This window comes from Pseudomonas yangonensis (genome assembly GCF_009932725.1).
In the GTDB taxonomy this organism is placed as follows: Bacteria; Pseudomonadota; Gammaproteobacteria; order Pseudomonadales; family Pseudomonadaceae; genus Aquipseudomonas; species Aquipseudomonas yangonensis.
Map to the genome: position 1 here is coordinate 167499 of NZ_BLJU01000012.1, position 55145 is coordinate 222643.

General features: G+C 65.3%; 51 protein-coding genes and 1 pseudogene (2 of these 52 cut by a window edge). 26 read left to right on the top strand and 26 right to left on the bottom strand.

The window, feature by feature from the left end; all coding sequences use genetic code 11:
• The 3 genes in view from GYB81_RS15485 to GYB81_RS15495 are tightly spaced (at most 57 nt apart) and all read left to right on the top strand, a layout consistent with a single transcriptional unit that may run on beyond the window.
• On the top strand, window positions 1-347 hold the end of the coding sequence (locus tag GYB81_RS15485; RefSeq protein WP_161865137.1) for a GGDEF domain-containing protein. Its footprint begins 781 nt before the window's first position; the window shows 347 of its 1128 coding nt (coding positions 782-1128); its start codon lies beyond the left edge, outside the window; the stop codon is at window positions 345-347.
• On the top strand, window positions 340-1278 hold the full coding sequence (locus tag GYB81_RS15490; RefSeq protein WP_161865136.1) for an iron-sulfur-binding ferredoxin reductase: 939 nt from the start codon (window positions 340-342) through the stop codon (window positions 1276-1278). The genes GYB81_RS15485 and GYB81_RS15490 overlap by 8 nt, the downstream gene beginning before the upstream one ends.
• Before the next feature lie 57 nt (window positions 1279-1335).
• Window positions 1336-2109 (top strand): enoyl-CoA hydratase, encoded by a 774-nt coding sequence (locus GYB81_RS15495; RefSeq protein ID WP_161865135.1) that lies wholly within the window; start codon window positions 1336-1338, stop codon window positions 2107-2109.
• 63 nt (window positions 2110-2172) lie between these two features.
• Here GYB81_RS15495 and pyk read toward each other — a convergent pair whose 3' ends face one another.
• The 3 genes from pyk to GYB81_RS15510 all read right to left on the bottom strand — a co-directional run bounded on the left by pyk (window position 2173) and on the right by GYB81_RS15510 (window position 5480).
• On the bottom strand, window positions 2173-3624 hold the full coding sequence (pyk, locus tag GYB81_RS15500) for a pyruvate kinase (RefSeq protein ID WP_161865134.1): 1452 nt from the start codon (window positions 3622-3624) through the stop codon (window positions 2173-2175).
• Between the two features lie 71 nt (window positions 3625-3695).
• A complete protein-coding gene (locus GYB81_RS15505; RefSeq protein ID WP_161865133.1) occupies window positions 3696-4604 on the bottom strand; it encodes a universal stress protein in 909 nt (302 codons plus the stop codon).
• 69 nt (window positions 4605-4673) lie between these two features.
• Window positions 4674-5480, bottom strand: coding sequence for a tetratricopeptide repeat protein (locus tag GYB81_RS15510; RefSeq protein ID WP_161865132.1), 807 nt, complete (start codon window positions 5478-5480; stop codon window positions 4674-4676).
• A 151-nt stretch (window positions 5481-5631) separates the two neighbouring features.
• Here GYB81_RS15510 and GYB81_RS15515 point away from each other — a divergent pair, with 151 nt between their 5' ends.
• The 3 genes from GYB81_RS15515 to GYB81_RS15525 all read left to right on the top strand — a co-directional run bounded on the left by GYB81_RS15515 (window position 5632) and on the right by GYB81_RS15525 (window position 6919).
• On the top strand, window positions 5632-6006 hold the full coding sequence (locus GYB81_RS15515; RefSeq protein WP_161865131.1) for a tetratricopeptide repeat protein: 375 nt from the start codon (window positions 5632-5634) through the stop codon (window positions 6004-6006).
• Between the two features lie 74 nt (window positions 6007-6080).
• Window positions 6081-6503 (top strand): DUF4124 domain-containing protein, encoded by a 423-nt coding sequence (locus tag GYB81_RS15520; protein ID WP_161865130.1) that lies wholly within the window; start codon window positions 6081-6083, stop codon window positions 6501-6503.
• A 59-nt stretch (window positions 6504-6562) separates the two neighbouring features.
• On the top strand, window positions 6563-6919 hold the full coding sequence (locus GYB81_RS15525) for a PilZ domain-containing protein (RefSeq protein ID WP_017362687.1): 357 nt from the start codon (window positions 6563-6565) through the stop codon (window positions 6917-6919).
• 16 nt (window positions 6920-6935) lie between these two features.
• On the opposite strand, the gene GYB81_RS15530 is transcribed toward GYB81_RS15525, so the two are convergent.
• Window positions 6936-7739, bottom strand: a complete 804-nt coding sequence (locus tag GYB81_RS15530; RefSeq protein ID WP_161865129.1) for a SirB1 family protein — start codon at window positions 7737-7739, stop codon at window positions 6936-6938.
• 100 nt (window positions 7740-7839) lie between these two features.
• On the opposite strand from GYB81_RS15530, the gene GYB81_RS15535 reads away from it, so the two are divergent.
• Entirely contained in the window at window positions 7840-8862 is a 1023-nt protein-coding gene (locus GYB81_RS15535; protein WP_161865128.1) for a Leu/Phe/Val dehydrogenase, read from the top strand.
• Here GYB81_RS15535 and GYB81_RS15540 read toward each other — a convergent pair.
• Both GYB81_RS15540 and GYB81_RS15545 read right to left on the bottom strand, forming a co-directional pair.
• Window positions 8859-9733 (bottom strand): annotated as a pseudogene (locus tag GYB81_RS15540) (DMT family transporter). The gene GYB81_RS15535 and the pseudogene GYB81_RS15540 overlap by 4 nt on opposite strands.
• A 284-nt stretch (window positions 9734-10017) precedes the next feature.
• Complete coding sequence (locus GYB81_RS15545; RefSeq protein ID WP_161865127.1) at window positions 10018-10422, bottom strand: DUF488 domain-containing protein; 405 nt, start codon at window positions 10420-10422, stop codon at window positions 10018-10020.
• Between the two features lie 82 nt (window positions 10423-10504).
• On the opposite strand from GYB81_RS15545, the gene GYB81_RS15550 reads away from it, so the two are divergent.
• Window positions 10505-10747 carry a hypothetical protein gene (locus GYB81_RS15550; RefSeq protein ID WP_161865126.1) on the top strand — a complete coding sequence of 81 codons (243 nt, stop codon included), beginning with the start codon at window positions 10505-10507 and terminating at the stop codon, window positions 10745-10747.
• Between the two features lie 39 nt (window positions 10748-10786).
• Here the strand turns inward: GYB81_RS15550 and GYB81_RS15555 are convergent, their stop codons facing one another.
• Entirely contained in the window at window positions 10787-11050 is a 264-nt protein-coding gene (locus tag GYB81_RS15555) for a YebG family protein (RefSeq protein WP_013716633.1), read from the bottom strand.
• A gap of 261 nt (window positions 11051-11311) precedes the next feature.
• Between GYB81_RS15555 and GYB81_RS15560 the strand changes: the two genes are divergently transcribed.
• Complete coding sequence (locus tag GYB81_RS15560; protein ID WP_024309068.1) at window positions 11312-11806, top strand: phosphate-starvation-inducible protein PsiE; 495 nt, start codon at window positions 11312-11314, stop codon at window positions 11804-11806.
• 15 nt (window positions 11807-11821) lie between these two features.
• Here the strand turns inward: GYB81_RS15560 and GYB81_RS15565 are convergent, their stop codons facing one another.
• On the bottom strand, window positions 11822-14452 hold the full coding sequence (locus tag GYB81_RS15565) for a DEAD/DEAH box helicase (protein WP_161865125.1): 2631 nt from the start codon (window positions 14450-14452) through the stop codon (window positions 11822-11824).
• 146 nt (window positions 14453-14598) lie between these two features.
• Window positions 14599-15471 (bottom strand): helix-turn-helix domain-containing protein, encoded by an 873-nt coding sequence (locus GYB81_RS15570; RefSeq protein ID WP_161865124.1) that lies wholly within the window; start codon window positions 15469-15471, stop codon window positions 14599-14601.
• Between the two features lie 219 nt (window positions 15472-15690).
• Between GYB81_RS15570 and bglX the strand changes: the two genes are divergently transcribed.
• The 4 genes from bglX to GYB81_RS15590 all read left to right on the top strand — a co-directional run bounded on the left by bglX (window position 15691) and on the right by GYB81_RS15590 (window position 23108).
• Entirely contained in the window at window positions 15691-17985 is a 2295-nt protein-coding gene (gene bglX / locus GYB81_RS15575; protein WP_178106598.1) for a beta-glucosidase BglX, read from the top strand.
• Window positions 17986-18244: 259 nt separating this feature from the next.
• Entirely contained in the window at window positions 18245-19780 is a 1536-nt protein-coding gene (locus tag GYB81_RS15580) for a glucan biosynthesis protein G (RefSeq protein ID WP_161865122.1), read from the top strand.
• Window positions 19773-22322 (top strand): glucans biosynthesis glucosyltransferase MdoH, encoded by a 2550-nt coding sequence (gene mdoH / locus GYB81_RS15585; protein WP_161897886.1) that lies wholly within the window; start codon window positions 19773-19775, stop codon window positions 22320-22322. The genes GYB81_RS15580 and mdoH overlap by 8 nt, the downstream gene beginning before the upstream one ends.
• Before the next feature lie 255 nt (window positions 22323-22577).
• Window positions 22578-23108 (top strand): cytochrome b, encoded by a 531-nt coding sequence (locus GYB81_RS15590; protein ID WP_161897887.1) that lies wholly within the window; start codon window positions 22578-22580, stop codon window positions 23106-23108.
• A 217-nt stretch (window positions 23109-23325) separates the two neighbouring features.
• Here the strand turns inward: GYB81_RS15590 and GYB81_RS15595 are convergent, their stop codons facing one another.
• The 4 genes from GYB81_RS15595 to GYB81_RS15610 form a co-directional block, all read right to left on the bottom strand.
• Entirely contained in the window at window positions 23326-24513 is a 1188-nt protein-coding gene (locus GYB81_RS15595) for an MFS transporter (protein ID WP_161865119.1), read from the bottom strand.
• 9 nt (window positions 24514-24522) lie between these two features.
• Complete coding sequence (locus GYB81_RS15600) at window positions 24523-25638, bottom strand: alkene reductase (protein ID WP_161897888.1); 1116 nt, start codon at window positions 25636-25638, stop codon at window positions 24523-24525.
• A 106-nt stretch (window positions 25639-25744) separates the two neighbouring features.
• On the bottom strand, window positions 25745-26641 hold the full coding sequence (locus tag GYB81_RS15605) for a LysR family transcriptional regulator (RefSeq protein WP_161865117.1): 897 nt from the start codon (window positions 26639-26641) through the stop codon (window positions 25745-25747).
• A gap of 20 nt (window positions 26642-26661) precedes the next feature.
• Complete coding sequence (locus tag GYB81_RS15610) at window positions 26662-28575, bottom strand: DEAD/DEAH box helicase (protein ID WP_161865116.1); 1914 nt, start codon at window positions 28573-28575, stop codon at window positions 26662-26664.
• 148 nt (window positions 28576-28723) lie between these two features.
• On the opposite strand from GYB81_RS15610, the gene GYB81_RS15615 reads away from it, so the two are divergent.
• Window positions 28724-29617: a DMT family transporter gene (locus GYB81_RS15615; protein ID WP_161865115.1), complete on the top strand. Its 894-nt coding sequence runs from the start codon at window positions 28724-28726 to the stop codon at window positions 29615-29617.
• A gap of 35 nt (window positions 29618-29652) precedes the next feature.
• Here the strand turns inward: GYB81_RS15615 and mnmC are convergent, their stop codons facing one another.
• A complete protein-coding gene (gene mnmC / locus GYB81_RS15620) occupies window positions 29653-31614 on the bottom strand; it encodes a bifunctional tRNA (5-methylaminomethyl-2-thiouridine)(34)-methyltransferase MnmC2/FAD-dependent 5-carboxymethylaminomethyl-2-thiouridine(34) oxidoreductase MnmC1 (protein WP_161865114.1) in 1962 nt (653 codons plus the stop codon).
• 145 nt (window positions 31615-31759) lie between these two features.
• Between mnmC and pap the strand changes: the two genes are divergently transcribed.
• The 8 genes from pap (at window position 31760) to GYB81_RS15660 (ending at window position 41138) form a co-directional block, all read left to right on the top strand.
• Window positions 31760-33247, top strand: a complete 1488-nt coding sequence (gene pap, locus GYB81_RS15625) for a polyphosphate:AMP phosphotransferase (RefSeq protein WP_161865113.1) — start codon at window positions 31760-31762, stop codon at window positions 33245-33247.
• A gap of 279 nt (window positions 33248-33526) precedes the next feature.
• Entirely contained in the window at window positions 33527-34714 is a 1188-nt protein-coding gene (locus GYB81_RS15630; RefSeq protein ID WP_161865112.1) for a thiolase family protein, read from the top strand.
• Between the two features lie 103 nt (window positions 34715-34817).
• Window positions 34818-35438 carry a LysE family translocator gene (locus GYB81_RS15635; RefSeq protein ID WP_161865111.1) on the top strand — a complete coding sequence of 207 codons (621 nt, stop codon included), beginning with the start codon at window positions 34818-34820 and terminating at the stop codon, window positions 35436-35438.
• Between the two features lie 43 nt (window positions 35439-35481).
• The gene (locus tag GYB81_RS15640) at window positions 35482-36405 is read left to right on the top strand and encodes a LysR family transcriptional regulator (RefSeq protein WP_161865110.1); all 924 of its coding nucleotides are present in this window, start codon (window positions 35482-35484) and stop codon (window positions 36403-36405) included.
• Window positions 36402-37292 carry a LysR family transcriptional regulator gene (locus GYB81_RS15645; RefSeq protein ID WP_161865109.1) on the top strand — a complete coding sequence of 297 codons (891 nt, stop codon included), beginning with the start codon at window positions 36402-36404 and terminating at the stop codon, window positions 37290-37292. The genes GYB81_RS15640 and GYB81_RS15645 overlap by 4 nt, the downstream gene beginning before the upstream one ends.
• A 137-nt stretch (window positions 37293-37429) precedes the next feature.
• On the top strand, window positions 37430-38056 hold the full coding sequence (locus GYB81_RS15650) for a glutathione S-transferase family protein (RefSeq protein WP_161865108.1): 627 nt from the start codon (window positions 37430-37432) through the stop codon (window positions 38054-38056).
• A 53-nt stretch (window positions 38057-38109) separates the two neighbouring features.
• A complete protein-coding gene (locus tag GYB81_RS15655; RefSeq protein WP_161865107.1) occupies window positions 38110-40155 on the top strand; it encodes a pyridoxamine 5'-phosphate oxidase family protein in 2046 nt (681 codons plus the stop codon).
• Window positions 40156-40466: 311 nt separating this feature from the next.
• Complete coding sequence (locus GYB81_RS15660; protein ID WP_161865106.1) at window positions 40467-41138, top strand: FMN-dependent NADH-azoreductase; 672 nt, start codon at window positions 40467-40469, stop codon at window positions 41136-41138.
• Here the strand turns inward: GYB81_RS15660 and GYB81_RS15665 are convergent.
• A complete protein-coding gene (locus tag GYB81_RS15665; protein WP_161865105.1) occupies window positions 41130-42017 on the bottom strand; it encodes a LysR substrate-binding domain-containing protein in 888 nt (295 codons plus the stop codon). The genes GYB81_RS15660 and GYB81_RS15665 overlap by 9 nt on opposite strands.
• Before the next feature lie 110 nt (window positions 42018-42127).
• Window positions 42128-43363 carry an NADH:flavin oxidoreductase/NADH oxidase family protein gene (locus GYB81_RS15670; RefSeq protein ID WP_161865104.1) on the bottom strand — a complete coding sequence of 412 codons (1236 nt, stop codon included), beginning with the start codon at window positions 43361-43363 and terminating at the stop codon, window positions 42128-42130.
• Window positions 43364-43585: 222 nt separating this feature from the next.
• Here GYB81_RS15670 and GYB81_RS15675 point away from each other — a divergent pair, with 222 nt between their 5' ends.
• A complete protein-coding gene (locus GYB81_RS15675; RefSeq protein ID WP_161865103.1) occupies window positions 43586-44605 on the top strand; it encodes an acetoacetate decarboxylase (ADC) in 1020 nt (339 codons plus the stop codon).
• 58 nt (window positions 44606-44663) lie between these two features.
• On the opposite strand, the gene GYB81_RS15680 is transcribed toward GYB81_RS15675, so the two are convergent.
• A complete protein-coding gene (locus GYB81_RS15680; RefSeq protein ID WP_161865102.1) occupies window positions 44664-45110 on the bottom strand; it encodes a MerR family transcriptional regulator in 447 nt (148 codons plus the stop codon).
• 242 nt (window positions 45111-45352) lie between these two features.
• On the opposite strand from GYB81_RS15680, the gene GYB81_RS15685 reads away from it, so the two are divergent.
• Window positions 45353-45838 (top strand): hypothetical protein, encoded by a 486-nt coding sequence (locus tag GYB81_RS15685; RefSeq protein ID WP_161865101.1) that lies wholly within the window; start codon window positions 45353-45355, stop codon window positions 45836-45838.
• Window positions 45839-45846: 8 nt separating this feature from the next.
• Here the strand turns inward: GYB81_RS15685 and GYB81_RS15690 are convergent, their stop codons facing one another.
• The 8 genes from GYB81_RS15690 to GYB81_RS15725 form a co-directional block, all read right to left on the bottom strand.
• Entirely contained in the window at window positions 45847-46326 is a 480-nt protein-coding gene (locus GYB81_RS15690) for a VOC family protein (RefSeq protein WP_161865100.1), read from the bottom strand.
• 139 nt (window positions 46327-46465) lie between these two features.
• Window positions 46466-46831 (bottom strand): antibiotic biosynthesis monooxygenase family protein, encoded by a 366-nt coding sequence (locus GYB81_RS15695; protein ID WP_161865099.1) that lies wholly within the window; start codon window positions 46829-46831, stop codon window positions 46466-46468.
• A 28-nt stretch (window positions 46832-46859) separates the two neighbouring features.
• A complete protein-coding gene (locus GYB81_RS15700) occupies window positions 46860-47849 on the bottom strand; it encodes a zinc-dependent alcohol dehydrogenase family protein (RefSeq protein WP_161865098.1) in 990 nt (329 codons plus the stop codon).
• Between the two features lie 153 nt (window positions 47850-48002).
• Entirely contained in the window at window positions 48003-48305 is a 303-nt protein-coding gene (locus GYB81_RS15705) for an ArsR/SmtB family transcription factor (RefSeq protein WP_013716588.1), read from the bottom strand.
• A 95-nt stretch (window positions 48306-48400) separates the two neighbouring features.
• A complete protein-coding gene (gene phnE, locus GYB81_RS15710; RefSeq protein ID WP_161897889.1) occupies window positions 48401-49165 on the bottom strand; it encodes a phosphonate ABC transporter, permease protein PhnE in 765 nt (254 codons plus the stop codon).
• Window positions 49162-49989 carry a PhnE/PtxC family ABC transporter permease gene (locus tag GYB81_RS15715; RefSeq protein ID WP_161897890.1) on the bottom strand — a complete coding sequence of 276 codons (828 nt, stop codon included), beginning with the start codon at window positions 49987-49989 and terminating at the stop codon, window positions 49162-49164. The genes phnE and GYB81_RS15715 overlap by 4 nt, the downstream gene beginning before the upstream one ends.
• Entirely contained in the window at window positions 49983-50783 is an 801-nt protein-coding gene (locus GYB81_RS15720) for a phosphonate ABC transporter ATP-binding protein (RefSeq protein WP_161897891.1), read from the bottom strand. Before GYB81_RS15720 ends, GYB81_RS15715 begins: the two co-directional genes overlap by 7 nt.
• Window positions 50780-51631 carry a putative selenate ABC transporter substrate-binding protein gene (locus GYB81_RS15725; RefSeq protein WP_161897892.1) on the bottom strand — a complete coding sequence of 284 codons (852 nt, stop codon included), beginning with the start codon at window positions 51629-51631 and terminating at the stop codon, window positions 50780-50782. Before GYB81_RS15725 ends, GYB81_RS15720 begins: the two co-directional genes overlap by 4 nt.
• Before the next feature lie 129 nt (window positions 51632-51760).
• Between GYB81_RS15725 and GYB81_RS15730 the strand changes: the two genes are divergently transcribed.
• Both GYB81_RS15730 and GYB81_RS15735 read left to right on the top strand, forming a co-directional pair.
• Window positions 51761-52651, top strand: a complete 891-nt coding sequence (locus GYB81_RS15730) for an NAD(P)-dependent oxidoreductase (RefSeq protein ID WP_161865093.1) — start codon at window positions 51761-51763, stop codon at window positions 52649-52651.
• Window positions 52648-53433, top strand: coding sequence for a hydroxypyruvate isomerase family protein (locus tag GYB81_RS15735; RefSeq protein WP_161865092.1), 786 nt, complete (start codon window positions 52648-52650; stop codon window positions 53431-53433). The genes GYB81_RS15730 and GYB81_RS15735 overlap by 4 nt, the downstream gene beginning before the upstream one ends.
• Window positions 53434-53664: 231 nt before the next feature.
• Here GYB81_RS15735 and GYB81_RS15740 read toward each other — a convergent pair whose 3' ends face one another.
• Window positions 53665-55145 carry the 3' portion of a putative bifunctional diguanylate cyclase/phosphodiesterase gene (locus GYB81_RS15740; RefSeq protein ID WP_161865091.1) on the bottom strand. The gene runs 700 nt beyond the window's last position, so only the last 1481 of its 2181 coding nucleotides appear in the window; its start codon lies beyond the right edge, outside the window; it ends in the stop codon at window positions 53665-53667.

Here is a 55145-nt window from a genome sequence, read left to right on the forward strand (position 1 = left end):
ATGCCGCTGGCGACCGGGTGCTGCAGACCTTCGCCGCGGTGGCCCGAGCCTGTCTGCGTGACGGCGACATCATTGCCCGCTACGGCGGTGAGGAGTTCGTCCTGCTACTGCCCAACACCGATGCCGATCAGTTCACCGCCTGCTGCGAGCGACTGCGCGAGGCGTTCGCCAGCGCCGAGCCGGTGGGGGTGAAAATCGACAGCCTCAGTCTGTCCGCCGGCATGACGCTGCTGTTTGCTGGCGATGACCTCGACGAAGCCCTGCAACGCGCGGATCAGGCGCTCTATCAGGCCAAGCGCGGCGGGCGCAATCGTTGCGATGCCAGCTGGGAGCGCGCGGGTGCCTGAGCTGCGTGTGGGCGCCCGACAGCTGCAGGTGGCCCAGCAAACCAACTTGCTCGATGCGCTGCTCGGCGGCGGTGTGGCCGTGCCCTACAGCTGCCGGGCTGGCAGTTGCCACGCCTGTCTGGTGCGTTGCGTGGACGGCGAGCCGCTGGATCTGCAACCCGAGGCGCTGGCTAACGACAAGCGCGCCGAGGGCTGGCGTCTGGCCTGCCAGTGCCAGGTGGTCGGTGATCTGCAGGTCGAACCCTTCGATCCACAGCGCGATGGCCTGGCCGCGCGAGTGGTCGCCCTGGATTGGCCCAGTCCGCAGGTCCTGCGTCTGCGCCTGCAGCCGGAGCGGCCACTGCGCTATCGCCCCGGTCAGCATGTGTTGCTGTGGAGCGAAGAGGGAGTCGCCCGGCCCTATTCGCTGGCCAGCGTGCCGGGCGAAGACGATTGGCTGGAGTTTCATATCGATTGCCGCAAGCCCGGGGCGTTCTGTGATGCAGCGCGGCGCCTGCAGCCGGGCGATGGGCTGCGTCTGGGCGAGTTGCGCGGTGGTGCGCTGCATTACGATGCCGACTGGCAGTCGCGTCCGCTCTGGCTGCTCGCCGCAGGTACCGGGCTGGCGCCCTTGTACGGGGTGCTGCGCGAGGCATTGCGCCAGGAACATCAGGGGGCCATTCGTCTGCTGCACGTGGCGCATGACGCGGCCGAGCACTATCTGGCCGACGAACTGCAGGCGCTGGCAGCGCAGCACGGCAAGCTGCAGGTGGAGCTGGTGACGGCGGCGCAGTTGCCGGCTGCTTTGGCCGAACTGCGCCTTGTTTCACGGCAGACCCTCGCCTTACTCTGCGGCCATCCGGAGACGGTCGACAGCTTCGCGCGGCGCCTCTACATGGCAGGTTTGCCGCGCAGTCAGATGCTCGCCGACGTCTTTCTCACCCGCGCGTAGGCTGCACCTGACCGCTCTTGCTGCCAGGCTGGCCCGCACCTTGGCCTGGAGCCTTGCATGAGCGAACACCTGCATATCGAACGCGACGGCGGTCTGTTGACCCTGCGCATGCATCGCCCGGACAAGAAGAATGCGCTGACCCGCGCCATGTACGCCGGCATGGCCGAGGTGCTGGACGAGGCCGTGCGCGATACGAGTGTGCGCGTGGTGCTGCTGACCGGTGGCGAGGACTGCTTCACCAGCGGCAACGATGTCGCCGACTTCATCCAGGCGCCGCCGACCGGGCTGAACAGCGAAGTATTCCAGTTCATGCGCGCGCTGTTCGACTTCAGCAAGCCGGTGGTCGCCGCTGTGGCCGGCCCGGCGGTGGGCATCGGTACCACCCTGTTGCTGCATTGCGACCTGGTCTATGTCGCCCGCGATGCACAGCTGAAGATGCCTTTCGTAAACCTGGGGCTGTGCCCCGAGTACGGTTCAAGCCAGATTTTGCCGCGTTTGCTGGGGCACGCGCGTGCTGCCGAGCTGCTGTTGCTAGGCCAGTCATTCACAGGCGAGCAGGCGGCTGCCTGGGGCATCGCCAATCAGGCACTCGATGATGGCGCGGCGACCTTGAGCAAGGCCCGTGAGATGGCGCAATGCTTTCTCGAACTGGCGCCATCGGCCGTTGCCGACAGCAAACGCCTGATGCGTGCACCGGGACGCGAGGAGTTGCGCAAGGTGATCGAGGAGGAGGGTGCCCTGTTCGGCCAGCGCCTGCGCTCGCCCGAGGCCATCGAGGCGCTGACCGCATTCATGCAGCGCAGAAAGCCGGATTTCTCTCGCTTCGCATAGGCTGCGCCCGCCTCGGAAAACAAAAGGCCGCTCATCGAGCGGCCTTTTGCATTGACGGGTGGATTACACCATTGGATCGCCGACGTGGAGGATCTTCATGGTGTTGGTGCCGCCGGTGCCGTGGTAGCTGTCACCCTTGGTCAGGATCACCCAGTCGCCCGGCTCCACTACGCCGCGCTTGAGCAGCTCGTCCACCGCCGCCTGGCTGACCTTGTTCGCCGGCAGCGAGGCCGGGTCGAACGGCACGGTGTAGACGCCGCGGAACAGCGCCACGCGGGCCTGGGCTTCGCGATGCGGAGTGAAGGCGAAGATCGGGATCGACGAGCGGATGCGCGACATGATCAGCGGGCTGTAGCCACTCTCGGTCAGGCTGATGATGGCCTTGACGCCCGGGAAGTGGTTGGCGGTGTACATGGTCGCCAGGGCGATGCTTTCGTCGCAGCGCTCGAAGGTGCGACCCAGGCGGTGGCTGGACTGCTTGCTGGTCGGGTGCTTCTCGGCGCCCAGGCACACACGCGCCATGGCCTGCACGGCTTCGACCGGGTATTCGCCGGCGGCGCTTTCCGCCGACAGCATCACCGCATCGGTGTAGTCCAGCGCGGCGTTGGCCACGTCGGAGACTTCGGCACGGGTCGGCATCGGGCTGTGGATCATCGACTCCATCATCTGCGTGGCGGTGATCACCGCTTTGTTCAGGCGACGGGCGTGGGCGATGATCTTCTTCTGGATGCCGACCAGCTCGGCGTCGCCGATTTCCACGGCCAGGTCGCCGCGGGCCACCATCACCGCGTCACTGGCGCGGATCAGGCCATCGAGGGCTTCGTCGTCGGCCACCGCTTCGGCGCGTTCGATCTTGGCCACCAGCCAGGCAGTACCGCCGGCCTCGGTGAGCAGGCGACGGGCATAGTCCATGTCCGCGGCATCGCGCGGGAAGGAGACGGCCAGGTAGTCCAGATCCATCTCGGCAGCGACCTTGATGTCGGCCTTGTCCTTGTCGGTCAGCGCCGGTGCGGTCAGACCACCGCCGCGGCGGTTGATACCCTTGTTGTCCGACAGCGGGCCGCCGATCACCACGCGGCAGTGCAGTTCGTCGGCGCCCTTGAGTTCGACGCGCATGACCACGCGGCCGTCGTCGAGCAGCAGTTCGTCACCGACATCGCAATCCTGAATCAGCGCCGGGTAGTCGATACCGACCACTTCCTGGGTGCCGGCCGTGCGCGAGTGGCTGGAGGAGAGACGGAACAGGTCGCCTTCCTTGAGCTCGATGCGCTTGTTCTCGAACTTGGCGATGCGAATTTTCGGGCCTTGCAGGTCGCCGAGCAGGGCAACGTGGCGGCCGTGCTTGGCGGCCAGCTCGCGGACCAGGGCGGCGCGTGCCTTGTGGTCGTCCGGCGTGCCATGGGAGAAGTTCAGACGGGCCACGTCGAGACCGGCGAGGATCAGTTGCTCCAGCACTTCCGGCGAGCTGCTGGCCGGGCCCAGGGTGGCGACGATTTTGGTGCGGCGAAAGGTCATGCACGAACTCCCTAGTGAACTATGTCAGGGAGGCTACTACGCCATTCAGCTGTAGTCATTGTTCCTGTGCACTACCCTTTGCCGTCCGGTTTGATCACCAGCAGATCGCACTCGACGCGTTCCAGCACCCGCTCCGCGGTGTGGCCGATCAACAGGCTGTCGAGATGGCCACGGGCGATGGCGCCCATCACCAGCAGACCGATATTGTGCTCATGCACGAATTTCGGAATGACTTCCTCGGCAAATCCGTCCAGCAGGTGGGCCTGCGCCCGATCGATGGCGTACTGGCCAATCAGCTTGTCGAAGGCCTCGCGGTGCTCGCGGCTGCACTGGTTCACGTAGTCGTCATACGCCTGCGCTACCTCGGCGTCGAACAGCAGCGAACGTGGCAGTGGCGCCTGCGCATGCAGGTACTGGGCATGCAGGCCGAGCGCAGCCTGCAGGGCCTGGCTGGTGCGAATCAGCTGATGATCGAGGGCGGCAGGCTTGTCCGCGCTGTGCAGCGGGTCGAGTGCCGCGCACAGACTTTGCCCGCGGGGCTCGGCATCGTGCACCAGCCACAGCGGCACCGGGCAGCGGCGGATCAGTTGCCAGCTGGTATCACTGAACAGGAGGCGGCGTAGTGCATTGCCGGGATGGGTCGACTTGAACAGGATGTCCGGTTGCAGCACGGCAACGCGGGCGAGGATCTCTTCATGTCGGCGCTTGCTCCAGCGCACGTCCACGTCGATTCGGAATCCTTCATCGCTCAAATGGGCGACGCTGGCGCGTAGCTCCTCATTGCTCTGACGCAGGATGGCTTCACGGGCGCGGTTGAGCAACTGGCTGTCCAGCAGGCCGCTTTCCAGGCTCGGGTGGTATTCGATCTTCAGCAGGTGCAACTCGGCACCGACCTGGCGCGCGATGTCGACGGCGCGTTGCAGGGCAGGTTGTTGCTGGTGTTCGGCGTCGATGACGACCAACAGTCGTTGCAGTTTCATGGCAGCGGCCTCGCCAGGTGTCTGTATGGGTATTACAGACCTGGTGATGGTGCGCGGCATTGATATGGGTCAGCGCTGGCCGGGATTGAGCGCCAGGTCCAGATGACGAGCGGCCTTGGCGCTCAGCTCGCCTTCGGGGAACTGCACCAGCAGGCGGCGCAGATAGGCGATGGCCTTGTCGCGGTTGGCGTTGGGGTTGTCCGGTGCCATGTGCATCAGTGCCAGCTGATACAGCGCCTTTTCCTTGATGTCCGCTGGCACGTGCGGGTCGGCCAGGCCCAACAGGTAAAGCTGCTCGGCTTCCTCGACGCGCCCCTTGAGTACGGCGCGACGTGACAGCAGGGTCATGTCCGGATCCAGGCTGGGTTTGTACAGATCGAGGTTCTGGCTCGGTTGCCAGTTCGCCAGCAGCTCGCGCGAGGTCTGCTGGATCGGCTCGTCAGCTCGCTGGCGGATCGTCGAGATACGCTCCTCGGCGCGGCTGGCGGCCTGGCTGGCAGGAAATTCGTTGAGCACCTTGTAGAAATAGTTGAGTGCCTTGGCATCGTCGCGCTGCTCATTGAAGCGACTCATGTAGATCAGGCCGATCTGATAGAGGGCGATGGCGCGCACCTCGCCGCTCAGTTGGCGGTCGCGATAACCGTCCAGATACAGCGCTTCGGCCTTGGCGCTGTGGGCGTCGCGAATGGCCAGGGCGCTGTAGGTCAGCAGGTCGCCTTCTTCTTCGATGGCGGCGGTCATGCGCTTGGTCTTCAGCGCCTTGTATTCCACCACTTCATTGGTGGTGACCTGGGCGATGAACAGTGGCGTGGTCGGGGCGCAGGCGCTCAGCAGGCTGGCACCGATGACGAGGGTAAGCAGGCGGGCGAGCTGCATGCGGGCTCCTTGGCCGAAACGGGCCGATGCGGCGCAGTCTAGTCAGCACATCGGTCAGCGCCAAGGCGCTGCCGGCAAAACCCATCGGAGGTTTGTCGCTGTTCAGTTTTTCCCTGCGCTGTCGATACACTGCTCACTGGAGGACTTGCCCATGCGTACCCTGATCGTTCTGGCCGTGGCCCTGGCTGCCACGGGTTGTACCCGCGTCTCGCTCGACCATCATTTGAACAACGCCTATCGCGCCTACAACGAAGGCGATTGCGCCCAGGTCGCGCTGGAGCTGTCGCAGGCCGAGCGCAAGAGCCGCTCGCGCAGCTACCTGCAGCCGGAGATCTCCCTGTTGCGTGGCCAATGCCTGGAGCGGGAAAGTCTGTTCGTCGATGCGGCGCAGACCTATCAGTTCATCATCACGCGCTACCCGGCCAGCGAGTACGCCTACCGCGCGCGTGCACGTCTGCAGACGCTGGAGCAACTGGGCCACCACAGCCCGGCACCTGCGGCCAAGGTCAGCCCCGCCGCACTCTGAGCCTTCGGTCGTCCGCCATTTCTCCCTGCCGCGGCGCGGTATAAGCTGGCGCATGGCCTTCATGGAGGATGAACATGCGTCATTTATTGCTGGTCGCCGCGCTGCTGCCGACGTTGGCGACAGCCGAGATCTATCGCTGGACGGACGAGCAGGGGCGCGTGCATTTCGGTCAGCGTCCCGTCGCAGGAGCGGAAACCGTGCAGGTGAAACCTCAGGTGGTCGAGCGCGACGCCCATACGCGTGAGCGCGAGGCGCGCGCGCAGCGCTTCTACGAGGCAAGGCGCGAGGAGCAGCAGCAGGCAGCGGCCACGGCAGCCGCGCAGCGCGAAGAACGGGCCGGTGAATGTCGTGAGCTGCGCCGGCGCCTGGAGCAGATGCCGGAGGGTTACCGTTATTACCGTGAGGGCGCCAGCGGTGAACGCATCTACTACAGTGATGAGGAAACAGACACCGCTCGTCGCCAGTTACGTGAGCGGATAGCCCAACGCTGTAATTGAGGGTGGTTTAGTGGCCGCAGTAGGGCCATACTCAAGACCCTTTGTAGCGATATGCCACCATGCGTAGCCAGCGCCGAATCGAACGCCATCAGCTGCCCTACTACCTGAAGGTGTTCAACCGCATCACCGACAAACCAATGGGCTCCATCGGCAATGTCTCTCTGGACGGCCTGATGCTGATCAGTCAGTTGCCGATGCTGGTTGGCGCACGCTTCGACATGCGCCTGAAGATTCCAGGCCAGCATGGCATTCACTTCATTGATTTTTCCGCCAACTGTCAGTGGTGCCGTGAAGATGTCAACCCTGGCGTCTACGACTCCGGCTTCGCACTGGTCGCACCACCTGCCGATTACGTCGAGATGATCGACGCCCTGCGTTACTACTTCAGCTTTCACAGCCTGGCGGCTTCGGCCTGATAGTTCCCGCTTCGAATCAATGCATCGCCGGAACACGGGCCAGGTTGCGCAGGCGCTCGCTCAGTTTCAGCCGCAGGCCGTCCTCGTCACAGAACAGCAGGGCGTGCTCCAGGTCGTAGCGTTCGCCCTGCGGGCAGTCCAGCTGCCGATACACGTCGGCGCGGGCCAGATGGTCGACCAGGGTCGCCGGGCCGAGTTGCAGGACGCGCTCGGCATCCTTGAGTGCCGCCTCGGGCGCATCGTGCTGCATGTGCAGCATGCGCAGATTGCGTGACAGGCGCCGCAGCATGGCCTGGGCGTCGGCCGTTTGCAGGTGCTCGGCGCTGAGTTCGATGCCCGGGCCCAGCTGGCGAAGCAGCTGATCACGACAGTCGCGGGTGTAGAGGCGGCGCCCGCCGCATGGGTCGAGCAGGTGGTCGGCACCCGGTACGCGCAACATGAAATGCCCCGGAAAATTCACTCCTTGCAAGGGAATGTCCAGGCGGCGCGCCATCTCCAGGGCGATCAATGCCAGCGCCAGCGGCTGGCCACGTCGGCGGCGCAGCACTTCATGCAGCAGGGCGTGGTGCGGACGTGTGACACCTTCGTCGTCTTCCTGAAAATCCAGTTCGGCAAGCCGGCGCAACAGCGGCTGCGCCAGTTCGCGCGCGGGCAGGGCGGGGAGTCCGGCGCTGATCTGCAGCAGCAGGCTGTGCAGGTCGTTCAGGACCTGGACGGGTTGTAGCAGATCATCGTGTTCGGCGGCGATCCACAGCGCCGCCTCGAACAGGGCGGGAGGATCGCGTTGCAGGCACTGCAGGCAGGCTTGGCGTGGGCTCATCGCATTCTCCGCTCATTTCTGCTGTTGTAGTCCGAGACGGAGTCCTCGTCCAGTGGGCTTCTCCTATACTGAGGCCTGAAGTCCGACCGGGAGCGCAGCCATGTTCAGCATGATGCAAGCCGCCCGCCTCGAGGCCCTGCACCTGGCCGAGGATCCGGCCAGCGGCCTCAAGGCCGTTATCGCCATTCACAACACCCGCTTCGGGCCGGCGCTCGGCGGTTGCCGTTACCTGGCCTATGCCGATGAGCAGAGCGCCATTGCCGATGCCATCCGTCTGGCTCAGGGCATGAGCTACAAGGCGGCGCTTGCCGGTATCGACCATGGCGGCGGCAAGGCGGTGATCATCCGGCCTGCGCATGTGCCCAGCCGTGCCGCGCTGTTCGAGGCCTTCGGCCGTTTCATCGAGACGCTCAATGGGCGCTACATCACCGCAGTCGACAGCGGCACGTCCAGCGCCGACATGGATTGCATCGCCCAGCACACGCAGCACGCAACCAGTACGACCCAGGAGGGCGATCCCTCGCCGCACACGGCGCTCGGTGTATTCGCGGGTATTCGCGCCACTGCCCAGGCGCGCCTGGGCAGCGACGATCTGGAAGGATTGCGGGTTGCCGTGCAGGGCCTGGGCAACGTCGGTTTCGCCCTGGCCGAAGCACTGCATGCCGCTGGCGCTGAACTGCTGGTCAGCGATCTCGACGCCGGGCGCGTGCAACTGGCGGTCGAACAACTGGGCGCGCATCCGGTCGCCAGCGATGCGTTGCTCGGCACGCCTTGCGACATCCTTGCACCCTGCGGCCTCGGTGGCGTGCTGAACGCGCAGACGGTCGCCCATCTGCGCTGCGCAGCCGTGGCAGGCGCAGCCAACAATCAACTGGCCAGCCCTGACGTCGCCGACCAACTGGAGGCGCGCGGCATTCTTTACGCGCCGGATTACGTGCTCAACGCCGGCGGGCTGATCTACGTGGCGCTGCGTCATCGTGGCGAGGCGCTGCCGGCGATCACCGCGCACCTGACGCAGATCAGCCGACGCCTGACCGAAATCTACGCCCATGCCCAGGCGGAAAAGCGCTCTCCGGCACGCGTCGCCGACTACCTCGCCGAGCGCCTGCTGTACGGCGCCTAGCCGAGGCGTTGCAGGCGAGGGGCGAAGCGAAAGACCAGCGCCAGGCCGATCAGGATTGCGGCCATGCCGAGCAGCGCGCTGGCTGAGAGACGATTGCCCAGCAGCCCGTAATCGAGCAGCGCCGTCGTTACCGGTACCAGATAGAACAGGCTGGTGACATTGACCAGACTGCCGGCCTGAATCAGCCGGTACAACAGCAATTGCGCGCCCACCGAAATCACCAGACCCATCCACAGCAGCGGCACGATCAACCCGACGTCAAAGCGTACCTGCCACTCCTGGCTGGGTAACAGCAGCAGACTACCCAGCAGGCAAAGACCGTACTGCAGCGGCAGGGCGCGCATGGGCGTCTGCCGCAGGTTCTTCTGGGCGATGGTGCCGCCGGTGATGCAGAGCAGGGCTCCAAGAGCCAGCGCCACACCGGACACCGGCATCGAGCTGCCCATCAGGCTGTCTGCGACGACTGTCGCCAGCCCGGCCAGAGCCAGGAGCAAGCCGAGCACACGCAGCGGTGAGGTGCGCCGTTCCAGGAGCATGAGGGTGAGGATGGGTTGTACGCCGAGCACGGTGGCCAGCACGCCGGGCGTGATGCCTTCGGCCAGCGCCAGCATGTAGCAGATGCTGTAGCCGCCGATCATCGCAGGCCTGCCCTGGCGGTTGCCCAACGCATACCGCGTTCGGGTAGCCAAAAGCCGGTATGGCTGGCAATCAGCGCTAGCGCAGCGAAGGCGATGGCAAAGCGCAGCAGCAGAAAAGCGAAGGGAGAAGCATGGTCCAGACCCAGGCGAGCGAAGATCGCACCGCCGGACCAGAGCAGCACGAACAGAGCAGTCGCGCTATAGGTGCGCAGGGAACTCGAATCCAAATGCATGAGGGAACACCTGTCGAAAATCCGCATGAGCTCCGCTGGCGCGCAAGGGCACGCATCGGCAAGACCGATGGCGCGGAGCGAGGAAAAAGCGGGATCAGCCCGCTTGGACGGAGGCCGGCGGTGGAGGCGTGCCGGCGCGACAGGCAGGTGGCGGCGCGCAGCCGTCGGCAGCGGCGCGACAGGCGGCGCTGGCGAAGTCGTTGAGGCAATGCGCGATGAGGGTCATGAAAACAGCTTCGGATATGTCGCAGACGTTCGAAGGCTAGCCTGCCGCTGTCACCTGGTCAATGACCGTCGAACTCGCCCTGGTAGCATACCGGCGAGCTGGGTGAGTCATGGCGCTGCAGTTCCTCTTCGAGAAATTCGGCCAGTACGCGTGCGTTGTTATGCGCTTCGTCGCGCGCGGCGTAGAGCAGCGTCAGCGTGCCCTTCTTGGCCCAGTGCAACAGGCGCTGCCAGTATTCGGGGTGGGCGCACAGTTCGCGGCGGTAGGCCGTACGGAACGCCTCAAAGGCTTCGGCGCGATGGGCGAAGGACTTACGCAGTTCCCTGGATGGCGCCACGTCGGGTAGCCATTCATCGAGTGCCAGGGCGTCTTTGGACATACCGCGAGGCCACAGGCGATCGACCAGGACGCGTTGACCATCGCCGGCTTCGGCCTTGAGGTAAACCCGCTTGCACTGGATCATGGACCTGCCTCCATCGCCTGCGGCAATGCCGCACTTGGCGACGCCTGCGGGCTCGATTAGCGTGGTGAAAGGAGGATTCACCATGGACTATTTCATCATCGTCGTCACCACCGCGGCCGGCCTGTACTTTCACTGGTGGCTGTTTCGCCGCATTCGTCAGTGGACCGATCGAGACCTTGCGCTGTCCTTCGCCGAAGGCGACGAGCACAAGCGTCAGTACATGCTGGAGCAGTTGGCCCGTGCCCGGCGTGAGGGCATAAAGCGGCGGGACTTACCGGTCTGGCTGGAGCAGGCCGCGGCGCAGTATTCCGTCAGTCGCGCATAGGTCCTGGCCCCGTTGGAGGAACGGGGCCGCGGCTCCCGATCACTCGCTGGCGGTGTCGATTTCCAGCTCGTCGAGCGCGTCCGGCTGGCTCTTGAACGCCTTGGCGAAGACATCGCGGTTCTTGGCCATGAAGATACCCAGCTCCTCGCCCTGTTCCTCGCTCAGGGACGGAACCGCCTTGTGCAGGACCTCGCTCAGGCGCTCGGCCAGCTCCAGCATCTTGTCGTAACGGTCGGCTTCGGCCTTATCCATGAACAAGCGCTCCGGATCGCGGCTGCTGCGGTACACCACTTCGACGGCCATTCATCACCTCTTCTGCCTTCATATGTGTCGTTGGATTTAACTGGTTTTTTATACAGTATTGGCGAGGATAAAGGACTCGCTGCCGTTTGGCCAGTATTGCGTCCGACAGAGGATAGAAGTCTCGGCCGATACCGGCCATTGCGCCTGTGTCTTTCCGTCACATCGCTGCATCATCCTCAAGCTGGTGTTTTTCCTGCATGCTCGTCGGCGGGCATCCATGTCGGATGCCCGGACTTCATGCTTGTTTGGGGAGAGTGAAGGATGAATTGGGCGGAACGTCTGCGTGAGGGCATGCATGGCCTGGCAGAGTCGCTGGGCAATCTGTTGATGGAGGCCTTCCATTACCTGGCGCTGTTCGCCATCGGGGCGATCACGGCGTGGGCGGGGGTGATGACCTTCATCGGCATGCTGGAGAAGGGCCACATCACGGTCGATGACATTCTGCTGCTGTTCATCTACCTGGAATTGGCGGCGATGGTGGGCATCTACTTCAAGACCAACCACATGCCGATCCGCTTCATGATCTATGTGGCGATCACCGCGCTGACCCGCTTGCTGATTTCCGACATCTCCCACACTCACAAGCCGAGCTGGGGCGTGGTGATGGTATCCGGGGCGATTCTGCTGCTGGCGCTGGCGATTCTGGTTGTGCGCTACGCCTCGTCGCGCTTTCCGGCCGTGGCCGGCCCGCACCCCCGCAGCAAGGCGCGCAACCGTGAGGATGCCGAGGCCGAGCGCGACGATACCTCGGATTGAGTCGCCGTCGCGCTGTCAGTCGAGCGGCGCGAACAGCGCCGCCAGATCGTCCTCGTTCAGTTGCCACTGGCCCTGGTTGCCGCCGTCGAGTACGCCTTTGGCCAGGCTGGCCTTGGCTTGCTGCAGTTGCTGGATCTTCTCTTCGACGCTGCCGCGGGCGATCAGCTTGTAGACGAACACCGGTTTGTCCTGACCGATGCGGTAGGCGCGGTCGCTGGCCTGGGCTTCGGCGGCCGGGTTCCACCAGGGGTCGAAGTGGATCACGGTGTCGGCGGCGGTCAGGTTGAGGCCGCTGCCGCCGGCCTTGAGGCTGATCAGGAAAACCGGAAACTCCCCGGCCTGAAAGCGCTGCACCGGTGTGCGCCGGTCCTGAGTGCTGCCGGTCAGCTTGGCGTAGGCGATCTTGCGCGTCTGCAGCTCCGCTTCGATCAGTGCCAGCATCGAGGTGAACTGGGAGAACAGCAGCACGCGGCGGCCTTCGTCGACCAGCTCCTGGAGCATGTCCAGCAGGGCGCTGAGCTTGCCCGAGTCGGCGGCCGTCAGCTCGCCGCCGTCCTCGCCGAGCAGGCGCAGGTCGCAGCAGCTCTGGCGCAGGCGCAGCAGCGCCTCGAGGATGACGATATGACTGCGCGCCAGGCCCTGGCGGGCGATCTCGTCGCGCACTTTCTGGTCCATGGCCAGGCGCAGGGTTTCGTAGCGGTCGCGCTGCAGCTGGGTCATCTCGACCCATTGGGTGATCTCGGTCTTCGGTGGCAGCTCGCTGGCTACCTGCTCCTTGGTGCGGCGCAACAGGAAGGGGCGGATGCGCCCGTTCAGGTGATTGAGGCGCTGAGCGTCGCCACGTTTCTCGATGGGCGTGCGGTAGTCGCGGGTGAAGGCCTTGACATCGCCCAGCCAGCCCGGCATGAGGAAATGGAACAGCGACCAGAGTTCGCCCAGGTGATTCTCCAGCGGCGTGCCGGTCAGGCACAGGCGCAGGTCGGCCTGCACCTGTGCCGCGGCTGTAGCCGCCTTGCTGCGCGGGTTCTTGATGTTCTGCGCTTCGTCGAGAATCAGCAGGCGATAGCGCTGATGGTTCAGCGCCTTGAGGTCGCGCGGTAGTAGGGCGTAAGTGGTGAGGATCAGATCGTGCTCGCCGATCTGCTCGAACAGCGCCTTGCGCTTGCTGCCATGCAGGGCCAGCACGCGCAGTTGCGGGGTGAAGCGCGCCGCCTCGTCCTGCCAGTTGGGAATCAGGCTAGTAGGCATGACGATCAGCGCGGGCTTGTCGAGGCGCCCGGCCTGTTTCTCGCAGAGAATGTGCGCCAGGGTCTGCAGGGTCTTGCCCAGGCCCATATCGTCGGCCAGTACGCCGCCGACGCGCAGCTCGGCCAGGGTCTGCATCCAGTTCAGGCCCTGCACCTGATAGGTGCGCAGTTCGGCCTGCAACCCCTCGGGTGGAGCAATCTCGCGCACTGCCAGGTTCTGCAGGCGCTGGGCGAAACCACGCAGCTCATCGCCACCTTGCCAGCTTAGCTGCGGGCCATGCGCCAGTTCGGCCAGACGTGCAGCGTCGGCGCGGCCCAGGCGCAGCGGCAGGTGGTCTTCGCCGGGATCGCGGAAATACAGCTCGCCGAGGGTGGCCAGCAATGGCTTGAGACGGGCGAAGGGCAGGGCGATGCGTTTGCCGCCCTGCGGCAGGCTGACCAGCAGACGATCCTCATCGGCGCGCTGCGCCAGCGCTTCGGGTGCCAGCAGCCAGGGCGTGCGGCGAATGGCCTGGAGCAGGATCGGCAGCAGGCTCAGGCGTTGACCTTCGACCTCGATGCCCAGCTCCAGATCGAACCAGTTCTGCTGTGGGTCTTCCTCGACCTCGGCGTACCAGTCGTCGACCTCGGCGAGGTTGTACTGAAAATCCGGGCGCATATGGATCTGCCAGCCTTCGGCGCGCAGTTGCGGGAGATGCCGCTGGACGAAATCCAGCCAGTCGCGCTCGCGTTCCAGCTCGAACGGCTCACCGGCTTCGGCCGGCAGCGCTTCGCTCTGACGCAGCGCCACCTGCAGGCCGAGGCCTTCCAGACGCTTGCGCAGCGCGGTTTCGGCAGCGCTGTCGCGGATCAGGCGCAGGTTGCTGTGTTCGTCCAGGCGCTTGACCAGATCCTTGGCCGGCTTGCCGAAGACCTTGTGCCCGGCGTAGTCGAAGGCCAGCGCCGCGCGGTGCTGGGTCTGCTCCTGCATGCGCCCCTTGCGTGCGTCGAAATGCACGCGCACCTGGCTGCCCAGGCTGAGGATGGCGGTGGGAGCGATGCCTTCGAGGCGCGTCTCCGCCACTTCCTTGTCCGCCACGATGATGTCCGAGAGATCGCTGCCGGCGCGTTGCTGGGCTTCCAGAGTGAGCAACGCGGCGACCACGTGCTTGCAGTTGAAGCCGACCGGGCAGTTGCAGTGGCCGGTCACGCTCCATTTGCGCCCATAGGGGTGCAGGGTGATGCGCTGCTGATAGGTCTGCCCGGCCGAGCCGCGGCAGTTGGCGAGCAGGCTGTTGTCCTTGAGGCTGAGCAGTTTGCTGCGCTTTTCCTCGGCGTAGCCCTGGCCGCGACGCAGGTCACCGGCACCGAACTCCGAGCGCCAGTCTTCCTGGCGTAGCTGGTGGATATCCAGGGGCATCAGCGAAGCCCCGTGGCAACAATGGATGGGCGCATGACTGGGCCGTGGCAATGCAAAGCCGCAGATTTTCGCATAGCTGTGCGGCGATTAGCAGGCGTGGTGCCGAGATTGTCGACGAGTAGGGCGGGGCAAACCGCCTGCGCGAGTTACCGGAACGCCGCGCGGTACTGCCCTGGCGTGGCGCCCAGTGCCTGACGGAAGCGGTTGCTGAAATGGCTGGCGCTGGCGAAACCGCAGGCCAGCGCCACCTCGCTCAGCGAGGGCTGTGGCTGACGCAGCATCCGGCAGGCGCGAGCCAGACGCCGGGCGAGCACGTAGCGATGCGGCGGCAGGCCGAAACTGCTCTGGAACATGCGCGCGAAGTGGTATTCCGACAGCGCGCAAAGCGCGGCCAGCTGGCTCAAAGGCAGTGGCGTCTCCAGGTGCTGCTCGATGAACTCGCGAACACGTCGGCGTTGCAGCGGCGCCAGGCCTCCCTTGAGGCGCAGGCCCTGACGCAGGCCTACCTGGGTGAGCAGGGCGTGATCGAGCAACTGGTGGGCCAGACTGCTGGCCAGCAGGCGTTCGCCCGGCTCCTGCCAGTCGAGGGTACACAGCTGGCGAAAGCGCGCCGCCTGCTCGGCATCTTCGAGAAAGGTCGCTTCCTCCAGTTGCAGGCTGCGCGGCTCGCGGTCGAGCAGGGCGACCGCGCCGAGGGCGAATTGCTCCTGCTCTATATAGAGGTGGGCAAGCTGGATCTCGCCGTTGATGATCCAGGCCGACTGGTGCTCGGCCGGCAGGATGCACAGCTTGTCCGGCGCGCCCTTGTTGCCGGGCTGCTCGCGGCGAAAGGTGCCGGTGCCGCCGCTCAGATAGCAGGACAGCGTGTGATGACTGGGGGCAAGGTAGTCGCGCGCGTCATGGGCATTGCTCCAGCGGGCCACGGCCATGCCGTTGCCCAGTTCGGCCATCGCGTGCAGACGCGCGTTGGGCGAGCGGCTCATGCTCTGGAATACCTGCAGATGTTCGAATTGCGCCATCACCTTCTCCCGAATGCAGCCATGCTACGCCTGCCGGCAGGCAAAACCAGCGTCGGGGAAAAAAATGCGCAAGTTTGCGCAAGTCCGGGGTCTTAATCTCTGGAACGCCTTTGACTGGTGCTTAAGTATTTTTTTGCGCCAACCCGCGGCGCGGCGCGAGGACTCGGAGTATCGTGGCGGCCATTCAAACAATGATTCGCATCCCGGATGCCGCTCCCGATGAAATACCTGCGCCCGTTCGCTTTCGCCGCTGTTCTGATCACCCCCAGCCTGTCGGCTGCCGCTCCGCCCATGGAAGACAAAACGGCCTTCGTCGCCGACCTGGTGGGGCGCATGACCCTTGAGGAAAAGGTCGGCCAGTTGCGTCTGATCAGCATCGGCGGCGACATGCCACGCGAACGCATCCGCGAGGAAATGGCCGCGGGGCGCATCGGCGCTACCTTCAACTCGGTGGTGCGCCCGGAGAACCGTCCGATGCAGGAGGCCGCGCTGCGCAGTCGCCTGGGTATCCCGGTGTTCTTCGCCTACGACGTCATTCACGGTCATCGCACCACCTTCCCCATCGGCCTGGGGCTGGCGTCCAGCTGGGACATTCCGGCCATCGAGAACAGCGCACGGGTCGCGGCGTTCGAAGCCAGCGCCGATGGCCTGGACATGACCTTCGCGCCGACCGTCGACATTTCCCGCGATCCGCGTTGGGGCCGCACCTCCGAAGGCTTCGGCGAGGATCCTTATCTGGTGTCGCGCATCGCCGCGGCGATGGTGCGTGGCTACCAGGGTGATGACCCCAGCGATCCGCAGCGCATCATGGCCAGCGTCAAGCACTTCGCCCTGTACGGCGCGGTGGAAGGAGGGCGCGACTACAACGTGGTCGACATGAGCCCGATGCGCATGTACCAGGATTATCTGCCGCCTTATCGCGCCGCCATCGATGCCGGTGCCGGCGGGGTAATGGTGGCGCTGAACGCGATCAATGGCGTGCCGGCCTCGGCCAATACCTGGCTGTTGCGCGACCTGTTGCGCCGCGACTGGGGCTTCAAGGGCGTGGCGCTCAGCGACCACGGCGCGATCACTGAACTGTTGCGCCATGGCGTGGCCGCCGATGGCCGCGAGGCGGCGCGCCTGGCCATCAGCGCAGGCGTCGGCATGAGCATGGCCGACACGCTCTACGATGAGGAACTGCCGGCGCTGGTGCGCAGCGGTGCGGTGCCGCAGAGCGTGCTGGATGAAGCCGTCACCCATGTGCTGAACACCAAGTACGACCTTGGCCTGTTCCATGATCCGTTCCGCCGCATCGGCCGCGCCGAGGACGACCCGGCCGACGTCAACGCCGAAAGCCGCCTGCACCGTGCCGATGCGCGGGCCATGGCACGCGACTCGCTGGTGCTGCTGGAAAACCATGGCGATACGCTGCCCCTGAGCAAGAAGACCACCGTCGCCCTGATCGGTCCGCTGGCCGACTCGCCGGTGGACATGCTCGGCAGTTGGTCGGCGGTCGGCGTGGCCGAGCAGGCGGTGACGCTGCGCAAGGGCATGGAAGCGGCGCTCGAAGGGCAGGGCAAACTGCTCTACGCGCTGGGCGCCAACGTTACCGACGATGCCCATGTGATCAATTACCTCAACCAGCTCAACTGGGATCGCCCGGAGGTCGTGCCGGACAAGCGTACGCCCCAGGCGCTGCTGGAGGAGGCCGTGCGCGTGGCTTCCCAGGCCGATGTCATCGTCGCCGCGGTGGGTGAGGCGCGCGGGATGTCCCACGAGTCCTCCAGCCGCACCCGTCTGGATCTGCCTGACAGCCAGCAGGCCCTGTTGCGCGCGCTCAAGGCCACCGGCAAGCCGCTGGTGCTGGTGCTGATGAACGGCCGCCCGCTGGCGCTCGGCTGGGAGAAGGAAAACGCCGACGCGATGCTGGAGGCCTGGTACAGCGGCATCGAGGGCGGCCATGCCATCGCCGATGTGCTGTTCGGTGAGCACAACCCTTCGGGCAAGTTGCCGATCACCTTCCCGCGTTCGGTCGGTCAGATTCCCACCTACTACAACCACCTGCGCCTGGGCCGCCCTTATACGCCCGGCACGCCGGGTAACTATACCTCGCAGTATTTCGAGGAGCCCAACGGTTCGCTTTACCCGTTCGGCTATGGTTTGAGCTACAGCGACTTCCAGTTGTCGGCGCCCAGGCTTTCTGCCGAGCGCATGAAGCCGGGCGAGAAGATCCGTGTCAGCGTGACCCTGAAGAACGCAGGGCCGAGGGCTGGGGCGACCGTGGTGCAGCTTTACCTGCATGACGAGGCCGCTTCGGTGATCCGTCCGTTGAAGGAACTCAAGGATTTTCGCAGGGTCAAGCTTGAAGCAGGTGAGGCGCGTGAGCTGAGTTTCGAGATCGACGAAAACATGCTGCGTTTCTATGACGCCAGCCTGCAGCAAGTTAGCGAGCCAGGTGCCTTCCGCGTCCAGCTGGGGCTGGATTCGGAGAGCGTGCAGGAGGCGCGTTTCGAACTGTTGCCACGCCAATGAGGGTGTGGCCCAAGGAGGCGAAAATATACTTTCGCGGGCACCTGTGCCGGACTTCACGATCTGGTAATAATGCGCAGAAAGAATCCGCGCATGCGGGGACGTCACCGTCCGGTTGGCTGTCTGCATTGTGCTCGCGTTGTCTTTATACCATTCGCCTGATTTCAACCTTCGCAGCGACCGCCTCATGGGCTGGCCGCTGCCCGTCAGTACGTGTTGCCCTGGAGGCTGTGTGTCGATGAGTCGTTGTTCTGGAGCCCTTATGGGCAAGGCCGGCAAGCTGGCCCTCTGTGTGCTCCCTATGCTGTTCGCTGCCCAGAGCTGGGCCTTCGAGCTGGATGATGTGGCCGTCAAGGCCAAGGCGCTTGCCGCCGAACGCTATAGCGCGCCGCAAAGCCGTTTGCCGGCTGCGCTGCGCCAACTGCCTTTCGCCGATTACCAGAAGGTTCGCTTCGTTGAAGACAAGGCGCACTGGCGCAACGACAAGCTGCCGTTCCAGCTGTACTTCTTCCATCAGGGCATGCACTTCGACCTGCCGGTGAAAATCAACGAAGTGACTGCCGACAGTACCCAGGAGATCAAGTACGACCCGTCGATGTTCGACTTCGGCGATCTCGAACTGAACTCGGATGACCTCAAGGACCTGGGCTTCGCCGGCTTCAAGGTGATCAACGAGATCAACACCGGCGGCCGCCACGACGAAGTGATGAGCGTGCTCGGCGCCAGCTACTTCCGCATCGTCGGCAAGGGCCAGGTGTTCGGCCTCTCCGCCCGCGGCCTGGCGATCGACACCGCGCTGCCTTCCGGCGAGGAGTTCCCGCGTTTCACCGAGTTCTGGATCGAGAAGCCGCAGCCGGATCGCCGCAGCCTGGTGATCTACGCGCTGCTCGACTCGCCGCGCGCCACCGGTGCATACCGCATGGAGATCAAGCCGGGCCGTGACAGCGTGCTCGACGTGCAATCGAAGGTCTACCTGCGCGAGAACGTCGAGAAACTTGGCATCGCCCCGCTGACCAGCATGTACCTGTTCGGCGCCAACCAGCCCTGGCCGCGCCCGAACTACCGCCCGCAGCTGCACGACTCCGACGGCCTGGCCATCGCCGCCGGCAATGGCGAGTGGATCTGGCGTCCGCTGAACAACCCGCAGCGTCTCAACGTCAGCAGTTACCGCATCGACAACCCGCGTGGCTTCGGCCTGATGCAGCGTGGCCGTGACTTCAACCAGTATCAGGATCTCGATGACCGCTACGAGCTGCGTCCGAGCGGCTGGGTGGAAACCGTGGGTGACTGGGGCGCGGGTCATGTCGAGCTGGTGGAGATTCCGACCCCGGACGAAACCAACGACAACATCGTCGCCCTGTGGCGCCCGGAGAAACAGCCGGCACCGGGTGAGTCGCTGGATGTGGCCTATCGACTACATTTCAGCCGTGACGACGCCAAGCTGCACGATCCGCAGCTGGCCATGGTCAGCCAGACCCGTCTGTCCGAGGGCGATATCAAGCAGGCCAACCTGATCCGTCAGGCCGATGGCAGCACCGCGCTGGTGGTCGACTTCGTCGGTGAGGAACTGGCCAAGCGTTCGCCCGATGCCGCGCCGCAGGTGCAGGTCAGCGTCGATGACAACGCCGAGTTGCTGGAAGACAGCCTGCGTTACAACCCGGTGAGCAAGGGCTGGCGCCTGATGCTGCGGGTCAAGGTGAAGAACCCGGCGCAGCCGGTGGAGATGCGTGCCGCGCTGGTCGAGGACGGCAAGCCTGTGTCGGAAACCTGGAGCTATCAGCTGCCTTCCCATGAATAACACCCTAGACGCTACACAGATCCAGGATTACCTGGGTGAACTGCCGCTCGATCACGAGCGGCAGCAGGCCTTGGCCAGTCGAGTCGAAGAGGAGGGCGGCGATCTTGCGACACTGCATCGCGCCCTGCATGAGGACGATCAGGTCACCGCCGAGCCCCAGGAAGAAACCCGCGAGATGCTCGACTCGGTGCCAGCGAGGCTGGCGCTGGGCTGGCCGGATGCGCTCGAGCGCGGCTGCCCCATCGTGCAGGATCACCAGGGGCGTCCGACCATCGATTCGACGCCGCCGATCAAGCGCACGCGCATGGTGCCGGAACCCTGGCAGACCAATATCCTGCAGCGCGGCTGGCGTCGCCTCAAGGGCGAGAAGCCTGCGCCGCGACCGCGCACGCGCGAAAGCGAGGACTTCGCCGAAGAACGCTGGCGGCATGTCGCCGCGGTGCGCCGCGCCGCGCTGCTGCTGCTGATGATCGTGCAGACCGTGGTCGCCACCTGGTACATGAAGTCGGTACTACCCTATCAGGGCTGGTCGCTGGTCGACCTGGGGCTTGTGTTCGAGCAGCCACTGCGCGAGTCGGCGCGGCAGATTTTGCCGTACGTGGTGCAGACCAGCATCCTGGCGCTATTCGCCCTGCTGTTCTGCTGGGTGTCGATGGGCTTCTGGACCGCACTGATGGGCTTCTTCCAGCTGCTCAAGGGGCGTGATCGCTACAGCATCTCGGCCACCAGCTGCGGCAACGAGCCGATTTCGCCAAACGCGCGAACCGCACTGGTGATGCCGATCGCCAACGAGCACGTCCCGCGCGTATTCGCCGGCCTGCGCGCGACCTTCGAGTCGCTCAAGGCAACCGGGCAGCTCGAACACTTCGACTTCTTCATCCTCAGTGACAGCAACGATCCGGACATCTGCGTGGCCGAGCAACAGGCCTGGATGGAGCTGTGTCGCGACGTGGAAGGTTTCGGCCATATCTTTTACCGCCGCCGTCGGCGCCGGGTTAAGCGCAAGAGCGGCAACATCGACGACTTCTGCCGGCGCTGGGGCAGCAACTACCGCTACATGGTGGTGCTCGATGCCGACAGCGTGATGAGCGGTGATTGCCTGACCAGCCTGGTGCGCCTGATGGAGGCCAACCCCGGTGCCGGCATCATCCAGACCGCGCCCAAGGCCTCGGGCATGGACACCCTGTATGCGCGCCTGCAGCAGTTCGCCACCAGCGTGTACGGGCCGCTGTTCACCGCCGGCCTCAACTTCTGGCAGCTGGGCGAATCGCACTACTGGGGGCACAACGCGATCATTCGGGTCAAACCCTTCATCGAGCACTGCGCCCTGGCGCCGTTGCCGGGCACCGGTTCCTTCGCCGGTGCGATCCTCTCCCACGACTTCGTCGAGGCCGCGCTGATGCGTCGCGCCGGTTGGGGTGTATGGATCGCCTACGACCTGCCGGGCAGCTACGAGGAGCTGCCGCCGAACCTGCTCGACGAGCTCAAGCGCGACCGCCGCTGGTGCCACGGCAACCTGATGAACTTCCGCCTGTTCCTGGTGCGCGGCATGCACGCAGTGCATCGCGTGGTGTTCCTCACCGGCGTCATGTCCTACCTTTCGGCGCCGTTGTGGTTGTTGTTCCTGGTGCTGTCGACCTGCCTGCTGGCGATCCACACCCTGATGGTGCCGGAGTATTTCCTGCAGCCCAACCAGCTTTATCCGCTGTGGCCACGTTGGCAGCCACAAGAGGCGGTGGCGCTGTTCTCGGCGACCATGACGCTGCTGTTCCTGCCCAAGCTGCTCAGCGTGCTGCTGATCTGGATCAAGGGCGCCGAAGCCTATGGGGGTCGCACGCGAGTGCTGCTGTCGATGCTGCTGGAGGCCTCCTGCTCGGTGCTGCTGGCACCGGTGCGCATGCTGTTCCACAGCCTGTTCGTGACCGCCGCCTTCCTCGGTTGGTCGGTGCAGTGGAACTCGCCGCAGCGCGTGGATGATTCCACGCCCTGGAGCGAAGCCTTCCGCCGTCACGGTACCCAGGTGCTGATCGGTATCGGCTGGACCGCACTGGTAGCCTGGCTCAACCCGGACTTCCTCTGGTGGCTGGCGCCCATTGTCGTGTCCTTGGTGCTGTCGCCGGCGGTGTCGGTACTGACCAGCCGCACGGCACCGGGCCTGGCGGCGCGGCGCGGCAAGCTGTTCCTGATTCCGGAGGAGCACAAGGTGCCGGTGGAGCTGAGCAACACCGCCGAGTACGAACAACTGAACAGCTCGCGTGCGCTGCATCGGGGCTTCCTCCGCGCCGTGGTCGATCCGCTGTACAACGCCCTGGTCTGCGCCATGGCCCGTGCCCGTCACGCCAAGGTGGTGCCGGCTGCCGAAGCGCTGCGCGATGAGCGTATCGATGAAATCCTCAACGCCGGACCTGAAGGCAAGGTCGAGGCGACCCGCTGGCGTCTGCTCAACGATCCTGACGGTATGGCGCGTCTGCACGCGCGCATCTGGCAGGAGCCGCAACATCATGCCTGGCGCGAGGCCAGCGACCGCCTGCGCGGCGGTTGACGGCAAAACGTGTGTCGCTGACCTGTCAGCGACACACTTGCTTACAGCCAGACTACCCACATGCGCTTCGCTGCAGGCACCATAGGCTCCGGACATGGTCTGAAAGGCCCGAGATAGAGCATCGACCATCCAACAAGCGAAGCGCGCGGAACCGTGTCCGCGCCTTCCTGTCGCAGTCCCGATAATGCGTTGCCGCGTGCGCAAGCCAGGCCTTATGAGGCTGCTTCACCGATTTAACCTGACAGGGAACCTGATATGTCGAACCTCCAAGATTCCGCGCAGCGTTACGGCGCTGTCTCGCGGCTGTTGCATTGGGCCATGGCCGCGCTGCTGGTATGGCAATACCTCACGGTGATCGTACCCGAGGGGCACTTTCTCGAAAGCATCGTCGGCGGAACGCACAAGGCGGTTGGGCTGCTACTGCTGGTGCTGGTGGTGATCCGCCTGCTCTGGGCGCTGAGCAACCGCGGTCGCCGACCGGCCTCGCTCAGCGTTCCGGCGAAGCTCGGCCATTTGGCGCTCTATGGCCTGATGGTACTGATCCCGCTGCTCGCCCTGCTGCGTCAATATGGCTCCGGCCGCGCCTTCGAGGCCTTTGGCATGACCATCATGAGCGGTTTCGACGGGGACAAGATCGAATGGATGCTTGCCCCGGCCAACCTGTTGCACGGCAATCTGGGCTGGTTGCTGCTGGTGTTGATCATCGGCCATATCGTCATGGCCTTCGTGCACCGCCGCCAGGGCGATGTCGATGTGTTGGGGCGAATGATCGGCCGTTCTTCCTGAGCGCTATGGCAAAAGGCTTACACGCTGAGACGGCAACAACGGCTGTTGCCGCTCAGGGTAAGTCCCTACTCTATACACATCCCCTGCAGCGACGGATCGCTGAGGATCAAGGAAGATGACCAGGCCAAGATGGCTACCGACAGGATGTCGGATGGTTGGGAAGAAACCCGCTTAGGCGGGTTTTTTGTTGCCTGCGATTCTTGCGTCGCGAACCTCCTCACTCCTCTTTGCCGATGAATATCAGCAGGGCCAGCAGCGGCAGCCCGGCGGCCAGCAGTGCCGTGCCCGACCAGCCGAAACGTTCGTAGACCGGGCTGGCCAGTGCCGAGCCGATGGCGCCGCCCACGAAGATGCTGGTCATGTACAGCGCATTGAGCCGTGCGCGGCTTTGCGGCTCCAGGGCATAGATGGTGCGCTGGCCCAGCACCATGCTCATCTGCACGGCGAAATCCAGCACGATGGCGGTGGCGACCAGTCCGATCCAGCCCAGCCCGGCGCTGAGCAGGTTGGGCGCAAAGGCCAGTGGTGCCAGGACCAGCGCCACCAGGCTGGAGCGCCAGGTATGGCCGGCGTCGGCGAGGCGCCCGGCGATGGGGGCCGCGACCGCGCCGATGGCGCCGGCGAGGGCGAACAGGGCGATGTCCTGCTGGCTCAGGCCAAGATGGCGGGCAAGCTCCAGCGGCGCGGCCGTCCAGAACAGGCTGAAGCTGGCGAACATCAGGCCCTGATAAAGCGCGCGACGACGCAGGGTCGGATAGCGGCGCAGCAGCTGCACGAGCGAAACCAGCAGTTGCCCGTAGCTGGCGCGGTGGCTGGGGGCATGACGCGGAATGGTAGTGGCGATCACGGCCACGATCAGCAGCATCAGAGCGGCCGCCATCAGGTACACCGCACGCCAGCCGAACTCGCCGGCCACCACACTGGCCAGAGGCCGTGCCAACAGAATGCCGAGCAGCAGACCGCTCATGATGTTGCCCACCACGCGGCCACGGCTGGCCTCCGGCGCCAGGTTGGCAGCCAGGGGAATCAGCATCTGCACCGAGACCGAGCTGAGGCCGATCAGCAGTGCCAGGGCGAGGAACAGATCCGGTTGCGTGGCGAACGCAGCGGCCGCCAGGCAGAGCAGGGCAGCGACAGTGGTGATCAGCATCAGCCGGCGGCTTTCCATGAGGTCGGCCAGTGGCACCAGAAACAACAGACCCAGGGCATAGCCAATCTGCGTCAGCGAGACGATCAGGCTGGCGCGTTCGGCGTTGAGACCGACATCCGGGGCGATCAGCTCGATGATTGGTTGGGCGTAGTAGAGGTTGGCGACGATGGCGCCACAGCACAGGGCGAACAGCAGCACCAGTGCCTGTGACAGGGCGGGGGATTCTCGGGTGAGCGACGTAGTCTGACTGGTCATGATGATTTCTCAGGCGTTCAGGGCGGGATAGTCGGTATAGCCGGCAGCGCCACCGCCGAAGAAGCTGCTGCTGTCCGGCGCATTCAGACGGCTTTGCTGACGCAGGCGTTGTGGCAGATCCGGATTGGCAATGAACAGCCGGCCGAAGGCGATCAGATCGGCGCGGCCTTCCGCCAGAGCGCGACGTGCGCTGTGCAGGTCGTAGCCGCCAGCCAGTATCAGCACGCCGTTCCAGCTGCGTCGCAGCTGACGGATGATGCGATCCCAGGCTGGATTGCTGTCTTCATCGCGCTGGGTGCCGACAATCGCCGGTTCCACCAGATGCAGATAAGCCAGGCGCCAGCGGTTCAGTTCGCTGACGATGTAGCCGAAGGTGGCTGCCGGGGTGTCGTCGCCCATGCCCATGAAGCGGCCCATTGGCGTCAGCCTTACGGCCACTTTCTGCTCGCCGATTTCCTCGCACACCGCTTTGACCACCTCCAGCAGGAAGCGCGCGCGGTTGCCGATACTCTGGCCGTAACCGTCGCGGCGCTGGTTGCTATTGGAGTTGATGAACTGATCGAGCAGGTAGCCGTTGCCGGCGTGTATCTCCACGCCGTCCATTCCCGCTTCCATGGCATTGCGCGCGGCCTGGCGGTAGTCGGCGACTATGTTGCAGATCTCATCGACACTCAGCTCATGTGGAACGGGTATGTCGCTCCAGACGCCCCGGCCGTTATCGTCCTCGATAAAGGTCTGACCGGGCACCTGCATGGCGCTTGGAGCCACCGGCAGGCTACCGCCGGGTTGCAGGCTCGGATGGGAAACGCGGCCGACATGCCACAGCTGCAGAAACATGCGTCCACCGGCCTGGTGCACGGCGTCGCTGACCAGGCGCCAACCTTCAATTTGCTCACGGCTGTGGATGCCAGGCGTCCAGGCATAGCCCTGGCCTTGGCGGGATATCTGCGTGGCCTCGCTGATGATCAGCGAGGCGCTGGCACGTTGGCGGTAATACTCGGCATTCAGCGCGCCTGGCACGTTGCCGGGCTGCTCGGCACGCGAGCGGGTCAGCGGCGCCATCACCACCCGGTGGGGTAGCTGCATGTCGCCGAGGCTGATGGGGTCGAACAGAGAAGGGGCCATCTGAGGTCTCCGTGGTGGTTTGGCCTGGAGACTCAAGGTTAGGGACAGAGCGAGGTAAGGATAATCCGGCGCGCCGGCAACGCTGCATTGCGTGTTGCGCAATGGATCACTCCAGCACCCTTTGCAGAAAGGCCGTGAATGCAGCGATGCGTTTTGAGCCCCGATGATTGGGCAGATACAGCAAGTGGATGGCACCGTCATGCGGGCCTGGAGCGACCTCGTGCTCGGGCAGCAGGCGCAGCAGTTGGCCGCTGGCGACGTCCTCGCGTACCAGCCAGTCGGCCAGCAGCGCCACGCCCTGACCGGCCAGCGCCGCCTGGCGCAGGATGTCGGCGTTATTGCTGAGCAGACGGCCGGTTACCGGAACCTGAAGCAGTTCGCCGTCCTGCTCGAAGCGCCAGTAGCGGGTCGGGCTACCGTAATCGAACTGCAGGCAGGCATGAGTCTGCAGCGCCTCGGGATGCTCGATGGCAGGTGAGCGCGCCAGGTACTGCGGGCTCGCCACCAGCCAGCGGCGAAAGCTGCCGACCCGCTGGCTGACCACGTCGTCGCTGGTGATCGAGGAACCCAGGCGCAAGGCAAGGTCGATGCGCTGACTGAGCAGGTCGACGACCTCGTCGGTGACGCGCAGGGTCACTTCCAGCTGTGGGTGCCGCTCGAGCAACTCACCCAGGCGCGGGGCGATCAGCCGACGGGCGAACTCCACCGGAACGCTTACGGCTAGCCGACCGCGCACTTCACCGTCGCTATCGGCCACCGCAGCGTCGGCTTCGTCCAACGCTTCGAGTATGGCCAGGGCGCGCTCGAAGTAGTCGCGCCCAGCCTCGCTGACGCTGATCTGCCGTGTATTGCGGTTGAGCAGTACGCAGCCCAGCTCCTGCTCCAGGGCGTTGACCGCGCGGGTCACCGACGAGGTGGCCAGCCCCAGTTGCCGCGCCGCGGCGGAAAAACCACCGCAGCGAACGGTGGCGACGAAGGTGCGCAGAGCCAGCAGTTTGTCCATGGGAATGCCTGAAGTGCCGATCAGCCTGAAGCTTGCGCGATTGGCCGGCTCGCTGCCAAGCACTGCGTGGCGCCCTGGGCCTTGCGCGTGTACCACAAGACCCGACTCACGCCGCGGGTGATGGCCACGTAGGCCAGGCGCCGGGCTTCTTCCTGCATGGCCTGGTCGTAGCTGCCGGCAAAGAAGCCGCATTGAGCGTAGAGCGCGTTGCGCAGCGGGTGTTTCTCTACCGGCAGGCAGTCGTCGAGGATGATCGCCACCTCGGCCTGCAGGCCCTTGGCGCGGTGGATGGTCAGCGCCTTGACCGGCAGCGCCTTGTCCAGTTGTGCGCGCACCTGCTGCAACGGCTCGTTGCGCCGGCTGAGCAGCAGCACGGCGGTGCGGTCGGCGCCGGGGCGGCTGGCGACATGGGCGCATTGCGCGCGTATCTCTTCGAGCAAGCGCGGCAGGCCGTTGGCCAGGTCGAAGCGCTGGATCAGCTTCACGCCATGGTCGCCCGGTTGCATGGCCCTGGCCGCGATGCAGGTCTTGGGTTGCTTGTTCGTTACCTCCGCCAGCACTTTCTCGCCATCGCGGATCACCGGTTCGATGCTGCGATAGTTGGTGCCCAGCAGCAGGGTGGTGCTCTTGCCGCGTCCGCGACTGGGGAAGTGGCGGTCGAAATCGATGAACAGCTCCGGCGAGCTGCCGCGCCAGCCGTAGATCGATTGCCAGTCGTCGCCGATGGCCATCAGGCTGATGCGTTCGCCCGTGGCGTGCAGGCGACGGTGCACGGCCTGGAGCCACAGCACGATCTGCGGCGAGATGTCCTGGAATTCGTCGATCAGCAGGTGGCTCAGTGCGAGCAGGGCGGGGCCGCATTTGCCGCCGTCGCTGCTCAGTCGCTCGCTCAGCTGGGCGAACGCACCGTTGAAGCTGGTCAGCCCCTGGCTATACAGCAGGGCGCTGAAATGCTGGTGGAAACGCTGCATGGCCTCGATGAAATCGCGCTCGCGGGGGCCGCAGCCCAGCGCTTTCACGTCCAGGCGGTCGAGGCGAATGCCCAGGCTCTCGGCGAAGTCGATCTGCCCGTGCAGCAGCTCGAACAGCGGCAGAGCGGCGAACTCGCCGGGCAGCTTGCAGGCATCCAGCGGCGCCTTGGCCTTGCCTTGTGGCGGCTCCTCGGGTGCTGGCAGCTTGAGCAGGCGGTGAGTCAGGGCGCGAAAGCGCGCATCGCCTGCATAGGCGTTCTGGTAGGCCTGCTTGAGCAGGCGCTGTTGCGCGGGGCGCAGGCGCGTGCCTGCGAGCGGGTTGTCCGGTTCGTCGCCGGGCTCGTCCAGTTGCTCGAACCAGCGCGGGTTGCCCAGGCTTTCCTTGGCCAGCGTCGCCATGGCGGCGTGAAAGGTGCGTACGCACTGGCGCGCGTCGTGCGGGTAGTGCCAGAAGTCGAGCAGGCGTTGCAGGCGCTCGCGCAGCTCGTGGCAGGAGGCGTTGGTGAAGGAGATCACCGTCAGGCGTTTCGGCTCGATCTCCAGGTGGAAGAGCAGGAACACCACGCGCAGCACCAGGGTGCTCGACTTGCCCGAGCCGGCGCCGGCGAAGATGCGCGCCAGCGGGGCGCGGCAGAGAATCATCGCCCACTGCTCCTCCGATGGTGCGCCGATCAGCCCGGCGCTTACCGCCTCGGCCACGCGCTCGCGCATGGCCTTTACCTGGGCATCTTCGATCTTCAGTCGGGCGGCGGGGTAGATGCCGGCGGGGCCAGGCTTGCCGCTGGGGGCCTTGCGGCTGCCGGCCTTCTTGTTGCCGGTGGACTTCTTCTTGTTCTGTTTGCGGAAGGGCTTGCGTGGCTGCGCAGCTTCGCGCTCGGCGCGCAGGTAGGCGGTGGTGCGGGGGAAGTAACGAGCGAGGGCGCTGGACAGCAGTTGTTTGTAGCGCGCGACGGCAGAAAGCATGCGGAGGTGATGACCTGGCTGGCAAAACGGGAATGATAAGCCCTGGGGCGCGATGGCAGACAAGGGTGGCCCTTCGATAAATGCGCAACTTTGTGCAAGCGCCCGGTGCGTACGGGTTTCAGACTGGAGTCAGTTTTCGGAGGACGCCATGAACCTGTCGCTTTACCTGCTGACCGTACTGATCTGGGGCACCACCTGGATCGCCATCAAACTGCAGATGGGCGAGGTGGCCGTAGCCGCCTCCATCGCTTATCGTTTCGCGCTGGCCTCGGCCGTGCTGTTTGCCATGCTCTGGTTCAGCGGCCGCCTGCAGCGGCTGGATCGCCGTGGGCAGGGCATCTGCATGGTGCAGGGGCTGTGCCTGTTCTGCCTCAACTTCCTGTGTTTCTACACCGCCAGCCAATGGATACCCAGCGGCCTGATCGCGGTGATCTTCTCCACCGCGACCTTGTGGAATGCGATCAATGCGCGGCTGTTCTTCAAGCAGCGCATCGCTGCCAACGTGCTGCTCGGCGGCGCGCTGGGGCTGGCCGGCCTTGGCCTGCTGTTCTGGCCTGAACTGGCCGGGCACGAGGCCAGCCGCGAAAGCCTGCTGGGCATCGGCCTGGCGCTGTGCGGCACGCTGTTCTTCTCTGCCGGCAACATGCTTTCCAGCCTGCAGCAGAAGGCCGGGCTCAAGCCGCTGACCACCAACGCCTGGGGCATGCTCTACGGCGCGCTGATGCTGGTGGGCATCTGCCTGGTCAGCGGCACGCCGTTCGCCTTCGAATGGAACGCGCGCTATGTTGGCTCGCTGTTGTACCTGGCCATTCCGGGGTCGGTGATCGGCTTTACCGCCTACCTGACGCTGGTCGGGCGCATGGGCCCGGAGCGCGCCGCCTACTGTACGGTGTTGTTCCCGGTGGTGGCGCTGAACATTTCGGTGTTCGCCGAGGGCTATCAATGGACGGCCCCGGCGCTGCTTGGCCTGGGCCTGGTGATGCTGGGCAACGTGCTGGTGTTTCGCAAGCCCAAGCCGGTACTCGCCGAGGCCAGGGCGTAATCGCGCGGTCGTTTCGGTGCGCACTGCGCACCGTATCAGCTACCGCGAATCAGCTTGCGCAGCATAAAGCGGTTGGGATGGCTGGCCTCGGCCACCTCGCGCGGCACCGGCAGCGGCTCGTCCTCCAGCCAGGCGGCGATCAGCTCGCCCGATAGCGGCGCGGTGATCAGCCCGCGCGAGCCATGGCCGCTATTGATATACAGGCCCTCCAGCCAGGGGCAGGGCGTTTCCGGCACCTGGCGGGCGTCCTTGGCCAGCACGGCGTACGCCTCGGCGAAGGCTTGGCCAGCGGCCAGCGGGCCCACCAGCGGCAGGTAGTCCGGGCTGGTACAGCGAAACGCGGCGCGGCCCTGCAGCGTCGCCGGATCGAGCGTCTGCGTATCCAGGCGCTCGGCCAGGTCCTGAGAAATCTCCCGCAGCAGCTCTAGGTTGCCGGCGTGCTCGGCCACGCTGGGCGCGAGATCGTCGCTGTGGAAATCGAAGCTGGCGCCCAGGGTGTGTTCGCCGTCGCGCGCAGGGGCGACGTAGCCTTCGGCGCAGACCACGGTACGCAGCGCGCGGCTGGACTCGCTGGCCGGCAGACGGCTGATCTGCCCGCGGATGCGCTTGAGCGGCAGATTCGCCTCCGGCAGCAGGCGGCCGATCTCGGCGGCGCAGGCCAGGACCAGCACCGGCGCCTCGGCCAGCACGCCGTTCTGTCCTTCGATGCACCAGCGCTCTTGCTGACGACTGAGGCTCAGCGCCTCCTGATAGGGGCGCAATTCGATCAGCGGGTGCTGCACCAGTTGCCGGCACAGCGCTGGCGGGTGCACCCAGCCGGCATCCGGGTAGAACAGGCCGCCGGCTGGCAGGCCGATGCCGGCACGATCCTCGGCTTCGGTCTGGGGCAACGCGTGCAGCAGGTCGCCGGGGAAGGCTGCGGCCAGTTTGTTCTGACGCTCGGCTTCCTTGGCGTCGAAGGCCAGTTGCAGCACGCCGCAGGCATCCCAGTCGACGCCGCGCTGCAGGCGTTCGAGCAGGCGGCGGGTATGGCCGAAACCGGCGACGATCAGCCGCGACAGCGCCGTACCATGGGCCGACAATTTCAGATAGAGCACGCCCTGGGGGTTGCCCGATGCTTCGCGGGCGACATCGTCATGGCGCTCCAGCAGGGTCACGCGCCAGCCGCGTGCGGCCAGGCTGGCGGCGGTGCCGCAACCGGCCAGGCCGGCGCCGATCACCACCGCGTGGCGTGCGTCGGCTGTCTGCGTCGGGCGCGAGAACCAGGGCGCCGTGTGCTGCATCTGCTGCGCCTGGAAGGGGCCGGCCAGCATCTCGCGCTTGTGGCCGAAGCCCTTGACTCGCACCACGGCAAAGCCCGCCGCGATCAGCCCGCGACGAACGAAACCGGCACTGGTGAAGGTGGCCAGCGTGGCGCCGGGCGCCGACAGTCTTGCCAGTTCGGTGAACAGTTCCTCTGTCCACATCTCCGGGTTCTTCGCCGGGGCGAAACCGTCGAGGAACCAGGCATCGACCTTGGCGTCCAGCTGCGGCAGGCATTCGAGCACGTCGCCGACCATCAGCGTCAGCACCACGCGGCCGCCGTCGAGCAGCAGGCGCTGAAAGCCGGGATGGATGGCGCGGTACTGCGCCACCAGCTGCTCGGCGTAGGACGCAAGCTCCGGCCACAGGGCCAGGGCGCGCTGCAGGTCCGTCTGGGTCAGGGGGAATTTCTCCACGCTGACGAAGTGCAGCCGCGCATCGCACGGAGCATGCTCGGCGAAGGCTTGCCAGGCGCAGAGAAAATTGAGTCCGGTACCGAAGCCGGTTTCGCCGATCACCAGGCGCCCGCCGGCCGGCAGGGCCTGGCAGCGTTCGACGATCTGGTTGTGAGCGAGGAAGACGTGACGGGTTTCCTCCAGGCCGTTGGCGCGGGAGAAGTACACGTCGCCATAGCTGCGCGACAGCGGCTGGCCGCGTTCGTCCCAGTCGAGCTGGGCGTTGAGGGTTTCGGACATGGTTGCATCCCGATCAAACAGGCGCCGATTCTAACCGCTGCGCATGCGCTTTACCCGGCGCAGGTCAATCCGTGGCGAGCTGCCGCCAGGCAAAGTCGCGGCCAATCCATTACGCTTTAACGATCATTCCAGGGAGGTTTTCTGCATGTTCGAATCCGCCGAGATCGGCCGCAGTATCGACAAGGCCACCTTCGAGGCCGAAGAGCCGGCGCTGCGTGAGGCGCTGCTGGAAGCGCAGTACGAGCTCAGGCAGCAGGCGCGCTTTCCGGTGATCGTGCTGATCAACGGCATCGAAGGCGCCGGCAAGGGCGAAACGGTCAAGCTGCTCAATGAGTGGATGGACCCGCGGCTGATCCAGGTCAGTACCTTCGATCTACAGACCGACGAGGAGCTGGCGCGGCCGCCGGCCTGGCGCTACTGGCGGCAGCTGCCGCCCAAGGGGCGCATCGGCGTGTTCTTCGGCAACTGGTACAGCCAGATGTTGCAGGGGCGCGTGCATGGACGTTTCAAGGATGCCGTACTGGACCAGGCCATCGACGGCGCCGAGCGCCTGGAACGCATGCTCTGCGATGAAGGCGCGCTGATCTTCAAGTTCTGGTTCCATCTGTCCAAGAAGCACATGAAAGCGCGCCTGGAAGCGCTCAAGGATGACCCTCTGCACAGCTGGCGCATCAGCCCGCTGGACTGGCAGCAATCAAAGACCTACGACAAATTCGTCCACTATGGCGAGCGCATACTGCGCCGCACCAGTCGCGACTACGCACCCTGGTACGTGGTCGAGGGCGTCGACCACTATTACCGCAGCCTTACCGTCGGCCGCATTCTGCTCGAGGGTCTGCAGGCGGCGCTGGCCAACCCTCAGCGGTCGAAGTTGCAACCGCATGCTGCCCCGCTGGCCTCCAGTCTGGAGAACCGTGGTCTGCTGGCCAGCCTGGACATGACCCAGGCGCTGGCCAAGGACGACTACAAGGAGCAGCTGGCCACCGAGCAGGCGCGCCTTTCCGGCCTGATGCGCGACAAGCGCATGCGCAAGCACGCGCTGATCGCCGTGTTCGAGGGCAACGACGCCGCCGGCAAGGGCGGCGCCATCCGTCGCGTCACCGGCGCGCTCGACCCGCGCCAGTACCGCATCGTGCCGGTGGCGGCGCCGACCGAGGAAGAGCGCGCCCAGCCCTACCTCTGGCGCTTCTGGCGGCACATTCCAGCGCGCGGCAAGTTCACCATCTTCGACCGCAGTTGGTACGGACGCGTATTGGTGGAGCGGGTCGAAAGCTTTTGCAGCCAGGCCGACTGGCTGCGTGCCTATGGCGAAATCAACGACTTCGAGGAGCAACTGATCAACGCCGGGGTGATCCTGGTGAAGTTCTGGCTGGCCATCGACCAGCAGACGCAGCTGGAGCGCTTCAAGGAGCGCGAGCAGATCCCGTTCAAGCGCTTCAAGATCACCGAAGAAGACTGGCGCAATCGCGACAAGTGGGACGATTACGCTGATGCGGTAGGGGACATGGTCGACCGCACCAGCACCGAGATCGCGCCCTGGACGCTGATCGAGGCCAACGACAAGCGCTTCGCCCGGGTCAAGGTGCTGCGCACCATCAACGAGGCCATCGAGGCGGCGTTCGCCAAGGATTGAAGCTTCACTCGCGGCTGAAGCGGAATGCCGCCCGGCCGCTTCCGCAGGCTGCAATGGGTTTCTGCTTTGATCGCGGCTGAAGCCGCTCCTACGGACGGGTGTACCTTCTGTAGGAGCGGCTTCAGCCGCGATGCTTTTGTTTCGTTCCCGGTGGCCCCGGATTGCATCCGGGCTATATCCTGCATCGACCCGTATACGCCAGATCAATGATGGTCGCGCCCAGCTATGGGCTGGATTTATCTTCCCGCCATTCGCCATCCAATAACAACGAGGTGCGTCATGCGTGAAGTGGTGATCGTCGACAGCGTGCGGACTGGCCTGGCCAAGTCCTTCCGCGGCAAGTTCAATATGACCCGGCCGGACGACATGGCCGCCCACTGCGTCGATGCGCTGCTGGTGCGCAATGGCATCGATCCGGCGCTGGTGGACGACTGCATCGTCGGCGCCGGTTCCAACGAGGGCGCGCAGGGCATGAACATCGGCCGCAACGTCGCCGTGCTGTCGCGCCTGGGCAATCCAGTGGCGGGCATGACGCTGAACCGCTTCTGCTCCTCGGGCCTGCAGGCCATCGCCATTGCCGCCAACCAGGTGGCATCCGGCTGCAGCGACATCATCGTCGCCGGTGGCGTCGAGTCCATCACCATGACCCTGAAAAGCATGAACATGGACAACCTGTTCAACCCGCTGCTGCAGCAGGACAACCCCGGCATCTACTACCCCATGGGCAAGACCGCCGAGATCGTCGCCAACCGCTACGGCATCAGCCGCGAGGCCCAGGACGCCTACGCCCTGCAGAGCCAGCAGCGCACCGCGCGCGCCCAGGCCGAAGGCCTGTTCGCCGACGAGATCGTGCCGATGGCGGTGAAGTACCAGGTGGAAGACAAGGCCACCGGCGAGAAGAAGATTCTCGACGGCGTGGTCGAGGCCGACGACTGCAACCGCCCGGATACCACCCTCGAATCCCTGGCCAAGCTGCAGCCGGCGTTCGACCCGGCCGGTAGCGTCACCGCCGGCAACGCCTCGCAGCTGTCCGACGGCGCCTCCATGACCCTGGTGATGAGCCTGGAGAAAGCGCTGGAGCTGGGACTCAAACCCAAGGCGTACTTCCGCGGCTTCACCGTGGCCGGCTGCGAGCCGGACGAAATGGGCATCGGCCCGGTGTTCTCGGTGCCCAAGCTGCTCAAGGCCAAGGGCCTGACGGTCGACGATATCGATCTGTGGGAGCTCAACGAGGCCTTCGCCTCGCAGTGCCTGTACTGCCGCGACAAGCTCGAGATCGACAACGAGAAATACAACGTCAACGGCGGCTCCATCTCCATCGGCCACCCGTTCGGCATGACCGGCTCGCGTCAGGTCGGTCATCTGGTGCGCGAGCTGCAGCGCCGCGAGCTGCGCTACGGCATCGTCACCATGTGCGTCGGCGGCGGCATGGGCGCCACGGGGCTGTTCGAGGCCTATCGCGGTTAAGCGACGGCGGGCACGTCGTGCGCCCCGGACGGTTTTTCCGGTACGCGCGGCGCACCCGCAGCTCTGTCTATAATCGGCGCCTGCTCAGACGGAGCCTGCGCCGATGCCCTTTGCCGAAAACCTCATCGCCTTCACCCTGGCGGCCACCTTGCTGACCCTTACCCCGGGCATCGACACCGCGCTGGTACTGCGCACCGCGGCGGTCGAAGGCCGGCGACAGGCGTTTCGCGCGGCGCTGGGCATCAATGTCGGCTGCCTGATCTGGGGCGCTGCCGTGGCCTTCGGCCTGGGCGCGCTGCTGGCGGTGTCCGAGTTCGGCTACAACCTGCTCAAGTACTGCGGCGCGGCTTATCTGGCCTGGCTCGGGCTGAACATGCTGCTGCGCCCGCGCAACTCCCTGGCGCCGGCGAAGGCCGGCGGCCGGCCCGGCGCCAACTGGTTCCTGCGCGGCCTGCTGGGCAACGTGCTCAATCCCAAGGTGGGCATTTTCTACCTGTCCTTTCTGCCGCAGTTCATCCCGCTGGGGCAGCCGCTGATCGCCTGGACATTCGGCCTGGTGGGCATCCACGTGGCGCTCAGCCTGGTCTGGGCGGCGCTGCTGATCGGCGCCACCCAGCCGCTCGGTCGCTGGTTGCGGCGCGAAGTGGTGATCAGGTGGATGGATCGCAGCACGGGGCTGATCTTCCTGCTGTTCGCCGCGCGCCTGGCATTGAGCAGACGCTGAGGCATTATCCTGTGCCCTCGCGGCAACGAAACGGGCGGTGACGATGGATCGGTTTCAGGAAATGAAGGTGCTGCTGGCCGTGACCGAGGCCGAGAGCTTCGCCGGCGGCGCCAAGCTGCTAGGCATCTCGCCGCCCAGCGTGACCCGCGCCGTCGCGGCACTGGAAGCGCGCCTCGGCACGCTGCTGCTGGCGCGCAATACCCGCAGCCTGCGCCTGACCGAAGCCGGCCAGCGTTATGTCGAGGACTGCCGGCGCATCCTGCTGGAGCTGGAAGAAGCCGAGGAGCTGGCCGCCGGTGGCAGCGTGCGACCGCGTGGCAGGCTTACCGTGACCGCGCCGGTGATGTTCGGCGAGCTGTTCCTGATTCCGCGCATCACCCAGTACCTCGACCGCTACCCGGACGTGGAGATCAATGCGCTGCTGGTCGACCGCGTGGTGAACATGATGGAGGAGGGCGTCGACGTTGCCGTGCGCATCGGTTCGCTGCCCGAAGGTGAACACCAGGCGTTGCAGGTCGGGCAGATTCGCCCGGTGGTCTGCGCCGCGCCGGCCTTCCTCGACCGCGTCGGGCGGCCACAGCATCCGCATGAAGTGCGCGATGCGCCCATCGTCATGTCCAGCGCCAGCGGTCTGCTCAGCCATTGGCAGTTCGTCGGCGCCGACGGCGTGTTCGGCTTCACCCCCACGCCGCGCTTGACCGTCAGCTCCAACCAGGCGGCGATCAGCGCCGCGCGCCTGGGCTGGGGCTATACCCGCGTGCTGTCCTACCAGGTGGCCGCCGCAGTGGCGCGCGGCGAGATCGAGTTGGTGCTCGAGGCCTTCGAACCGCCGGCCTTGCCGGTGCATATCATTCATCAGGGCGGTCGCCAGGTTTCGGCCAAGGTACGTACCTTCGTCGATCACTGCGCCGCGAGCTTTCGTGCCGACCCGGCGCTGCGCGCGGCTGGCGCACCGTCCACGCCATGAGCCAGCACCGCGAAATGCAGGTGTTCCTCGTCGTGGCACAGGCGGGCAGCCTGGCGGCGGCTGCCAGGACGCTGCAGCTGTCGCAGGCCACGGTGATGCGCACCATCGCCAGCCTGGAGCAGCGTCTGGACTGCACCCTGCTGCTGCGCGGGCCGCGCGGGGTTAGCCTGAGCGCGGCGGGTACCGCTTTCGCCGATAGTTGCCAGCGCATCCTGCAGCGGGTGGAGGAGGCCGAGCAGTCGGTGACGGGGCTGCATGCCAGCCCGGCCGGGCAGTTGACCCTGGCCCTGCCGCTGTTGATGACGCATCAGGTGCTGGCGCCCATCGCCGTCGATTACCTGGCGGCCTTTCCCGAGGTGAGCCTGGCTACCCTGGCGCGCGAGGAGCTGCCGAGGCTGCTGGAGGAGGGCATCGACCTGGCGCTGGTGGTCGGCCACCTGCCCAGTTCGTCCGGTTTCGCCGTACCGCTGGGGCAGGTGCGCCCGCTGATCTGTGCGGCACCAGCCTATCTGCAGTGCTGGGGCCGACCGGCCAGCCCGGACGCCTTGGCCGCGCACCGCACCATTGCCACCTCCTCGACCGGCCATGCCGGCGAATGGCGCTTTGCCGACAGGGTGGTGAAGCTTGCGCCACAGCTGACCTGCAGCACGCCGCAGGCGTCCATTCGCGCGGCGCTCGCCGGCTTCGGGCTGACCCGCTGCCTGAGTTACGAAGCCCATCATGAGTTGCAGGCGGGGCAATTGCTGGCCGTGCTCGAGGATTTCGCCGCGCCGCCCTTGCCGGTGCAGCTGTATTACCGCGAAGGGCGCCGGGCGGCCGCGCGGGTACGCAGCTTCCTCGACTTTGCCGTGCCGCGGCTGCGCGCCCACCCGGCCTTTCAGGTCTGAGGTCATTGCAGAAAGTGAAATAGTGGATTGCCTTGAGTGGGGATTCTTCTCCAGGTTGGATGGGGCGAAGATGACCCCATCGTCGCGAAGCCCGGTTCTCTCGCGGAGACCAACCCCACTCTCAAGGAGTCATCGCCATGTCCCGTCCCGCCATCAAGCTGTACAACTTTCCCCGCTCCGGCCATGCCCACCGCGCCGAGCTGATGCTGTCGCTGCTGCAGCTGCCCACCGAGCTGATCTTCGTCGATCTGGCCAAGGGCGCGCACAAGACGCCGGAGTTCCTCGCCCTCAACCCCTTCGGCCAGGTGCCGGTGATCGATGACGGTGGCACCATCGTCGCCGACTCCAACGCCATCCTCGTCTACCTGGCCAAGCGCTACGGCAATGACTACTGGCTGCCGCAGGAGCCCGCCGCTGCTGCCCGTGTGCAGCGCTGGTTGTCCGTGGCGGCCGGTCCGGTGGCCTTCGGCCCTGCCGCCGCGCGCCTGGTTACCGTTTTCGGTGCCTCGTTCAACACCGAAGAAGTGATCAACCGCGCCCATGCGCTGTTCACCGTGATGGAGGGCGAGCTGAGCGACACCCCCTTCCTGACCGGCGACAAGCCGAGCATCGCCGATGTCGCCAACTACTCGTACATCGCCCATGCGCCGGAGGGCAACGTGTCGCTGGAGCCCTACCCGAACATCCGCGCCTGGCTGGCTCGCATCGAGGCGCTGCCGGGTTTCGTGCCGATGCCGCGTACCGCTGCCGGACTGCAAGCCTGAGTCGCTGACCGCCGCCGGGATCGCCCGGCGGCCGCTTTCGTGGAGGGCAGAACATGCAACAGCTTCCCAGCCATCGGCACTCGCCCTGGCATGCCGGTGAAAAGCAACTGCAGGAAAAGGTCGGTGTCGCCGAACGCATGGAAGTGCTCGGACAGAAGGTGATCCGCGACTACATGCCGGATCAGCATCGCGACTTCTACCGGCAACTGCCCTTCATGATCGCCGGCGCCGTGGATGCTGCCGGCCAGCCCTGGGCCACCCTGATCGAAGGCGAGGAGGGCTTCGTTACCTCGCCCGACCCGCGTCAGTTGTCGTTCGATCTGGCCGCCATGGCGCTCGATCCGCTGGATCCGGCCACCAGTGGACTGCATGCGGGCGATGCCATCGGCCTGCTCGGCATCGAGCTGCACACGCGGCGGCGCAATCGCATCAACGGGCATATCCGCCAGGCCTCGGCGCAGCGCCTGGACATCGATGTGGAGCATTCCTTCGGCAACTGCCCGCAGTACATCCAGCTGCGCCAGTACCGCCGTGTGCACCAGCGTGGCGTCGAGCGCTTGGACGCGACCGAGCTGGATGCGCGCAGCGCCGAGATGATCGGCAGCGCCGATACCTTTTTCGTCGCCAGCTACGTCGAGCACGACGATGGCCGCCGTTCGGTGGACGTCTCGCACCGTGGCGGGCGCGCCGGCTTCGTACGGGTGCAGGGCAATCGCCTGACCATTCCCGACTACGCCGGCAACCTGCACTTCAATACCCTGGGCAACCTCAGCGTCAATCCGCGTGCCGGGCTGCTGTTCGTCGACTTCGCCACGGGCGACGTGCTGCAGTTGGCCGGCCGCGCCGAGATCATCCTCGACAGCCCGCTGATTCAGGCCTTCGAAGGCGCCGAGCGGCTGTGGACCTTCGACGTCGAGCAGGTGGTGCTGCGCCCGGCGGCGGCTTCGCTGCGCTGGGCCTTCGAAGAATATGCACCGACCAGCCTGATGACCGGCACCTGGGCAGAGACCGATGCGCGCCTGCGCGAGCGTGAGCAGCGCAACCAGTGGCAGCGCTGGCGTGTGCAGAGTGTGCAGCAGGAAAGCAGCGATATCCGCTCCTTCGTGCTGGCGCCGGAGCAGGGCGCCGCACCGAGTTTCGCCGCCGGTCAGCACCTGCCGATTCGCATCACCACCGCCAGCGGTGAGACCCTGCTGCGCACCTACAGCCTGTCCAGCGCGCCGTCGGATGGTGTCCTGCGTATCAGCGTCAAGGCGCAGGGCGTGGTGTCGCGGCATCTGCACGAGCAGGTTCGGGTGGGCGATGTGCTGGACGTGCGTGCGCCGCTGGGCAGCTTCACTCTGAACAGCGAAAGCCGCCGGCCGCTGGTGCTGATCGGCGCCGGCGTCGGTATCACGCCGCTGCTGTCGATGCTGCGTGAACAGGTGGCGCTGGGGCAGGGCAGGCGCATGCATTTCTTCCAGGGTGCACGCACGCTGCGTGATCTGCCGTTCCAGGCCGAGCTGCGCGAGCTGGTGCAGCGCGCGGGCGGTCTGCTGCAGGTGCACCGCGCTCTCAGTGCGCCGGAGGCGGACGCTGTTGTGGGCCGCGACTACGAGCAGCAGGGGCGCATCGACCTGGCGCAGATCAAGGCGGCGCTGTCGTTCGATGACTACGACTTCTACCTGTGTGGCCCGGCCGCCTTTACCCAGGCGATCTACGATGGCCTGCGCGATCTCAATGTCGCCGATGAGCGCATCCACGCCGAGGCGTTCGGCCCCTCGACGCTCACGCGTCGTACCGATGGCCAGGTGACGGCCCTCGAGCAGCCGCCCGCCGCGAGCGAACCGGTGCCGGTGTACTTCAGCGCTTCGAGCAAGGAGGCGCGCTGGACGCCGGACAGCGGCAGCCTGCTGGAGCTGGCGGAAAGCCGTGGCCTGACGCCCGAGTTCAGTTGCCGCGGCGGTTCCTGCGGCACCTGCAAGACGCGCCTGGTCAGCGGCCAGGTGCACTACCCCAATCCGCCGGCCGAGCTGCCGGATGATGGCGGCGTGCTGATCTGCTGCGCGGTGCCGGCAAAAGGCGAGGAAGGCGTACAACCGCTGGTGTTGGAATTGTGAGAGGGCATGAGATGAACGCACAGGCACCGATTCCCCACGTGTGGCCCGATGTCGAGCGGGCCAGAGCGGAGCACGCGCAGCAGCCATGCCCGGAGCTGGAGTTCGGCTATCTGGCGCCACAACTGCTCGGTTCGCCGGGTGTTCGATGTCTGTCGTCGGCCGAGAGTGGCTCGACAGCGCGGGGCCCGGCCATGCCGTTGAGTTTTTCTTGAACAGGCTCAAGGAAAGGTCAATGGCCTGCGCGGGTAACGCTGTGGCCCAATCGATCGCGTTACCTGGTCACAGTGACCGGGCCTGATTGGAGAAACCACATGACCACTCTTCTGCACCTCGATGCCAGCGTTCGCGGTGAGCGCTCCCTGAGCCGCAAGCTGTCCAGGGCTTTCGTCCAGGCCTGGCGGGACGGCGATGCGCAAGCGCAGGTGATCGAACGCGATGTCGGGCGCAATCCACCACCCTTCATCAACGAGGCCTGGATCGCAGCGGCCTTCACCGCACCGGAAAAGCGTTCGGCGGCGCAGCACGAAGCGCTGCGCATCTCGGACGAGCTGATCGACGAGGTCGAACGTGCCGAGGTGATCGTGCTGGGTACGCCGATGTACAACTACGGCATGCCGGCTGCGCTCAAGGCGTGGTTCGATCAGATCATTCGCGTCAACAAGACCTTCACCTTCGATCTGGCACGCGGTGACTTCCCGCTGCAGCCGATCATGGCCGACAAGACTCTGGTCATTCTCACGTCGCGCGGCGAGTTCGGTTTCGCCCCTGGTGGCGTGCGTGAACACATGAACCACCTGGAGACGCATATCCAGACCTGCGCGCACTACCTGGGCGTGGCCCGCTCACAGGTTGTCGCCATCGATTACCAGGAGTTCGGCGATGCTCGCCACCAGGAGTCGATCGCCGGGGCGTTCGAGCGTGCGTCCGGCCTGGCCGCCCAGTTGATCGACCTGCATGGCACGCCGCTGCGTGCGTCAGCCTGAGCGGGTCGCCTCGTCCTGCAGCCAGGTTCTGAACAGGTGCAGGCTGCGGCGTGCCTGGGTGGGCTGCAGTTCCACCAGACGGTAGGCGAAGCCGGGCAGGGCGGGGCCCAGCAGGCGCTGCACACGGCCGTCGCGCAGCGCTTCGTCGATCAGCACGCTGCTGCACAGCAAGGGCCCAAGGCCACGTTCGAGTGCCTGCAAGGCCAGGGTCTCCTCGCTGTACCAGGAGATGTTGAAGCTTTCCGTCGCGCCCACCTGAGCCAGCCAGGTCGGCCAGGCCGGGGACTCCAGGCGTGGGTTCTTCCATTTGAAGGCCAGCAGCGGCCGGCCGGAGAAGTCCTGGATCCTGGTCTGCCGATCGGTCGGGCAGATGGCGCTGGCGGCCACTGCGATGAAGCTGTCCTCGAACAGTATCTGCTCGTTCGGGGCGTTTTCCGCTGGCCCGTAACGAATGGCCAGATCGATATTCTCGGCGCGCAGGTCGGCCAGCTTCTCCGAGGCATGCACGTGCACGATGATGTTCGGGTGAATCTCGTTGAAACGCCCCAGGCGCGGCATCAGCCAGCGTTCGGCAAACGCACGCGTGGTCGATAGCTGAATGGCGTCGCCTTCGGCCGGCGGGCCGATCAGGGCGAAGGCCTGGGCGATCTGGTCAAAGCCGTCGCGCAGCAGCGGATAGAGGGTATGCCCCACTGGCGTCAGCCGTACCTGGCGGCCGCGCTCCAGCAGCTTCTGGCCCAGGCCTTCTTCAAGCTGGCGTACCTGGTGGCTGACCGCCGCCACGGTGACGCACAGCTCGTTGGCCGCGGCAGAAAAACTCTGATGCCGCGCGACCGCCTCGAATGCCCGAACGGAGTTCAGTGGGGGAATTCTGCGCATGATGCCTTCGCTCCTGGTGCGCCTGTCGCTGGGCGATGGCAGCAAGTGTGGAGCGGCACTATAACCCGGCACGCGTCAACTGGGCCGGCAGGGCAGCGGCGCCGAGCGGATTACTCCAGCACGCGCCGCGCCATCCTGCGTCGGTACTGGCGGGTGCGCAGGGCGTCGCTCAGCTGCTGGCGCAGCAGCGCCCAGAGCGGCGATACCGCAGGCCGGGTTTGCCGGCCCTGGCTCAGCTTGCGCAGCTGATACTTCACCACTGCCATGTTGGCCAGCGAAGCCAGCACCTTGTTGCCCCAGGTGATCGGCGGCAGTTGCGGGGCGCTGTTCTGGCCGCGCTGCCAGTCGCGCGGCAGGTTCGGCTCGATGGACAGGGCCGTGCCGATGCCCACCATCTCGATGCCGCTGGCCAGCACCTGCTCGGCAACGGGCGGACGGCGGATGCCGCCGGTGACCATCAGCGGCATGCTCGCCACCGCGCGAATCTCTCGGGCGAATTCCAGGAAGTAGGCCTCGCGCGCCAGGGTCCGGCCGTCGCGCGCCTGGCCCTGCATGGCCGGCGCCTCGTAGCTGCCACCGGATAGCTCGACCAGATCGACATTCAGCCCGCCCAGCAGGCGCACCACCTGCTGGGCGTCGTCGGCGCTGAAACCGCCGCGCTGGAAATCCGCCGAGTTCAGCTTGACCGCCACGGCGAAGCCTGGCGCCACGGCGGCACGCACCGCCTTGACGATCTCCAGCAGAAGGCGTGCGCGGTTTTCCAGCGAGCCGCCCCACTGGTCGCTGCGCTGGTTGGTCAGCGGTGAGAGGAACTGGCTGAGCAGGTAGCCATGTGCGGCGTGGATCTGCACCCCGCTGAAACCGGCCTGTTCGCTCAGGCGAGCGGTCTGGGTGAAGCGTGCGATCACCTCTTCGATCATCGCCGGGGTCATCGCCTGCGGCGTGGCGAAACGCTTGGACAGGTTTCCCAGCTCCAGCGCCACTGCCGAGGGCGCCCAGGTCGGCTGGCCCAGGTTGGCCTGCATCTGCCGGCCGGGATGGTTGAGCTGCAACCAGAACTGCGCGCCCTGGGCGCGGCCGATACGGGCCCAGCGCTCGAACCGGGCCAGCTGCGTGGCGTCTTCCAGCACCACGCCACCGGGACCGGTCATGGCACGGCTGTCGACCATCACGTTGCCGGAGATCAGCAGGCCGGCACCGCCCTCTGCCCACGCCCGATAGAGGCGCATCAGATGCTCGGACGGCGCATGCTCGGCGTCCGCCATGTTCTCCTCCATCGCCGCCTTGGCGATGCGGTTGGGGATGATCGAGCCATTGGGCAGGGCAAGGGGGTCGAACAGGGTCATGGGGGCTTCCTCGGCTGAAGACGCGCTGACCTTAACTTTAAAGTTCACTTTAATGTCAACGGGCGTTTGTGCTCGCTTCGGCGTGTTACTGCTTTGAAACAATCTACTTGATTCAGCTGCTTGACCTTAAAGTTCTATTTAACCTTAGGGTTGCCGCGTCTGCCCCTCGGAGACCTTCCGAGGAGCAGGGAGCCTATGAATTCCTCAACGCGGATAAGAACGATGAAGCAGATTGCCGAGCTTATTAAACGTCTAAGTCGCCAGCGCACTGCGGCGCTGGCCGGGATGATTTTCAACCTCGTGGCCATGCCCGCTTGGGCACAGGAGGCCGATGCGCACGCTGCCACGGTCGATATCGCCGGCCATTCGGTGCCGGTGGAAGCGGGCGGGCTTTACCACCGTTTCCACTCCAATCCCCCGCTGTCTGTGATCGCGGACGAGGCGCCGGATATCGATCTCAGCTGGTTCCGCGGCCTGCAGAAAACCAAGGTGGATATGGGCTTCGAGTCTTACTCGCCGAACTTCTATTACCGCAACACACGCGTCACCGCGGTATTCACCGCTGACCTCGACAGGCTTCGCGAGCTGATGCCGGCGCAGGTGCTGGAGCAGGTGCAGCCGCTGCAGATCTGGCCGGGCCGCGGGCTGGTCGCCTTTACCGCCTACGCCTATCACTACTGCGACAATGACAGCTACAACGAAATTGCCCTGTCCATCGTGACCAACAGACCCGGCAATGCCAACCTGGGCCCCATCAGTCTGGTCGGGCAGTCGCTGTCCAAGGACTTCTGGGGGTACGTGCTCAAGCTGCCGGTCAACACCGAGCTGGCGCGCGTGCGTGGTGTGGTCGGTTACAACCTGCCGAAGTGGCTGACGCCCATCGATTATCGCGAGACCGACAAGAGTCTCGTCTTCGAGATCGCCGACGGCGACACCGGCAAGCTTGACGTTACCTTCGAGGTGGAGAAACTCGCTGATGTATCTACCGAACCTGAGTTGGTGACCAACAGCTTCACCAATATCGGACACGATGGTGAGCTTGCGTTCGGCTACGCCGTTTCCCGGCAGATGCGTCATGCAGCGAGCTCGGACGGGCAGAAGGTGAGCCTGGCGCTCGGTGCGGGCAGCCTGTCGACCTACATCGAGTCGCTGAAGCTGGGCAAGATGATCAGGTACGAATACGTGCCGGACTTTCAGAGCGCGCTCTACGCGCCCAAGCCGTTGGCACAGATGTCGCGCTGAAAACCGGTGAGCAGCGGCCATTGGCTGGCTGAACAGGCCGCTCCTGCGAACGGCGGCCTTATCTGCGCTTGCTGCCCGTGCGCCTGGTTGGCTCGTTCGGCTCGCCCAGGTTCATCTTGGCTAGCACCCGCCTGGCGTTGGCCGCACAATCGAGATCGTCCGGTTTGCTCTCGATTTCGTCGATCAGCGCCAGCAGGTGGCCCTTGCTCTGCGCCAGGCGCTGCTCCAGCGCCTCGATGTCGTTCACCTTGGCGTGCAGGGTTTCGAGCAGTTTGCCGTGCTGCCACTGGGTCAGATCCTGTGGCAGCAGTGTGCGCAACTCGTCCAGGCTGAAGCCGGCCTGCTGCGCGGTAGTGATCAGGTTGAGCACCAGCACTGCCTGTTCCGGATAGCTGCGGTAACCGTTGGCCTGGCGCTCCGCCAGCCTGAGCAGACCGATGCTTTCGTAGAAACGAATACGTGAGGCTGCCAGCCCGGTACGCTTTGCCAATTCACCAATTTTCATCGCCGCTGTCTTTGCCACAAGCCGTAAACCTGTAGCTTAACTTTAAGCTTTGGGTCCGAGCCAGGCATTGTCGGCGCCGACGACGATTGATGGCGAATGCGTCCGGCAGAGCATCAGCGCGCGATCGTCGCTCGGGCCTTGCATTTACAGACTCTTGCCGACAGTTCCTGCGTGACTGCATACAATGTGCGCCTCATCATTTCCAGCCATGCACATGGCCACCCCCAATGAGGACTCGCCCCATGGCCTCCGCAGACAAACAGAAGAAGCGCGCCCAGCGGGCCAAGGCCAAGGCCAGGCAGAACCGCATGGGCAAGCCCAGACCGCAGGCCAACCTCGTCCATCCGATCCTGGCCAACCCGCTGATCGACGAGCCGTTCGATGATGTCGAGATCGACCTCAGTACCTTCGACTTCAAGGACATCGAAGAAAACGGCTTCGACCCGGCGCATTTCGATGATCTGTTCCAGACGATGAAGACCGCGGAGGGCATCAGTCTGCTCGCCCTGTGCCTGGTGTTCTTGCAATATCCGGTGCTGGAACTGGTGGTTTCCGAGGAATCCGAGGACGCCGCGACCGACTTCATGATGAGCCTGCTAATCGTCTATCGCGCCATCTTCCACGAGGACGATGAAGACGCGGCAGTGGCCTGGATCAGCAGCGAAGCTTTCCAGAGCGCCTTCAACGAGGCCTCGGCGATCCTGCAGAAGAAGAACGCCCGCGCCTGAACGGTCGATCAGCCCTTCAGCGCAGCCTCGATCCTGGCGATGTCGATCTTGCCCATGGTCATCATTGCCTCGAAGGCGCGCTTGGCCGCTGCACGGTCCGGGCTGGCGATGGCAGCGCTGAGAATACGCGGCGTGATCTGCCATGAGATGCCCCACTTGTCCCTGCACCAGCCGCATTCACTGGCCTGGCCGCCGTTGTCGATGATCGCGTGCCAGAGGCGGTCCGTCTCGGCCTGATCGTCGGTGGCGACCTGAAACGAGAACGCCTCGCTGTGCTGGAACGCCGGACCGCCGTTGAGGCCCAGGCAGGGGATGCCCATCACCTTGAACTCGACCGTCAGCACATCGCCCTGCTGGCCGGAGGGGTAGTCGCCAGGGGCGTGATGCACGGCCAGCACGGCACTGTCGGGGAAGGTTTCGGCGTAGAAGGTCGCAGCCTCCAGCGCGTCGCGGTCGTACCAAAGGCAGATGGTGTTCTTGCTGGTCATCCTCAATCTCCTCGGTGAGGGGGATGGACCCGGAAGTCTAGACCGGTGTAGTGGTTGCCGCCGCCTGCCCGATGACCTGTCGCGACAAACGCAGGTTCCGTAGCAGGCGACGCGCAGGCCCCATCACAATCGCGCAAGGTTATGGCGCTACGTCCTGAGGCAGTGGCTCCGCGCTGTCGAAGATGCCATGCTGTTCAGCCTGCTCACAGGCAGTGAACGCCGCTGCCTCGATGTGGTAGACCTGCGGTTCTTCCGAAAAGTAGTTTTCCAGAGCCATCATGAACTGCCTATGGTCTTCACTCGCCTCGAAGCCCGGCGTGTGATCCTCAAGGGTTTGCCAGCGCACTATCAGGTTGAACCGCTCTGGTGTTTCGATACCTTGCGCCAACATGTGGCCGTGGTAGCCCTTGGCGCGGCGCAGCAAGGGCGCGACCTCGGCGAATGCCTGTCTGAACTGCTCAATCCGCTCCCGGTGAACGGGCAGCAGGGCGATTTCATAGATCATGTGTAATTCCTCGGGCTGAGTTTGATGGTCAGACACTGGCACTGACGAGCTGAGCCTGTGGCTCGACGGCAATCGCGATCTTCCCCCGCAGGCCGTTGTTGGGGCTCTCCAGCAGCGCATGGGCACGCGAGATGTCGGCAAGGGAGTAGACGGCGCCGACGTGTGGCCGCAGTTGGCCGCGTTCGACCAGTGCGCTCAGCTCATCGAGCTTGCCGCGGTTCTGTCGGGTGAAGACAAAGTGGTAACTCGCGTTCTTGCCCCAGGCCTGAATAAGGTTTTGCGGTTTGGCGATGTCCACGATCGAAACCACGCGGCCCAGTTGTGCGAGGGCGTCGGGGCTGCGTGACAAGGTGTCGCCGCCTATGGTGTCGAATATCACGTTGACGCCCTGGCCGGCGGTTTCCCGCAGGATGGCGTCGACGTAGTCCTCCTGCTCGTAGTCGATGACGACGTCGGCACCCAGGCTGCGGGCGAACTCGAAGTTCGCTTCGCGCACGGTGGTGAACACCCGGGCACCCATGGCTTTTGCCAGTTGGATCGCCACATGACCGACGCCTCCGGCACCGCCGTGTATCAGGATGCTCTCGCCCACCTTGAGCTCGGCGCGTACCACCAGTGCCTCCCAGGCCGTGCCGCCCACCAGGGTCAGGGTGGCCGCTTCGAGGTGGCTCAGTGAGTCAGGTTTCTTGCCGATGATGCTTTCGTCCGCGACGTGGTACTCGGCGTAGCTGCCGGGGCCGTCGAAGATCTGCGGGGTGTACCAGACTTCGTCGCCTGGCACGAAGCTCGTCACACCCGGACCGACCGCTTCGACCACACCGGATACGTCATGCCCGGTAATGGCCGGAAGGGGGACGTAGTCGACATAGTCGCCGCGACGTACCTGGTAATCCAGCGGGTTGATGGAGGTGGCGTGAACGCGGACCAGCACCTGCCGTGCCTGCGGCACCGGCTTGGGTGCTTCGCGAAGCTCGAACGATTCCGGGCCGCCAAATGAGTTGAGTATCTGCGCTTTCATGTCATGTTCCTCGTTTCGCTAAAAAGGGATATCGGTATTTTTCGATATACGTTAATGGAAAAATTTGCAGCTCTTTCCCTATGCTCCGACTCGTCGCAAGCCTGTTGATCGAAAAGAAATATCGGGATTTTTCGATATTAATAGGTAAAGCGATTACAGCTCTTTTCCTATCAACTCGGCCAGAGCACTGATGGTTTCTTCATTGCGCTTGTAGTACGTCCATTGACCGATACGCCTGACTTTGACCAGACCTGCTCGGTGCAGAGTGGCAAGGTAGTCGGACACCGTCGATTGCGAGAGGCCGACGCCTTCCTGAATGCTACTGACGCAGACCCCCACCTCGTGAACGTCTCCTTCATCCTGCGGAGGGAAGTTCTTCGCGGGATCCTTCAGCCCCTTGAGAATTTCAAGGCGCGTACGGTTCGAGAGGGCTTTGAAGATTTCGATCAGTTCCATGGCGCGATAATATCGGTATTTACCGATATGTCAATGCGCAAATTCATCATGTCTCGGGCTCAGTCGCTGCTGGCAGCCGTCACCTCGCGGGTTGCTCAGGCGCTCACCCAGCGCTGCCTGGCCCAGCCACTCAAGGCATCCACCGCCAGCACCAGCAGGAGCATGGCCAGGATCACGGTGGCGGCCTGGGCTTCCTGGAACAGGCTGAGCGACATGTAGAGCATCTGCCCGAGGCCGCCGGCGCCGACGAAGCCGAGCACGCTGGCCATGCGGATGTTGTTTTCCCAACGGTACAGGGTGTAGGCAACCAGTTGCGGCCAGACGCCGGGCAGGGTGCCGTAGCAGAAGGCAAGCATGCGTCCGCCGCCGCTTTCGCGGATGGCGTCGGCCGGCTCGCGTGGCGTGTTCTCCAGCGCTTCGGCGAACAGGCGACCGAGCACGCCTGCGGTGTGCAGGGCCAGGGCCAGGGTGCCGGCGTTGGGGCCCAGGCCAGCAGCCAGCACCATCAGCGCCGCCCAGACCAGTTCGGGAATGGCGCGCAGGGCATTGAGCAGCAGGCGTGTGGCGTGCAGGGCGATAGCGCCGAAGCGCCCGGCGGCCGGTAGCGCCAGGGCCAGGCCGAGCAGGGCGGCGAGCAATGTGCCGATGGCGGACATGGCCAGGGTTTCCAGCGCGCCGCGGCCGATGGCCTGCAGGTGCGCGGCGGAGACGTCCGGCTGCAGGAAGCCGCCGGCGTACTGGCGCATCTGCGCCAGGCTGTCGCCGGCCACCAACGCGCCGAGGTCGATGCCCAGGTAGAGGAACGAGGCGATCACCGCGCCGAGGAGGGCGGCGAACAGGATCAGATTGCCGGCTCTCATGTCAGCCTCGCGCGCAGCAGGCGGCTGAACTGGTCGGCCAGCAGTACCAGCAGCAGGAAGGTGAGCAGCATGTTCGCCACTTCGCCGCCGGCGAACATGCGCAGTGACAGGTCGATCTGTTGGCCCAGCCCGCCGGCACCGACGAAGCCCATCACCACCGAGGCGCGGATGGCGCATTCCCAGCGGTACACGGTATAGGAGAGCATTTCCCCGGCGGCATTGGGCAGCACGCCGTAGGCGAAAGCGGTCAGCCGGCTGCTACCGGCGCCCAGTAGCGCGCGGGTGGGGCGGGCGTCGACCGATTCGAAGATTTCCGCATACACCTTACCGAGCATGCCGGCGTAGGTGATGGCGATGGCCAGTACCCCGGCGGTGGGGCCGAGGCCGACGGCGCGGACGAACAGCAGCGCCCAGACGATCTCCGGCACGCTGCGCAGGAAGATCAGCAGCCCGCGTACCGGCCAGCGCGCCAGGTTCGCCCACCAGGCCGGGCGGCCACCGCGGTGCACGGCCGACAGCGACAGCGCACGGCTTGCCAGCAGTGCGGCGGGAATGGCGATCAGCAGCGCCAGGCTCATGCCGGCGGTGGCGATGGCCAGGGTTTCCAGGGTGGCGCGGCCGAGCAAGGCGAGGAACTCGGCGTCATGCGCCGGCGGCCAGAAACCGGCGAGGAAGTTGCCCATGGCGCGGGTGTTGTCGCCATCGACCAGCACGGCCAGGTCCAGCTCGCTCAGGCTCAGACCCGGCCACAATAACAACAGCGCCAGCGCGGTGATCAGCAGGCGTGGAAGGGCGGCGGGGTCGCGTGAGGCGGTGTTCAGCATCGCGGGATATGCGTCGGTTGCGGCTGTACGGGCGAGCTGGGCGTGGCCTGCAACTGCTCGTTCATGTAGAGCGCTTCCAGCTGGGCAGGCTGCACCTCACCGGCCGGCAGGTCGAAGGCGATGCGCCCGTCGCGAATACCGATCACCCGCGGGAAGTGCGCCAGCGCCAGGTCGACGGCATGCAGGCTGGCCAGCAGGGTCATGCCGCGCTCGGCGGCCTCGCGGTTGAGCACGGCCAGGGTGTGGCCGGCCAGCACCGGGTCCATGGCCGAGACCGGTTCGTCGGCGAGGATCAGTTCCGGCGACTGGTACAGCACGCGGGCGATGCCGACGCGCTGCAACTGGCCACCGGAGAGCTGGTCGCAACGCTGGTAGAGCTTGTCGGCGATATCCAGACGTGCCAGGGCGGCCTGGGCACCGCCGGCATCCAGCGGATGCAGCAGGTTGATCAGGCCCTTGGCCAATGACCACTGGCCAAGCTTGCCGGCCAGCACGGCGGTGACCACGCGTTGACGCGGTGGCAGCGGCGGCGCCTGGTGGATCAGGCCGATGCGTGCGCGCAGACGCTGGCGCTGGCGGGTAGCCAGGCGCCAGGGGTTGTGTTGCAGCAGGTCGATCTCACCGTGCGTGGGTTGCAGGCTGGTGGCCAGCAGGCGCAGCAGAGTGGTCTTGCCGGCACCTGAGGGCCCGATGATGGCCACCCGTTCGCCGGGGCTGACCTCGAGATCGATGTTTTTCAGCGCAACCTTGCCGTTGGCGTGGGCCAGGCCCACGCCACGCAGGGCGATGCTCACTTGAGCAGGCCGGCGGCGCGAGCGGCTTCTTCGATGCCTTCGTAGTTTTCAGGCTTGGTCTCGATGAAGCGGCTGGCGGCCTGCAGGTCGAGAATCGCCTTGTGCTCGGGCTTGGCCGGGTCGAGGGCGAGGAAGGCGCTCTTGATCTTCGCCTGCAGGTCGGCGTCGAGGTTGCCGCGCACGGTCCAGTTGTAGTCGTAGTAGGTCGGGGTGGTGGCGAAGACCTTGACCTTGTCGGTATCGACCTTGCCGCCATCGACCAGCTTCTGCCAGACCGAGGCGTTGAGCACGCCGGCGTCGGCCTTGCCGGCCTGTACCCAGGCTGCGGTGGCGTCGTGGGCGCCGGAATAGGCCACGCGGCTGAAGAAGTCTTCCGGCTTGATGCCGTCCTGCAGCATGAAGTAGCGCGGCATCAGGCTGCCGGAGGTGGAAGACACCGAGCCGAAGGCGAAGGTCTTGCCCTTGAGGTCCTGCAGCGATTTGACGGCCGGGTCGGAGGTGATGAACTTGCTGGTGAACTCGGCGTCCTGTTCACGCTGTACCAGAGGCACGGCGTTGCCGGTCTTCAGGTGCGCCTGGACGAAGGTGAAGCCGCCCAGCCAGGCCATGTCGATACGGTCGGCCGCCAGCGCCTCGACCACGGCGGCGTAGTCGGCCACCGGCACGAACTCGACCTTCATGCCCAGTTCCTTTTCCAGGTAGGCACCCAGCGGCTTGAACTTGCGCAGCAGTTCGGTGGGGGCTTCGTCGGGGATGGCCGAGACCTTGAGGACGTCGGCGGCTTGCGTGAATACAGCGGATACGGACAGGGCGATACCGGCGGCGAGCGCCAGGGTGTTCTTGAACATGTCGGATTCTCCGGTTCAATAGCGGGGAAGGCGCGCGCAGTATAGTGGCGCGACGCCGCGCTTGCAGCACGCATGCGCTGACTCCGGGGTTAATATGCGCGTTGAATAGGAAACTGCCTGGAGCTCTCGATGACCGCAACGCTGCCCGCCCTGGCCTTCGCCGGGATCGGCCTGATGGGCCTGCCGATGACCCGCCGCCTGCTCGCCGCAGGCTATCCACTGACGCTCTGGAACCGCACGCCGCACAAATGCGCGCCGCTGCTGGAGCTGGGGGCGCATCGCGTGGAGACCCCTGCCGAACTGTGCCGTGATGCCAGCGTGGTGATGCTCTGCCTGGCCAATACCGAGGTGGTGCGCGAGGTGGTGTTCGGCCCGGGCGGCATCGTCGAGGGCGCGCGGCCGGGGCAGTTGCTGGTGGATTTCTCCAGCCTGGAACCGGCGGCTACCCGTGAGATGGCGGCAGAACTGGAGGCGCGTACCGGCATGCGCTGGGTGGATGCCCCGGTGTCCGGCGGCACGCCCGGCGCCGATGCCGGCACGCTGGCGATCATGGCTGGCGGCCGCGAAGAGGACGTGGAGCGCGTGCGCCCGGTGCTGGCGCATCTGGGCCAGCGTCTGACGCGCATGGGCGAGGTGGGCGCCGGGCAGGTGACCAAGGTGTGCAACCAGATGATCGTCGCCTGCAACGCGCTGGTGATCGCCGAGGTGGTGGCCCTGGCCGAGCGCTCCGGCGTCGACGCCAGCCTGATTGCGCCGGCTTTGGCCGGTGGCTTCGCCGATTCCAAGCCGCTGCAGATCCTCGCCCCGCAGATGGCCGCCAGCCAGTTCGATCCGATCAAATGGCACGTGCGCACGCTGCTCAAGGATCTCGACACCGCGGTCAAACTATCCCGCGAGCAGGGCAGCGCCACGCCCATGAGCGGCCTGGCCGCACAGCTGATGCGTCTGCACGGCAGCCAGGGAAACCTGGAGCGCGACCCGGCCACGCTGGTGGAACTGCTGCGCGAGCAGTGCCCATGAAGATCGCTGTCAACCTGTCCATGCTGTTCACCGAACTGCCGCTGCGCGAGCGTGTGCTGGCGGCGATGCGTGCGGGGTTCGATGGCGTGGAGATCCAGTTTCCCTACGAGCTGCCGGCCATCGCCCTGAAGGAAGTGCTGGAGCTCAGCGGCATGCCACTGGTGCTGATCAACGTGCCGGCGGGCGACCTGATGACGGGCGGCCCCGGTCTGGCCAGCGTGCCGGCGTGCCAGGCCGAGTTCGACGCTGCGCTGCAGGAGGCGCTGACCTACGCCGCCATGGTGCGCCCGACCTGCATCAACGTGCTGCCGGGGCGCCTGGCCGAATGCGTGAGCCGCGAGCAGGCATTGGCGTGTCTGGTCGCTAACCTGCGCAAGAGCGCCGAGGCGTTCTCCACACTGGGCATTCGTGTGCTGGTCGAGGCGATCAACCCCATCGACATGCCGGACTTTGTGATCAACACGCCGGAGCATCTCGTTGAGCTGCTACGTGCGGTCGATCACCCGAATCTGGCGGCGCAATACGACCTCTATCACATGGCGCGCCAGGAGCTGGACGTGGCCGCCGGCATGCGCCTGCTGGCCGGGCACATTGGTCATGTGCAGTTCGCCGATGTGCCGGGGCGCGGCGCGCCGGGCAGCGGTGAGCTGGATTTTGCGCCGATGCTCGAAACCCTGTATGAGACCGGATACCGCGGCTGGCTTGGGGCCGAATACAAGCCGGGTGAGGCGGGTACGCAGGCGAGCCTGGGTTGGTTGCCGGGGTTCAAGGCCGGAGTGTGAGTGTTTGATCGCGGCTGAAGCCGCTCCTACAGATACCCACCGATTTCGTAGGAGCGGCTTTAGCCGCGATGAGATATCAGACTCAGGCAACGGCCAAGCAACGACAAGGTGCGCGAGCTTTCCCCGGATTGCATCCGGGCTACGCCGCTGGTCGCGGCTAAAGCCCCTCCCACAGGGCGGCGCGATTGTTGTAGGAGGCGCTTTAGCGGCGAGCTTATGCTCAAAGACAGCTCAAGACCTTGCCGCCACCCGTTCCAGCGGCCGGTAATGTGGAGGGAAGCGGGCCAGGATTTCTTCCAGCGGTACCGGTTTGCTGAACAGATAACCCTGCACCTGATCGCAGCCGCGCTCCTGCAGGAATGCCAGCTGGGCGGTGGTTTCCACACCTTCGGCGACGACCTTCAGATGCAGGGCATGGGCCATGGCAATGATGGCGTGGACGATCTCGCGGTCCTGATTGGAGTTGGCTACGTCCTGAATGAAGGAGCGGTCCACCTTCAGCGTATCCAGCGGCAATCGACGCAGATAGGCGAGGGAGGAGTAGCCGGTGCCGAAGTCGTCGATGGACAGACTCACGCCCAGCGCGCGAATGTTTTCCAGCAGGCCGATGGCGCGGTTGATGTTGCTCAGCAGCGCGCTTTCGGTCACTTCCAGCTCCAGGCAATGGGCGGGGCAACGGGTCGCGTTCAGCAACTGCTCGATACGGCCCGGCAACTGGTCATTGGCCAGATTGAGCGCCGAGCAGTTGACCGCGATCTTCAAACCCGGATAGCCCATCTGTTCAAGGCTGTGGAGGTCGAGACAGGCCCGACGCAGCACCCAGTTGTCGAGCTGATCGATAAAGCCGTTGGCCTCGGCGATGGCGATGAAGCGTTCCGGGGTGAGCAGACCGTGCTGTGGATGATTCCAGCGCACCAGGGCTTCGAGCTTGCTCAATGCACCGCTGCGCAGATCGATGATCGGCTGGTAGTAGAGGAGCAGGCCATTGTCCTGCAGCAGCGCCTGACGCAGATCTTCCTCGAGTTGCAGCTCGAATGAGGCTTTCTGCTTCAGGTGCGGGTTGAAGAAATGCACCACATTGCGCCCGCTGCCCTTGGATTGATAAAGCGCCAGATCGGCGTGCTTGAGCAGCTCGTCGGCGCTGCTGCCGTCCTGTGGGAACAGGCTGATGCCGACGCTGGTGGTCATCACGATCCTGCGCCCGGCAAGGCTGATCGGCTCCTTCATCTGCTCCAGCACGCGCGCGGCCAGGGCGCGTGGGTCGGCGTTACTGTCCAGGCTGGCGACCACGCAGAACTCGTCGCCACCGAAGCGCGCGATGATGTCGCGCTCACGCAATGCAGCACGAATGCGCTGCGCCACCACACGCAGCAGTTCGTCGCCGGCATCGTGGCCAAGGCTGTCATTGATGCGCTTGAAGTGGTCGACATCGAGAAACATCACCGCCAGGGTGCGCCCGGTCACCGCGTGTTCTTCCAGCGTGGCGGCGAATACCCGGTTGAAGCCGCGGCGATTGAGCAGTTCGGTGAGTGGGTCGAAATGCGCCACCTGTTCCAGCGAGGCCTTGGCCTGATCGAGCTGCACCAGCAGGGTGTTGACCCGTTGCAGGTCGCGCTCCTTGTCATCGAGCTTTCTATCGATCCAGGCCGCCGCCAGGCTAAGGCTGAGGATCAGCAGGGTGATGGAGGCGACGATCAGTACCAGTTGCACAC

What these genes read in the sequence shown, in the direction of transcription:
- GYB81_RS15610 (WP_161865116.1), bottom strand. Translation starts at nt 28,575, where the DNA reads ATGCTTTCTGCCGTCGCGCGCTACAAACAACTGCTGTCCAGCGCCCTC.
- GYB81_RS15605 (WP_161865117.1), bottom strand. Translation starts at nt 26,641, where the DNA reads ATGGACAAACTGCTGGCTCTGCGCACCTTCGTCGCCACCGTTCGCTGC.
- GYB81_RS15645 (WP_161865109.1), top strand. Translation starts at nt 36,402, where the DNA reads ATGAGCCAGCACCGCGAAATGCAGGTGTTCCTCGTCGTGGCACAGGCG.
- GYB81_RS15600 (WP_161897888.1), bottom strand. Translation starts at nt 25,638, where the DNA reads ATGGCCCCTTCTCTGTTCGACCCCATCAGCCTCGGCGACATGCAGCTA.
- GYB81_RS15570 (WP_161865124.1), bottom strand. Translation starts at nt 15,471, where the DNA reads ATGGCGCAATTCGAACATCTGCAGGTATTCCAGAGCATGAGCCGCTCG.
- GYB81_RS15665 (WP_161865105.1), bottom strand. Translation starts at nt 42,017, where the DNA reads ATGCGCAGAATTCCCCCACTGAACTCCGTTCGGGCATTCGAGGCGGTC.
- GYB81_RS15695 (WP_161865099.1), bottom strand. Translation starts at nt 46,831, where the DNA reads ATGATCTATGAAATCGCCCTGCTGCCCGTTCACCGGGAGCGGATTGAG.
- phnE (WP_161897889.1), bottom strand. Translation starts at nt 49,165, where the DNA reads ATGAGAGCCGGCAATCTGATCCTGTTCGCCGCCCTCCTCGGCGCGGTG.
- pap (WP_161865113.1), top strand. Translation starts at nt 31,760, where the DNA reads ATGTTCGAATCCGCCGAGATCGGCCGCAGTATCGACAAGGCCACCTTC.
- GYB81_RS15630 (WP_161865112.1), top strand. Translation starts at nt 33,527, where the DNA reads ATGCGTGAAGTGGTGATCGTCGACAGCGTGCGGACTGGCCTGGCCAAG.
- GYB81_RS15735 (WP_161865092.1), top strand. Translation starts at nt 52,648, where the DNA reads ATGAAGATCGCTGTCAACCTGTCCATGCTGTTCACCGAACTGCCGCTG.
- GYB81_RS15655 (WP_161865107.1), top strand. Translation starts at nt 38,110, where the DNA reads ATGCAACAGCTTCCCAGCCATCGGCACTCGCCCTGGCATGCCGGTGAA.
- GYB81_RS15725 (WP_161897892.1), bottom strand. Translation starts at nt 51,631, where the DNA reads ATGTTCAAGAACACCCTGGCGCTCGCCGCCGGTATCGCCCTGTCCGTA.
- GYB81_RS15515 (WP_161865131.1), top strand. Translation starts at nt 5,632, where the DNA reads ATGCGTACCCTGATCGTTCTGGCCGTGGCCCTGGCTGCCACGGGTTGT.
- GYB81_RS15545 (WP_161865127.1), bottom strand. Translation starts at nt 10,422, where the DNA reads ATGATCCAGTGCAAGCGGGTTTACCTCAAGGCCGAAGCCGGCGATGGT.
- GYB81_RS15495 (WP_161865135.1), top strand. Translation starts at nt 1,336, where the DNA reads ATGAGCGAACACCTGCATATCGAACGCGACGGCGGTCTGTTGACCCTG.
- GYB81_RS15715 (WP_161897890.1), bottom strand. Translation starts at nt 49,989, where the DNA reads ATGCTGAACACCGCCTCACGCGACCCCGCCGCCCTTCCACGCCTGCTG.
- GYB81_RS15690 (WP_161865100.1), bottom strand. Translation starts at nt 46,326, where the DNA reads ATGACCAGCAAGAACACCATCTGCCTTTGGTACGACCGCGACGCGCTG.
- GYB81_RS15590 (WP_161897887.1), top strand. Translation starts at nt 22,578, where the DNA reads ATGTCGAACCTCCAAGATTCCGCGCAGCGTTACGGCGCTGTCTCGCGG.
- bglX (WP_178106598.1), top strand. Translation starts at nt 15,691, where the DNA reads ATGAAATACCTGCGCCCGTTCGCTTTCGCCGCTGTTCTGATCACCCCC.
- GYB81_RS15635 (WP_161865111.1), top strand. Translation starts at nt 34,818, where the DNA reads ATGCCCTTTGCCGAAAACCTCATCGCCTTCACCCTGGCGGCCACCTTG.
- GYB81_RS15510 (WP_161865132.1), bottom strand. Translation starts at nt 5,480, where the DNA reads ATGCAGCTCGCCCGCCTGCTTACCCTCGTCATCGGTGCCAGCCTGCTG.
- GYB81_RS15675 (WP_161865103.1), top strand. Translation starts at nt 43,586, where the DNA reads ATGAAGCAGATTGCCGAGCTTATTAAACGTCTAAGTCGCCAGCGCACT.
- GYB81_RS15615 (WP_161865115.1), top strand. Translation starts at nt 28,724, where the DNA reads ATGAACCTGTCGCTTTACCTGCTGACCGTACTGATCTGGGGCACCACC.
- GYB81_RS15640 (WP_161865110.1), top strand. Translation starts at nt 35,482, where the DNA reads ATGGATCGGTTTCAGGAAATGAAGGTGCTGCTGGCCGTGACCGAGGCC.
- GYB81_RS15660 (WP_161865106.1), top strand. Translation starts at nt 40,467, where the DNA reads ATGACCACTCTTCTGCACCTCGATGCCAGCGTTCGCGGTGAGCGCTCC.
- mnmC (WP_161865114.1), bottom strand. Translation starts at nt 31,614, where the DNA reads ATGTCCGAAACCCTCAACGCCCAGCTCGACTGGGACGAACGCGGCCAG.
- GYB81_RS15535 (WP_161865128.1), top strand. Translation starts at nt 7,840, where the DNA reads ATGTTCAGCATGATGCAAGCCGCCCGCCTCGAGGCCCTGCACCTGGCC.
- GYB81_RS15580 (WP_161865122.1), top strand. Translation starts at nt 18,245, where the DNA reads ATGGGCAAGGCCGGCAAGCTGGCCCTCTGTGTGCTCCCTATGCTGTTC.
- GYB81_RS15550 (WP_161865126.1), top strand. Translation starts at nt 10,505, where the DNA reads ATGGACTATTTCATCATCGTCGTCACCACCGCGGCCGGCCTGTACTTT.
- mdoH (WP_161897886.1), top strand. Translation starts at nt 19,773, where the DNA reads ATGAATAACACCCTAGACGCTACACAGATCCAGGATTACCTGGGTGAA.
- GYB81_RS15595 (WP_161865119.1), bottom strand. Translation starts at nt 24,513, where the DNA reads ATGACCAGTCAGACTACGTCGCTCACCCGAGAATCCCCCGCCCTGTCA.
- GYB81_RS15700 (WP_161865098.1), bottom strand. Translation starts at nt 47,849, where the DNA reads ATGAAAGCGCAGATACTCAACTCATTTGGCGGCCCGGAATCGTTCGAG.
- pyk (WP_161865134.1), bottom strand. Translation starts at nt 3,624, where the DNA reads ATGACCTTTCGCCGCACCAAAATCGTCGCCACCCTGGGCCCGGCCAGC.
- GYB81_RS15505 (WP_161865133.1), bottom strand. Translation starts at nt 4,604, where the DNA reads ATGAAACTGCAACGACTGTTGGTCGTCATCGACGCCGAACACCAGCAA.
- GYB81_RS15565 (WP_161865125.1), bottom strand. Translation starts at nt 14,452, where the DNA reads ATGCCCCTGGATATCCACCAGCTACGCCAGGAAGACTGGCGCTCGGAG.
- GYB81_RS15670 (WP_161865104.1), bottom strand. Translation starts at nt 43,363, where the DNA reads ATGACCCTGTTCGACCCCCTTGCCCTGCCCAATGGCTCGATCATCCCC.
- GYB81_RS15685 (WP_161865101.1), top strand. Translation starts at nt 45,353, where the DNA reads ATGGCCTCCGCAGACAAACAGAAGAAGCGCGCCCAGCGGGCCAAGGCC.
- GYB81_RS15525 (WP_017362687.1), top strand. Translation starts at nt 6,563, where the DNA reads ATGCGTAGCCAGCGCCGAATCGAACGCCATCAGCTGCCCTACTACCTG.
- GYB81_RS15680 (WP_161865102.1), bottom strand. Translation starts at nt 45,110, where the DNA reads ATGAAAATTGGTGAATTGGCAAAGCGTACCGGGCTGGCAGCCTCACGT.
- GYB81_RS15560 (WP_024309068.1), top strand. Translation starts at nt 11,312, where the DNA reads ATGAATTGGGCGGAACGTCTGCGTGAGGGCATGCATGGCCTGGCAGAG.
- GYB81_RS15555 (WP_013716633.1), bottom strand. Translation starts at nt 11,050, where the DNA reads ATGGCCGTCGAAGTGGTGTACCGCAGCAGCCGCGATCCGGAGCGCTTG.
- GYB81_RS15650 (WP_161865108.1), top strand. Translation starts at nt 37,430, where the DNA reads ATGTCCCGTCCCGCCATCAAGCTGTACAACTTTCCCCGCTCCGGCCAT.
- GYB81_RS15730 (WP_161865093.1), top strand. Translation starts at nt 51,761, where the DNA reads ATGACCGCAACGCTGCCCGCCCTGGCCTTCGCCGGGATCGGCCTGATG.
- GYB81_RS15705 (WP_013716588.1), bottom strand. Translation starts at nt 48,305, where the DNA reads ATGGAACTGATCGAAATCTTCAAAGCCCTCTCGAACCGTACGCGCCTT.
- GYB81_RS15520 (WP_161865130.1), top strand. Translation starts at nt 6,081, where the DNA reads ATGCGTCATTTATTGCTGGTCGCCGCGCTGCTGCCGACGTTGGCGACA.
- GYB81_RS15530 (WP_161865129.1), bottom strand. Translation starts at nt 7,739, where the DNA reads ATGAGCCCACGCCAAGCCTGCCTGCAGTGCCTGCAACGCGATCCTCCC.